Raw genomic sequence first — 57,671 nt, forward strand, 5'->3', positions numbered from 1 at the left:
ATGCTATTTTTCTGTTCCGAGCCCATTTGGGCGAAAGTTTGGTTAAAGCCATCTGGTATAAATATAGGGTCGTAGCCAAAGCCTTTTTCGCCGGAGGGCGCCTGGGCAATGGTGCCGGTAACTATACCGTTAAACTGGTTTACCTGACCATCCAGAATTAAGGTAATAGAGGTTCGGAACTGGGCCCGCCGATCAGGATTACCTTCTAGTTTTTGTAGAAGCAGCTGCATGTTATCGTGGTTACTGCGCTGGGCGCCGGCATAACGGGCCGAGTAAACACCAGGTTCGCCGTTTAAGGCCATAACTTCCAGGCCGGTATCATCGGCAAAGCAACTAATATTATAATGTTGCCAAACATGGTTTGCTTTTTGGTGCGAGTTGCCTTCCAGGGTTTCCTGTTCTTCGGGTAGTTCTTCGTGGCAGCCAATATCCTGTAAACTCAATATTTCGTATTGGGCAGCTAAAATCTGGCGTACTTCGGTTAATTTATGTTCGTTGTTGCTGGCAAAACAGAGCTTCATGGTAAAAATGGTTTAATAAAAAATAGCATTGAAAAAGCACTTACGTTTAAGCAGCGCTCTCGGTAAGTTTTAGCAGTTCCTGGTTAATTATCTGGCTTACTTGTTCGCCCAGGCTAAGCACCATTAAGTGTTCGCCGCCATTGATGGCCCTAAAATTATGAATATACCTGATAGGGAATAATTTATCGTGGCTGCCGTGCACATGCAACAGGTTAGGAATATTTGTTAAGTTGGGCCAGTTACTAATCTGGTACAGCGCCCACCTTACGTACGGAATATCGAGTTCCTGAATAATTTGGTGCAGTAAAGTTGCTTCTTCTTTGGTTTTGGCCCCGAAAATATACGCCTGCAATTTTGGTATTTTTTTACCTGCCCGCAACGGTACCAGGTAGGGCAGCCGCAACTTGCCAGCCAGTCGGTAATACCAGGGTAATTCGTGCCGGGTTTTTACGCTGGAAATAATTATGGTTTTAATTGGATTTAAAATTTTAGCCAGTTCAACAGCAATAATACCGCCGAACGAAATGCCAATTAAAATTAAATTCTTTTGCTGCGGTATCTGCTTGGTTAACCTACTGGCATAATGCGTCAGGTTTTCGTTTGGTGCTGGCTGTATCCAGCGGATAATGGTGCGGGTAAACCGGTTATCGACGGCCAAATTCTGGAATATTCTTTCGTCCACGCCCAAACCCGGAATCATTACAACGTGGAACATGCCGCAATAAGCTTAAAGTTAAGTTAAAAATAGCCGCAGTTAACGGCGCAAAGCCAGGAACAAAAGAATATTTTAAATTAAATAAGCGCCAAACCGTTCGCCTTCGGTTAAAACTACCCTAATGTGCTCTTGCAAGGTAGTAGATAAAGATAAGCCGGTGTAAGTAGCATTAATGGGGTAGAGGGTGTGGTGCCGGTTAATAAGCGTTACGGTTTCTACTTTCTTTACTTCGGTTTTTAAGAAAGCCTGCATGGCATAAGCCAGGGTTTTGCCGGTATTTAGTACATCGTCTACTAAAATGACCACGCGTTGTTCCAGGTTAATATTTGCCGGTTCAACCAAAATAGGATGCTCCAGCGGGTATATTTTATTTAGCGTAATACTAGCCAGTTCTATCTTTACGCCGGCAATATTTTGCAATTCGGTGGCTAAGAGCTGGGCCAGCAAATAACCGTTTTCCTGGATGCCGGCCAGCAAAAAATCTTTTTCTTCGAAATTGTTCTCGTACAGCTCGTAAGCCATGCGTTTAATTTTTTGCATTATCTGGTTGCGGTCCAGAATCCGGTTCTTCTCGTCGAAAGTAATATCTTCCATGTTTAAATAGGGGGCAGGTAAATTGTCCAAATATGCGGTACTATTATTAAAAAAAAAATACGAACAGCACTTATCTTTTTACCTGGTCCGGACAAACCTGGTAAGTGGCCCGGTATTTACCAGCTAAATTACTATAACTACCCTTAAAAGTATTGGGCTGCTACCAGGCTTTATCTTGCTTGGCAACAATAGCTAATCACTAAAAAGCTGACCTGTAAATTAAGTAAAAATCTTAAGTTAGTAAGCTGGTTATAAAAGCGTGTGCGCTATCAAAAGTAAGAGAACTGGCCAAAAATTTTAAATATTTTATAAAGCTTAAACAAACTTCAGAATTATTCCAGAATTAGACTTTAGATTTGTTAAAAATTTTCGAAACCTGTTTTTGTGGGATTTTGTAAAATTATTTGTGGCTAGAAATAGCCTGATGTTTGAATTTTGGTAATCAAAATTTAATACGTGTTTTTCTAATAGCGTGGATATAACAAACAGATTTTGCTATATTTGCAGCTTCAAAATTTAAAAGCGCCTAAATAAAGGAAAGTTAGTATAGAAAGTATTACAAAACATGAATCGAAGGTGGAGTTTCTTTTTTGTATTTTGCTTTTTAGTGCACATGCTCGTCTTTTCCTTTTTTCCGCGCAAGCATGTCTTCGATCGGCTGCAAGATGCCATAATTAATGAAGTGCTAAAAGATAATGCCGAAGCAACTGCTGCTACCCAGGCGGAAGAAGAACTGATTGAAGTTCTTTTGTGGGAAGTAATGGAGCTTTCCGAAAACTTTAGCGGCATTGAACAACCTAATTTTCATTTGCGGCCGCACCGCGTTATGCGGTATTCGTTCTCGGTGCTTGCTAAAGTAATTAAGCTGGTATATTTTAACCAGTGGGTTGAACCCGAACAAAAGCCATCCGGCGAATATTCCAATTTCATTCCCTTACTACCCGAATACTACAGTTTTCTTTTCCGGCTTACGCCCTTCTAATTTTATTCCATTTTCAGGCTTAAGGCTGCTTTAGCCTTTTATTAAATTTCTGCTAAACAGGCGTTTTAGCGGCCGGATTTACTTTTCCCGGCTCTGGAACTGCTATGTGCCGCAACGAAAATGGTTTAGTTTAAAAATTAGAATTTAGAAGAGAAATGAATATTTTTAAAAATATTAGCTGGTTATATGTATTAAGTGCGGGTGTTTTTATGGGTGCCTGCACAGTTAAAGGCGAGGTAAACGAAAAACAGAATGCCTTACCCATTGTGCCGGTAACGCGGCTAATTACCCACGATACCATTCTGCACAACGAGTACGTGGCCCAGATTCAGGCGGTGCGGCATATTGATGTGCGGGCCCGGGTAAACGGGTATTTAGATGCCATTTTAGTAGACGAAGGCCAGCCGGTAAAAAAAGGCCAGCCGCTTTTCCGGATAAGCTCCCAGGAATACCAGGCCGAATTGGCGCGGGCCAAAGCCAACCTGAAAACCGCTATTGCTGAAGCCAAAGCCGCCGAACTTAAATTATCGCAGGTGCAGCTTCTAGTTGATAAAAAGGTGATTTCCAAATCGGAGCTGGAAGTGGCTAAGGTAACTTTAAGTGCGGCTAATGCCCGCATCGATCAGGCCCGTTCGGACCAGGATAACGCCCAAACCAAGCTTTCTTACACCAATATAAAAGCGCCTTTCTCTGGGGTTATCGATCGTATTCCTTTTAAAAGCGGTAGCTTAATCAGCGAAGGTACGTTGCTTACTACTTTATCGGACTTAAAAGACGTTTATGCTTATTTTAACGTATCGGAAAAAGAATATTTAAATTATTTAAAATCGGTACAACAAGGCACCAATACCCGCAGCAGTGTGGTAGATTTGGTACTGGCCGATGGCAAAAACTATCCGTTGCAAGGTAAAATAGAAACCGTAGAAAGTGTATTTGAAGCCAACACCGGCTCTATTGCTTTCCGGGCCAAATTTGCTAACCCCAACCAATTATTAAAGCATAACTCTTCTGGTACCATCCGGTTAGCCAGCGATGCAAATAATGTGGTAATGGTGCCCCATAAAGCTACTTTTGAGGTACAGGACCAGAATTTTGTGTACGTAGTTGGTAAAGATAATAAAGTAAAAACCAGAAATTTCAAACCTAAATCCCGCTTCTCGCACTACTACATTGTGGATTCGGGCCTGAAACCCGGCGAAAACATTGTGTACGAAGGTGTACAGGAAATCCGCGATGGGGCGGTTATTAAACCTTCCTTTATTCCCATGGATAGCATTCTGGCCACTAACCCTTAAGAAGTTTTAGTCTCCCGGAATAATTTAATTGTCGCCTTAAAAAAGGCGACCTGGAAGAAGTTTGGTTTTAATTTAAGAAATAATGGTTAAAATGTTTATTCAGCGGCCGGTGTTGTCGCTGGTAATATCGCTTATAATTACTTTGTTAGGAGCTTTGTCGCTCTTTAACTTGCCGGTTACGCAGTTCCCGGACATTGTGCCGCCCTCGGTAACCGTAACGGCTAAATATACCGGCGCCAACGCCGAAGTATGTACCAAGGCCGTAGCCACCCCGCTCGAAAGAGCTATTAACGGGGTGCCCGGCATGACCTATATGTCGTCGGTATCCAGCAACAACGGTATCACGCTCATTCAGGTATTTTTTGAAGTAGGTACCGACCCCGATTTAGCGGCGGTAAACGTACAGAACCGCGTTACCACTATTATAGATGAGTTACCCGAAGAAGTAATCAAGGCTGGGGTAACTACCGAGAAAGAGGTGAACAGTATGTTGCTTTACCTCAACCTGATGAGTGAAGATCCCGCTGCCGGTGAGCAGTTTGTATATAACTTTGCCGATATTAACGTATTGCAGGAACTGAAACGTATTGACGGGGTAGGTTTCTGCGAAATTATGGGCTCGCGCGAATATTCGATGCGGGTGTGGCTAAAGCCCGACCGCTTAGCAGCTTATCAAGTTTCAACGGATGAGGTAATTAACGCCATTCGGGCACAAAACGTAGAAGCCGCGCCGGGTAAAGCCGGCGAAAGCTCCGGGCAGTCGCCGCAAATGTTGCAATATGTACTCCGCTACACCGGTAAGTTTTTTGAACCCAGCCAGTACGAAAATATTGTGTTGCGGGCCGAACAGGATGGTTCGGGCTCGGTGCTGCGCCTGAAAGATGTAGCCGACGTGGAGTTTGGCTCAATGAGTTACGGCATGGTTTCTAAAACCGACGGCCGCCCATCGGCTTCTATTATGATTAAGCAGCGCCCCGGTTCTAACGCCAAAGAGGTAATCGAAAACGTAAAAACCCGCATGGCCGAACTGAAAGATTCTTCTTTCCCGCCGGGCATGACCTACAACGTTTCTTATGACGTATCGCGGTTCCTCGATGCTTCGATGAGCGAAGTAATCCGGACCTTGATTGAAGCCTTTATTCTGGTATTTATTATTGTATTTATTTTCTTGCAGGATTTCCGCTCAACGCTAATTCCGGCGCTGGCCGTACCGGTGGCTCTGGTGGGTACTTTCTTCTTTATGCAGTTATTTGGGTTCTCGATTAATCTGCTTACCCTGTTTGCGCTAGTGCTGGCTATTGGTATTGTGGTAGATAATGCCATTGTGGTGGTAGAAGCCGTGCACGCCAAAATGACCGAAAAACACATGCCGGCTAAAGAAGCAACTTTGGAAGCCATGAGTGAAATCAGCGGGGCGATTGTGGCCATTACGCTAGTAATGTCGGCGGTATTTATTCCGGTTTCGTTTATGTCGGGCCCGGTAGGTATATTTTACCGGCAGTTCTCGCTTACCCTAGCTATCTCCATTGTAATTTCGGGTATTAACGCCCTCACGCTTACTCCGGCGCTCTGCGCTATTATGCTGAAGCACAGCCCGGCCAGTAAGAAGCAGAATTTATTGCAGCGGTTCTTCAATAAATTTAACCGGGGTTATAGTTCGGTAGAAAATTCTTACAAAGGCTATGTGCAACGTTTGGCCGGAAGACGCACCGTTACCCTGGGGTTGTTGCTGCTATTCTGCGTGGGTACCTGGGGCATGACCAAAATATTGCCGACCGGCTTTATTCCGACCGAAGACCAGGGAATGATTTACGTGAACGTTACTACCCCAGCTGGTGCCACCGTAGAACGTACCGAAAAAGTGCTGGATAGAATTCAGGAAGCTACAAAAGATTTGGACGCCGTAGAATCGGTATCTACGCTGGCTGGGTTTAGTTTGCTTACCGATGCGGCTGGTGCTTCTTACGGCATGGGCATGATTAACCTGAAAGCCTGGGAGAACCGCGAGCAATCGGTTGACGATATTATTGCGATTCTGGAAGAAAAAACCGCTAACCTGAAAGATGCGACGATCGAATTTTTTCCGCCGCCCACCGTACCGGGTTTTGGTAATTCTAGCGGTTTCGAGTTACGTTTACTGGACCGGGGTAAAAACGATGACCTGCAGGCAACCGCCGAGGTAACAAACAAGTTTATCCAGGCCATGCAGGAAACGCCCGAAATCAACACGGCCTTCACCAGCTTCGACCCCAACTTTCCGCAGTACATGATTCATGTAGACCAGGACATGGCCGCCAAAAAAGGCGTTACCATTGATAACGCCATGAACACGCTGCAAACTTTACTGGGTAGCTACTATGCTTCTAACTTTATTCGGTTCGGGCAAATGTACAAGGTAATGGTGCAGGCTTCGCCCACTTTCCGGACCCAGCCCGAAGATGTTTTAAAACTGCACGTGAAGAACGACCAAGGCGAAATGGTGCCTTTCTCAACGTTTGTAACCCTGGAGCGCGTGTATGGCCCGGAGCAACTTACCCGCTACAACATGTACACCTCGGCTATGGTAAACGGCAGTCCGGCGCCCGGTTTTAGTAGTGGCGATGCCATTCAGGCCATTGAACGCGTGGCCGAAGAAACCTTGCCCCGCGGCTTTACTTACGAGTGGTCGGGCATGACCCGCGAGGAAATATTATCCGGCAACCAGGCGGTTTACATCTTCCTGATTAGTTTGCTGTTTGTGTATTTGCTGCTGGCCGCTCAGTACGAAAGCTTCCTGTTGCCGCTGCCGGTAATATTATCGTTACCAACGGGTATTTTTGGGGCATTTTTCTTTTTGCAGTTGCTGGGCCTGCAAAACAATATTTACGCGCAGGTATCGCTGGTAATGCTCATTGGTTTGCTGGGTAAAAACGCCATCCTCATTATTGAGTTTGCCATTCAGCGCCAGAAAGAAGGTTTAACGGTATTGCAGGCCGCCGTAGAAGGAGCCGCTTCCCGTTTGCGCCCAATCCTGATGACTTCTTTTGCCTTTATCGCGGGCCTGATTCCGTTGTGTATTGCCAGTGGTGCCGGGGCTATGGGTAACCGATCTATTGGTACGGCATCGGCCGGCGGTATGCTCATTGGTACTTTGTTTGGCATTATTTTAATTCCGGGCTTGTACGTGTTGTTTGCCAAAATGGGGCAGCCCAAGAAAAAGAAAGAGCTGCAAACCGCTTAGTTCCTGGCCTGATTTTTTAATTCTAAAAAAGCTTTCAAATGTATTTACATAAATATTATTATAAATTTTTCTTAATAGCCGGCTTACAGGTACTCTTCTGGTCCTGTAAAGTAGCCGGCCCGGTTAATTTGCCTAAGAGCCGGGAATTGCCCGCTACTTTTGGCACTGCCGCTGATACTACCAGCGTCGGAAATATTGCCTGGTCTGGTTTTTTTACCGACCCAAACCTGGTTAGTTTGATTGATACGGCCCTGCGCCAGAACCCGGATTTGCAAGTAGCGGTGCAACGCGTAGAAATGGCGCGGGCCGGTGTATTGCAGAGTAAAGGAACTATGTTGCCGGCGGTGCAAGCCGAGGCTACGGCCCGGTTCGATAAGTACGGCGATTACACGCTCAACGGCGTTGGTAATTACGATACCAATTTATCGCCAAACATCAACGAAAACCAAAAAATACCCGACCGTTTGGTGCCCGAATATTTTTTAGGGGTACGTAGTTCCTGGGAGCTGGATATCTGGGGAAAATTACGGAACTACCGCAAAGCCGCTTACAACCGGTACCTGGCTTCGGAAAATGGCCGGCAATTGGTGCAAACCGCTTTAGTAGCCGAAGTGGCCAATTTATACTACCAGTTAGTAGCCTTGGATAGCGAACTCGAAATAATTGACCGAAACCTGAGTTTGCAGCAACTGGCTTTGGACCTGATAAAAATAAAGAAAGCCGGTGGCCGCGAAACGGAACTGGCGGTGCAGCAATCTACCGCGCAGCTGTTAAATACCCAAAGCCTGCAGGCCGAGAAGAAGCGCCAGATAACCGCCACCGAAAATCTGCTGAATCAGTTACTGGGGCGTTTTCCGCAACCAATTACCCGCGGAAAATCTATCCGGGAACAGCAATTACCGGAAAATATGCAGGCGGGCATACCCACAGATTTGCTGCGCCGCCGGCCCGATATTCAGCAAGCCGAGTGGGAATTGGCCGCCGCTAAAGCCGATGTTGCCGCGGCCCGTGCCGCTTTTCTGCCGTCGTTCACGATTTCGCCGTACGCCGGGTTAAATGCTTTCAAGGCTTCTTTGCTCATGACCACACCGGCCTCGCTGGCTTATGGTTTACTAGGCGGTTTATCGGTACCCCTATTTAGTCAGCATCAATTAAAAGCGCGTCACAGATACGCTTCTGCCGCTACTAAGGAGGCTTTCTTTAATTACCAGAAAAGTATTTTTAACGGGGTGCAGGAAGTAGCTACCGGCTTAAATGCTATTCAGCGATATAAAGAAATTCAGGAATTAAAAGCGCAGGAAGTAACCACCTTACAAGATGCCATTACTACTTCCAACGACTTATTCCGGGCTGGTTACGCCACTTACCTCGAAATTATTACGGCGCAGAAAGGTGCGCTGGCCGCCGAACTGGAACTGATAAATATTCATAAAGCGCGGTTGCTTTCAACGGTAGATTTGTACCGGGCTTTAGGGGGCGGCTGACGTTAATAAAGAAAGAGAATATTGAAACTAGGGTAATAAATAAAAAATTAACTGGTGTTAAGCTAAAGTGCTTACGGTAAGATGCGTTATAGGTAAATAAATTATTTCTAAAGCATTAGGTAAAAAATAAAAAACTCCTTATTTTTGCAGTCCGATTTGAATTTAGCAGTTTTAACATATAAGTACCCATGAAAAAAGATATTCATCCGCAATACCGCGAAGTAGTATTTCAGGATACATCCAGTGATTTTAAATTTATTACCCGTTCTACCATGACTTCTAACGAAACCATTACCATGGAAGACGGCAAAACTTACCCGGTTATTAAAGTTGAAGTTTCTTCTGCTTCTCACCCGTTCTATACAGGTAAGAACATCTTCGTGGATACTGCCGGCCGGGTGGAGAAATTCCAGAAACGCTACGCCAAGAAATAATTTCCTGCGCGATTACAGCCATTTTATTTAAAGTCTTCCCGTTTATCGGGAAGACTTTTTTATTTTTGTACCATGAATATTATCCTTTTCGACGATAAAACAATTCGACCGAACCTGCTGCCGCTAACCTTTACGCGGCCAGTTGCCGAAATCAGAACCGGTATTTTAACAATTACGGAAAAATGGGGACATTTTTTTAAAAACCAGGTTTCGTACCTGACCCAAGATTATCTGCAAAAAAAGTTTCCGGCCCATACCAGTACTGAAGGTAATGTTTATGTAAACGGCGCTATTTGCCCCGATGTAGCTTTAGTTGTAAAAATCAGAAATTTACAGCCTGGTAAAGTAATATTTAAGCAAGGCACTTTGGTGGCCTATCATGCCGGCAACAACAGCTTTAGCAGCTTGGCAGACTTATACAATTATAATTTCGAGAAAGCCGGCGAGTATAACGAAGATATCCATTTTATAAGAGAAGTTTGGCATATTTTCAAGAACAACGGTGCACAGATTCGAAGCGATTTTGAGCTAATAACTACCGGCCGTAAAAGCCAGCCCATCACCGATTCGTACACGATGGTGTATAACCCCGAGAATATTTTCCTGGAAGAAGGCGTAGAACTGCGGGCAGCTATTTTAAATGCCTCGGGTGGCCCTATTTATTTAGGTAAAAACGCGCAGGTACAGGAAGGCGCTATTATTCGCGGGCCGTTTTCGTTGGGCGAAGGCAGCGTGATTAACATGGGCGGCAAAATGCGCGGCGATAACACTATTGGGCCATTTTGTAAAGTAGGCGGCGAAATAAGCAACTCTATTTTGTTTGGCTATTCTAACAAAGGGCACGAAGGTTTTCTGGGCAATTCTGTATTGGGCGAGTGGTGTAATTTAGGGGCCGATACCAATACTTCTAACATGAAAAATAATTATGCCGAGGTAAAACTGTGGAATTATGCCAAAGGTGGTTTTAAAGGTACTGATTTGCAATTTTGCGGTTTAATCATGGGCGACCATTCTAAGGCCGGCATTAATACCATGTTTAATACCGGCACCGTTACGGGCATTGGGGCCAATATTTTTGGCGCCGGTTACCCGCGTAATTTTATTCCGTCGTTTTCGTGGGGCGGGGCTAGTGGCTTCGAGACCTACCAGTTACGTAAAGCGTTCGAAGCAATTGGCAAAGCTATGGAGCGCCGCAACAAAGTACTCGACGAAACAGAACGCAATATTCTGAGCAATATTTATCACCAGGAACGCGAACACCGTACGTGGGAGCGCAGTGGTAGTTTTGAGGTTCGTTAATCGTTCTCCGTTTTTCGGGTAATAATTAATCTGAAACTCTACTTAAATAAAGGAGCGTTTGTGACTAAGCAAAATATAACTGTTTCTTGTGGCTGATAGTCTATATAATTATTGAATATTAATAAATAAAGTACTCGTTTTCGAATCGAACAACGATTAACGAACAACGAATAACGATTAAAAAATATGTTTTTCTCCCAGATACCTGGCCACCAGGAAATTAAAAAGCTGTTAGTAAAATCGGTGCAGAACCAGCACGTGGCGCACGCCCAGCTTTTTATGGGAGCAGATGGCAGCGCTAACCTGGCTTTGGCTTTGGCTTATGCTACTTACCTCAACTGCGAAAACAAAGGCGAAGCAGAACCTTGCGGTACGTGTGCCAGTTGTACCAAAATGAATAAACTGGTGCATCCGGATATGAACTTTGTAATGCCGGTTACTACTACCAAATCGGTAACCAAAGATGCGCTGAGCCAGAATTTCTTAGCCGATTGGCGCGAGTTCCTGCTGGAGAATCCGTACCAAACCCTGAACGACTGGATGCAGTTTATCGGGGCCGAAAACAAGCAAGGTAATATTTCTAAGGACGAAAGCCGGCAACTGGTGCGGTTTGCCTCGCTGAAAGCTTTTGAGGCGGAATTTAAAATAATATTAATCTGGTTACCCGAACTCATGCACTCAGCAGCGGCTAATGCGTTGCTCAAACTGCTCGAAGAGCCGCCGGCTAAAACCATATTCTTATTGGTTTCTAATGCCTCCAATAAATTATTAGCTACCATTTTATCGCGCACCCAGAAAGTGCCGGTGCGGGCTTTTACGGATGAAGAAGTAATAAATTATTTGCAGCAAGAATTGCAGGTAACCGAAACCGCTGCGCACCAGATAGCCAACCTGGCCGAAGGTAATTTGCAGGCCGCCCGTAAACTAAGTCAGGAGTTAACCAGCAATTATTTCGATACTTTTGTAAAATGGATGCGGAGTTGCTACGCGAACAAATTTGGCGATGTAGTAGAAATGAGCGATGAATTTCAGAAGCTGGGCCGCGAAAACCAGAAAGCTTTTTTACACTACGCTTTAAATAATTTGCGCCGGGTAATGCTGTACGGCATTGATGCCCAACTAGTACCTTTTATTCCGCCGGCTGAAGTTGATTTTGTAAGTAAATTTTCAAAACTCATTCGGCCAAATAATGCGGCTTTGCTAACCGAAGAACTGGGAAATGCGCACTATCACATTGAGCGGAACGCCAACCCCAAAATTGTTTTTGTAGATTCCTCTATCCAGATTGCCAAATATTTGAAAATGGTTTAATGTGATAATGAGTTAATGTGCTAATGTGATAATGTACTGATGTGATAATGTGCTAATTTGTTTATGTGCTAATTGGTTGAATATTTTAAAATTGAGGCCGAATAAGTTCTCTTAAATAACCGATGTTATACCGATATTTAAATATTTAGAAAAAGCGGTTTAAGCAATCCACATTTGTTATTCAGGAAGAAACTATTTGGTTATCTGCTACATAGTTTCCTCCTGAATGACACGGGTGGGCTGCTTAGGCTATTAAACTAATAACAAGGAAATATTGCCAACCATCAGTTACTTACAGGATTTTCGCAATAGCCGCCCTGGCCGTGTGTTTTCACCGGCCAGTTCTTTGGGTCTAATAGTTATAGCGGCAGTTTTTTTGCGAAAGTCTTAACTTAATTCGTCGATTTAAAAATTAACACATTATTTAAATGAGCACCTTATCAAATTAACACATCAAATAATTACCGAATTAGCACATTATCAAATCAGCACATTAAACAATTAGTACCTTATAAATTAAAATAAATGTCTGAAAATAATAAACCTATCCGGATTGGAACCCGGGGCAGCCGGCTGGCTTTGTGGCAAACACATTTTGTAGCCGATAAACTACGGGCTGCCGGCCTTGAAGTAGAAATTGAAATTATCAATACCAAAGGCGATATGGTGCTCGACCGTTCGCTGGATAAAATTGGGGCTAAGGGTGTTTTTACCGAAGAACTGGAAGAAGGATTGCGGGCTAACACGATAGATATTGCCGTACACAGCGCCAAAGATTTACAATCACAAATACCCGAAGATTTAGAGATTCTGGCTTTTATGGAGCGTGAGCAGGTAAACGATGTGGTTATTTCGTTCGATTCGCAATTTTCGCTGGAGAAAGAGCAGATTGTGGTAGGAACTTCGTCTACGCGCCGCCGAGCCTTGTTAAGCCGGTATTATCCCAACGTAATTGCGGCGGAGTGCCGGGGTAACTTACAAACTCGCTTGCAAAAGCTAAAAGATGGCCAATACGATGCTATTTTGCTGGCTTATGCCGGCGTGCACCGGATGCAGTACAACCATTTAATTACCGAATATTTGCCAACCGATAAATTTGTACCGGCGGCCGGCCAGGGCAGTATTGCCATTGAGTGTGCCAAAAGCTTGCCCTTGCCCCGGAAAGAAGCCTTAAAAAAATGCCTCGATCACGAAGAAACGCATTTATGCTTATTGGCCGAACGTTCGTTTTTACGTACCATGGAAGGTGGCTGCAGCATTCCTTCGTTTGCATTGGCTACCATAGTTGGTAACGAAGTAAGTATTACGGGCGGCGTGGTCAGTCTGGATGGTCAGGAAATGATAACCGATACGTTAACTGCTCCCGCCAGCGAGGTAATAGCCTTGGGCGAACGCTTGGGAACAAATATCTTGCAAATGGGTGGCGATAAAATATTAGAAGCTATCCGGGCTACCCGCGCCTAAGCCATTACTTAAAATAGAATGTTAGATTTAATTATAGATCATGCCTAAATATTTAGTCCGACTTTTGCTGCTGGTAAGTTTCTTAACCCTGAGCAATATTTCTTTTGCCCAGAAAAAGCCTTCTAAAAAAGATATGCTGGTTACTATTTCTACCAACTTCGGCGATATGAAAATATTGCTGTTCGACCAAACCCCCAAGCACAAGGAAAATTTTCTGAAACTGGCCAAGCAAGGCTTTTACGATAATACCACTTTCCACCGGATTATTGATGGTTTTATGATTCAGGGAGGCGATGCCAACACCAAGGATGAAGACCCGAATAATGATGGTGCCGGCGATATTGGGTACCGCGTACCGGCCGAAATATTCCCGAACCTGAAACACGTACGCGGTGCCGTAGCCGCTGCCCGGAATAATAATCCGCAGAAAGAATCCAGCGGTTCGCAGTTTTATATAGTGGAAAACCACAACGGTACGCCTTTTTTAGATAATAATTATACCGTGTTTGGGCAGGTAATTGCGGGCCTGGATATAATTGATAAAATAGCCGAACAGCCCAAAGGCCCGATGGATCGGCCTACTACGCCCATCCGGATGAAGGTGAAGGTAGATAAAGTAAAAAAGAAAAAAATTACCAAAGAATACGGCTACGAATATTCTCCGGCTGCATGAGGAAAAAAATATTAATAACCGGTTCTAATGGCTTGTTAGGCCAGAAGCTGGCGCAGTTGCTCGTGCACAACGCCGAAATAGATTTAATAGCTACTTCGCGCGGGCACAACAAGCTGTCCGAATTATTACCGGAGCTGCATTTTATTTCGCTGGACGTAACCGACGCGCAGCAGGTAGAAAAAGTAATAGCAGTGGAGCGGCCCACGCACATTATTCATACGGCTGCTATGACCAACGTAGACGGGTGCGAACTAAACCAGGAAGCCTGCTGGCAGCTAAATGTAGCGGCCGTGCAATATTTGGTAAATGCCTGCGAAAAGTACAAAGTCCACCTGATTCATTTGTCCACTGATTTTGTTTTTGACGGCGAAGCCGGCCCTTACAACGAAGAAGCCCAACCCAACCCCATTAGCTACTACGGCCAGAGTAAATTAGCCGCCGAAAAAATTGTACAAGCCAGTACTGTAAAATGGGCTATTATCCGGACGGTATTGGTTTACGGCGTGGTGCACGATTATGGCCGCACCAATATTGTGTTGTGGGTAAAAAACAGCCTCGAAGCCCAAAAAAATATTCAAGTCGTAAACGATCAGTTCCGGACGCCCACTTTGGCCGAAGATTTAGCGATGGGTTGCTGGCTGGCGGTGCAGCACGATGCCGAAGGAATATTCCATATTTCGAGTAAAGAAACGCTAACGCCTTACGAGATGGCCTTGCAGGTAGCCGAATATTTTAACCTGGATAAAGCTTACATTAAAAAGGCCGATGCCTCTAACTTTTCGCAGCCTGCCAAACGCCCGCCCCGCACTGGTTTTAATATTACCAAAGCCGAAAAAATATTAGGCTTTAAACCGCATAATTTTAGCGAGGGTATTGCGGTAGTAGCCAGCCAGATTTAATAAAATTTATTCGGCCATAATATTTCCTTAACCGGGGTTTTAACGCTTTTGCACTTATGCTAACGAAAGGTCTATTGGTAGAAATAGCATTGGTTAATATTAAATATTTAATAGAATCTCAAATAATACGGTCATAAATTTTTACAGAATATATTTATATATTTTTTAATTAATATATTACCGTTTAATACAACTGCTAAATTTTCTGTATGAGTGCAAACAAAGAATCTTGGGGTTCGCGGGTAGGTCTTATTTTAGCAATGGCTGGCAATGCCGTGGGTTTTGGTAACTTCCTGCGTTTCCCGGTTCAGGCGGTACAGAATGGGGGAGGGGCTTTCATTATTCCATACCTGGTCTGTTTTTTACTAATGGGTATTCCGCTGCTCTGGATTGAGTGGTCGGTGGGTAGGTTTGGCGGTAAATTCGGTTATCATTCCGCGCCATTTATTTTAAACTCGCTCGATAAGCGTCCTTTCTGGAAATATTTAGGCGTTTTTGGTATCTGGTCTAATGTTGCCGTAGCGGCTTACTATTGTTACCTGGAATCCTGGACTTTATCTTATGTTTACCATTCCGTAGTCGGGTCTTTCAGCAATTTGTCGCAAACGCAGATTGCTGATTTTTTTTCGGACTATGTTAATTTAAACGTTTCTACTTCGGGTATTCCGTTCGAACCAATTGTATTTTTTGTGTTGTGCTTAGCCCTGAATACCTGGGTTTTATCGCGGGGTTTAAGTGGCGGGGTAGAGAAGGTAGCTAAAATAGGCATGCCTCTGTTAATATTATTTGGTATGTTTCTGGCTTTTAAAGGCTTTACCATTACCGCCGGCGAAAACGGCGCCATTAACGATAGCGCGGTAGGGCTTAATTTTCTCTGGACGCCAAATTTTGAATCGCTCTGGAGCCCAAAAGTATGGCTGGCCGCAGCGGGGCAAATATTCTTTACCTTATCAGTGGGCATGGGTTCCATTCAGTGTTATGCCTCTTACATGCGTTCTAAAGACGATATTGCGCTTAGTGCCATGTCGGCGGGCTGGATGAATGAGTTTGTGGAAGTGGTGTTGGGCAGCTCTATAATTATTCCTATTGCAGTCGGGTATTTAGGCATCGACAACGTAATTGAAATGACCAAATCTGGTGGCCTGGGGCTTGGTTTCCGGACGCTGCCTTACCTTTTTTACCAATGGGGCGATGTGTTGGGAGCCGTTTCGGGCGTAATGTGGTTTGGTCTTTTATTTTTTGCCGGTATTACTTCTTCGCTGGCCATGGGCACGCCCTGGATGAGTTTTCTGATGGATGAGTTTAAGTGGAAACGTGAATCAGCTGCTTTGTCGTTTGGCGTTATTGTGTTTGTGCTGGGCATGCCCACTGTTTTGTTTTTCAACTACGGCGTTTTTGATGAGTATGATTATTGGTCCGGCACGGTGTCGTTGGTGGTATTTGCCATGGTAGAAGCCATTTTATTTGCCTGGGTGTTCGGCATGGACAAAGGTATGCACGAAATTAATTCGGGCTCCGATATTAAAGTGCCCAATATTTACCGGTTTATTATTAAATATATTACGCCCACGTTTATTTTACTGGTGTTTCTGAGTTCGTTGGTAACGCCTAAAGATGGCAACTGGGATGCTGCTTTGCGGGGCAACTGGGTACTGGACGATAGCTCTATTATCCGGAAAATAACCAATGCCGGCTTAAAAGAACAAATTGCCGCTGCTACGGATGCGGCCACCAAAGCAAATCTCGAAGATACCTTACTGTTTGTGAATGGTTCCAGATTATTGTTGGTGCTGGTGTTTTTGGCTATAACCTACCTCGTTTACGTAGCTTATCAAAGAAGATTAAAAGAGGGGAAAATTTAAAATATGAATACTTTAGCGCTGAGTGTGATGCTTTTCACGATGATAAGCGTAACTGTGGTTACCATTTATTTTTTTATTAAAGTATTAAATACGCCACCCAGACCCGAACCCGATTCTTTTTCGGAAAACGATGATGTGCCCCGGGAATAATTAAATGGCTGGCTGGTGCCTATGAAGCGCGTAAAATTATGGCTGCGGAGTTATTTCGGCTTTTCGCAACGCGAAACCAATGGCTTTTTATTTTTGCTGTTAATAGTGGTGGCGGCGGCAGCGGCTCCGTTTCTTTTTAACCGGCTAAACCAGTCAGCGGCTTATAACCCGCTCCAAGATCAGTTGGCTTTAGATAGCCTGGCTGCCCTATTAGACCGCACCACGCCCGCCGAAAATTATGCGGCAAGAAAAACACCGGAAACATCAAAGGCGGCGCCAGTTCGGTTGCACCGCTTTAACCCCAATACAGCTACAGCAGCAGAACTCATGGCCGTGGGCATTAGCCGGTACGCGGCCGGCAATATTATTAAGTACCGGGCCAAAGCCGGCGACTTCCGGTACAAAGAACAATTGCAGCGCATTTACGGTTTGCCCGAAGCCTTGTATCAGCAGCTTTACCCTTACATTGATTTACCAGCCCGTGAAGCCAGTCGCGGGAATTTTAAGCAGTCCGAATTAGCTGATAACCGAACTTATTCCAACCGTCCCGATTACAAACCCGAGCGTAAAGCTAACCGGCTGCAACCATTCGATATTAATACGGCCGATACTACGGAACTGAAAAAAATCAGAGGCATTGGCACCAAGCTATCGGCCCGGATAATAAACTTCCGGAACAAACTAGGCGGTTTTGCCCAGCCGGCCCAATTAGCCGAAGTATATGGTTTATCGCCCGAAATAGTAGATAGCTTACATAAATATACCTACATTCAGGCCGGTTTTGCGCCGCGGACCTTAGCTTTAAATGCATCTACTTTCGATGAATTGCGTGCGCACCCTTACGTGGGCTTTAATCTGGCCCGGCTAATTATTGCCTACCGCACCCAACACGGCGCTTTTACTTCAACCGAAGAAATTAAAAATATTAAAATTGTAAATGAAGCCACTTACCAACGGCTTAAACCTTATCTGAGCCTTTAAACGCTGCAAGCATTAAACAGGCGTTATTACTTAAGCTGATTTCCTGCGTATAAAAGGCCAATATTTAGTTACCGGTTGCCTATGCTCTTTAAGCTATTTACGGTTTATGTTTTTATCGAAAGTCTTTTTTGCGGTTGTGGGCCCGATGTAAAGCAAGCTGGTTTTGTGGTACGGCCCAAAGAATATAAAATTAAACAGGTAGGCCGAATGGCTAAAGCGGAAGTACCGGAAAGTTCGGGCCTGGCTTTAAGCAACGATAATAATTTCTGGACCCATGCCGATAGCGGTAACCCGCCCGAGTTGTATAAAATAAACCAAACCGGCAAGCTGTTAAGTACCCTAAAAATTCAGGGTGCGCAAAATATTGATTGGGAGGAATTAGCGAAGGATCAGGCCGGTAATATTTATATTGGGGATATTGGCAATAACCAGAATATGCGGCAGAACCTGCGTATTTTCCGGGTTCAGGAGAACACCGTGAATCGGGTAGATACTATCCGGTTCCGTTACGCCGATCAGCAGGCGTTTCCGCCCGATAAGAATAACCTGAATTTTGATTGCGAAGCTTTTTTCTATTACCGGAATAATCTGTATTTGTTTTCGAAAAACCGGGGGCGCAGTAAACAGGTTAAGCTATACAAAGTGCCGGCGCAACCCGGTGCCCACATAGCCCAGCTTACCGATAGCATTCAGATAAACAACATGGTAACTGCTGCCGATATTAGTCCGGATGGTAAAAGAATAGCTTTGCTGGGCTACGGCAATATTTACGTGCTGGAAACCGGCGAGCACGATAAATTTTTTGCCGGTGAAAAATATTGTTTGCCGTTTGGCAGGTCGGGCCAGGCCGAAGCGTTGGTATTTATTAATAATACCGATTTTATTATTAGCAACGAGGGCGGTAAAATATTTAAAGCCGTAAAGAAAGTTAAATAATTATGCTTTAACCGGGTAACAGATTCATTTACTGCTAAAACGCATACAAGTAAATCAGAGTATTAAAAGAAGGCTGCGCTTAAATATTGCGTACGCTTTTCCGAAAACTAACAAATATGAAAGAAACTATTTTAATTACGGCTGCCAATGGTACGGTGGGCAGCGAAACCGTTAAGATGCTGGCTGGTACGGATTTCCGGGTGCGGGCAGGCGTACATTCATTAATTAAAGGCGATCGGTTCCGGGGCTTGCCCAATGTAGAAATGGTACACCTGGATTTTCACGACCTGGAATTATTACGTGTGGCACTTACCGGTGTAACTCATGTTTTGCTGATTACGCCATTTACCCAGGACCAAGTTGAATGTGCGAAAAAAATTATTGACGCGGCTAAAGAAGCAGGGGTACATCATATTGTTCGCCTGTCGGCTAGCGGTGCCGATGCAGAACCGGGCATACAGCTAGGCCGTGAACACCGGGAAGTGGAGCAATATTTAGCAGCATCCGGCATACCCTATACTATTTTGCGCCCGTCTGGGTTTATGCAGAATTTTTTACAAAGTGCCGAGAGTATTTGCCACAAAAACAGCATTTATATGCCCTTGGGCCAAAGTAAAGTAAATTACGTAGATGCCCGCGATATTGCCGCCGTTGCCGCTACCGTTTTAACCCAACCCGGCCACGAAAGCAAAATATATGAAATTACCGGACCGGAAGCTATTTCTGTTAACGATGTAGCCCATGCGCTAACCGTAGCTACTAACCGCCTGATTGTTTACGTAGATGTACCCGAAAGTGCAGCCGCTACAACCATGCAGCAACACCACATGCCCGATTGGATGATAAACGCACTCATGGAATTATACGGAGTTCAAAAAGCCGGGTACTCCGAACATATTGCCAATACGGTTGAACAAATAACCGGCCGCCAGCCACGCTCTATTATAGATTTTGCGCAGGATTACAGCCAACGTTTTCAACCGGAATAAAGGTTAAAAATAAAACTAAATACAAAAAGGCTTCCTGAAACAGGAAGCCTTTTTGTATTTAGTTGCGCTACGGATTAATCATCGTACTCATTACTACCGCGGTACTGATTATTTCGGTCATTCCAGCGGTTATTATTATCGTCATCATCGTCATGGCGGCGCCCTGATCGGTAATTGCTTTCATAACCTTCCTGTTGGCTTCTGCCCCGGGTATAATTGTGCGTGTCGTTAAACTGGTTGCCTTGCCACCGCGATTGGTAATCATCGTGGCTGGAGTTATCGTAGCTGCCGCGGTAATTGGTTTGGCCGCCCTCCCGAGATTGCTGGTAGCCTTGGTCGTGGCCGTAATTAGAGCCGTAGTTGCTGCCGCCCTGGTTGCCATAACTGCCCTGACTACCCCGTCTATCGTTCCCGGAACGATATTCATCGTTGTAAGAGCCGCCCCGCGAGCCAAAGCCACCTTGCTGGCTATAGCCGCCTTGCCGGTCTTGTTGGTTGCCGTAGCCGCGCTGGTTACCATAATCATCGTTAAAACCGTTCATGCCACTGCCGCGGTAAGATTCGTGATGCTGCCGATCCTGATCCATGCGGCCGTAGCCACCCCGGTTGCCGCCTTGCGTGTTATCGCGGTTCCAGTCCTGATTTTGGTGCCAATCCGACTGCCGGCTTTGGGTACTTCCCTGGTAATTCTGACGATTCCAGTCTTGATTTTGCTGGCGGTTACCCCGGTCTGCGTTGTAGTCGTTCCGGTTGCCATAATCCTGGCGATTATCGGAATTGTTGCCGTAGCCGCCGCGGTAGCCGGAGCCTTCGTTAAAGTTACTCTGGCCGTAGCCGCCGCCACTTTGGTGACCGGTATGGCCAAAACCACCCCGTCCGGCCGATTGGTACCCGCTACCTTCATTATCGTAAGGTTCGTAGCCATAACTACCCCGCTGGCCACCTCTGTTTTGGTTATAATCTTCGTTGCCTTGGCTATAACTGCTTTGTCCATAGCTACCCTGATAGTCTTGGTTACCTTGACCATAGTTACTCCGCGAATCCTGTCTTCCCTGGCCGTAATTGCCCTGATAACCTTGGTTACCATAACCGCCACCACCGTAGCCACCAGATTGGTGCCCATAGCTGCCGCCCTGGTTACCCCAGCCGCCACGTTGGTCGGTGCTGAAGTTATCATAATCGTTGTAGTCGCGGTTGCCTTGGCTGCCTGATTGCCTATGTTGGTTTTGGTCGTTATCCTGGTTACTGCCTTGGTTTCGGTTAGCTGTGTTTTCCGAGTTTATTCCCATGTTGGTATTATTCTGGGCAAACTCGGTAGCTGTTCCTGGGTTTTTATTTCCAGTATCGGTAGTATTATTTTTACTAGCGTTCTCTGTTTTATTTGGAGTACTTGCTTTTGCGTCCTTATCGGTTTTGGCAGAAGCATTATTTTTGGATGTACTGCTACCAGAAACCGCACCGGTTTTAGCGCTACTTGTAGTTGTTTTAGCCGCCCCGGTACTGGTTTTGGCCGTGCTGATGCCAGTTTCTTTTTTTAGGTTAGTGCTGCTGGGATCAGTAGTAGACGAAGTCAGGCTTTTTTTAGTAGCATCTTTCGATTGGTTCTGATTTTTGTTTTCGTTGGGATTAGCACCCCAAGGATTCGTTTCCGCGCTGCTTTGTGGCGAGGTTGCTTTGTTCTGTTCATTGCTTCCTTTATTAGCTGCATTAGCCGATTCGCCGGTGTTGCCTGTTAACATATCGGTAATGGTTGAAATAACACCTTTATTTTCGCCTGTGTCATTTTTTTTGTTCTCTTCCATAGATTTATTTTTTAGGTGAATAATTTGTTAAACCAATAAGCACCTGTTCTTTCAGAAGCTTACCGGATATTAGCACAAAAAATATTTTGGTACTTAGAATATACGAGGGCTAAAGGCTTATGTTTTTGGAGGTTTAGGGCAGAATAAAGAAAATGAACGCGGGTTAGTAAAAATATTTTTATATTTTTTTTAAAATAAAGCTTATTTGGGATAACCTTATTCCGAAAGAAATGTATATTGCATCGTTAGGTTTTGAAATATTATGCCTATATTTGTCCCATTATTTATTATTAATTTTTATGAAAACAGGTAAAGTAAAATTTTTTAACGAATCTAAAGGATTCGGATTCATTGTTTCTGATGATAACAACCAAGACATCTTCGTTCACCAGTCTGGTTTAGTTCATGAGATTCGTGAGAATGACAGAGTATCTTTTGAAGTTACAGAAGGAAAAAAAGGATTGAACGCGGTTAACGTAGAAAGAATCTAATTTCTAAATATACGCTGATAGCCCGAGGCTATTGTTGTTATTTTGATCCCGTTTAGGTAATCCTAAACGGGATTTTTATTTTATACCTCTTTCATTAATTAACGCCTGTTTTCTTGAACGTTAGTGGTATCTCTTAAAAATAAAAGATGGAGAAGCTAGAAATATACCATCCAGACAAGTTTTACCCAAATCGTACATTTATCATATATTCGGCAGTGGTACTTTTACTTTTTCTAAGTTTTATTCTTCAAGAGTTAGGATTTGATCACAACACAGTCATTTTTGACACGGTAGTTTATCTGGCTTTATTTTGTTTTATAAGTGGAAATATCTTAAAGTTAATTTCTATTGGTAAGTGCAAGCCTCTTTATGGTAAGTTGAATGGCGAAATAATTTTTGAAAAAGGCAGTATTAAAATTCAAGGAGAAATAATTCCAATTGATGAGGTTCAAAAAATTGAATTTGAAGGAACAGATTGGCTAGGCCTTTATGAACAAAATAGGTTTTCTTTTGAAAATGGCCTTTCTAATGGAACAAAAAACTGGCTTATAGTTTATTTAAATGATTCTTCACAAAGAAGAATTAGATTTCAAAAATATGAAGCTTGTCAACTAATAAGGTTTAAAGAGGTCTTATTAGATTATTACGCCAATGGAAAAATTATACCAATATTAAACTAATACTGCGCTTAAGTGGTAAAAGGGTAATGCGGAGGATAAATTATGAAGAAGCGATAAAAGAATCAGTAGGGGAATTATTGATTCTAGAGAAGGAGCAGAAACAGGCTCGGCTACGGGACTGGGTGCGTTTTGTGCGTTACTTGAAAGCAGGGCAAGCGAAGACACAGCTGCAGGCCGGGGAGATGATTGGCCTGCAGCGGCGGCAGAGCCAGCAGTTATGGCAACAGTATGCTCACCATGGGCTGCCCGGTCTTCTTGTTCTTGGCTACAAAGGCGGCTGGGCAAAATTGAGTTCCACTCAGCAAGCTCGTTTGTTGCAGCGCTTAGACCAGGATGATATTGCCACCCAAGGGCAGTTACGGGACTGGCTGGAGCAGGAAATGCAGGTTACTTACTCACAACCCGGTATTTCGGTGCTGCTCGCGCGGCTGAAAGTAAAGCTTAAAACCGGCCGTCCCGTAAACGTGCGCAAAGACGTGGTAGGGGAAGCAGCTTTTAAAAAAACTTCGGCCAAATAAAAGCGCCGTACCAGGAGTCGCAGCTTTATTTCACCGATGAGATGCGCTACGGCACCCGTACCCACTCGCGCCGCCGCTGGACCAGGCAAGGGCATCGGCCAGCATGCCCGGTGAAGCTAGGTTATGAATGGGGCTACTTGTATGTGGCTATCTGTCCTTTTACCGGCGATATGTATGCCATGTTCCTTTCGCACTTGGATAAACAATGCTTTACTTACTTTCTGCAACAACTGCAGCTATACTTGCAGCAAAAAGGCATCGACCAAGCGCTCCTGATGGGCGATGGGGCAACGGCGCATACTGCCCAGCACTGGCCGCAACAACAGCTACTCCAATGGCAGAAGCTGCCGACGGCTTGTCCGGAACTCAACCCCGTGGAGCGTTTCTTTGAAGAACTACGAGCCAGCACCAGCAACAAAGTATTTGCCGATAAACAACATGTGGAAGATTATTTAGCTGACCTTATCCGCCTCCACCAGCAGCAGCCTCAACTTATCTCTAGCCTTACTCTGTTTCCCTACTTAAGCGCAGTACCTACTTAATAATGGTATTAGTTATTTGCAGATGGTTGACAACTTATGCTTAGAAACTCCTGAGGAATGGAATAATTTAAAAAGTATGAAAAAAGGAACCACTACTAACAACACCTAAACGGCAGCATCGGCTAACGCCCTCTCCGTTGTTTAGCAGAGACGTTAGAGCATAATCATTCTGGGAGCAAGCAGTTGCTTGAGCTTTTTTGCTTGTTCACAGTAAATATATTAAATGAAAAAGCTTAGGAATTACCTAAGCTTTTTCATTTAACGGTTCATCTTTAACATTATCAATTAATTCCTGGGCTTCGGCTTGCTCTTCTTGGTCAGCTTCCGGAGCATCATGTTCATCCGCATCCTGCGGCTCGTAACTCAGCCTAATTAAGATAGGAAAGTGATCTGAGCCAAAACCTCTTAACCGTTTCAGCCGAATTAACCGGAAGGCCGAATCGTAAAAAATATGGTCCAGAGAGTAACGGAAAAAAGGAATTAATGCATTATAGGTATTATAAAAGCCGCGCCCAATCCGGGGATCAAGCAACCCGCTGATTTTTCGGAATAAATTAGTGGTATGAGACCAAGCCACATCGTTCAAATCGCCGGCCACAATAGAAGCATAGCGCGAGGCTTTTGCCATACGGGCAACCTGCAGCAATTCACCTTCACGGGTATCGGTATTTTTATCGATGTGAGGTGGTTGGGGATGCACCGTAAAAAAATCGAACCGTTTACCGGTCGGCATCTCTACAATCGCATAAAACGAGGGAATACCTTCTTCTACTAAAAACCTTTTTTCCTCATTTATTAATTTAAATTTGCTGAAAAACATCATGCCGTAGGTGTTCTCCAGCGGACATTTAATACAGTAAGGATAAACCTTATCCAGTTCAGCAATTTCCTGCGCCCATTTATGATTGGGTTCGTTAATCAGCAAAATATCCGGATCATTTTCCCGCACTACCTTCAGAAACTTGCCATAACGGGTATTCGACATCCTAACGTTGGATATCATAATACTAAAGGTATTTTTAGGCGCTTCAAGATTGCTTTGTAGAGCCTCTACCGGGCATAAAATGGTAAACTTATAAAAGTGCAGTACCTCGTTTATAACAGCAAGCCCTAACAACAAAAGAAAAAACTTGTCTGGCAGCGTAGGAGCACCATACAAAAATGCGTACGTTCCTGAAATTACAACCAGAAAAAAAGCAATCTGGGGGCGGGGAAAATCCAGTATTCTAATCCACCAATAAGTTGATTTAATAAGTGGCAAAAATGAAAAAATGATCATAATTGATCCGAAAACTTCTAAAGCGAGCTTCATAGTATTTTGCCAGTCTTCATAAATGAGAATGCAATATATTTAATAAGTTAAATATAATAAAAATATTATTCTGCTACAACCACTTTAATGCCCACTGCCATTATTCCGGGCAGCGGATTTTTACGCATATATTGGGTGAGCTTTAAGGTATAAGTACCCGGCTTTTTAAAGTGTAGGTTTTTTATAGCCAAAGCCGAATGATCAAATAAATCGCCGGCACCTTTACCTAACGGTTCTCCGGTTTTTTTATCCATCAGGTACATTTCGTGCAGTTTGTTGTGCAGTTTTTGGCCGTCCGGATCAAGCAAAGTAGCGTTTACGTACAAATTATAATATTCGTAAAAAAGAGCATTCCGGATATTAAAATAAACCTGATACGATTTAGTGGTATCGGTTATCTGGAACCGGAATTCTTTTGCATCGTTAATTCGCCAATTATTACTTTCAATGTCTATATTCTGTTCGTATATGCGGTTACTGGTATCGCAAGCCGATAATGAAATGAAACCTAAGAGCGTAATAAAGTATAATAACTGCTTAATCATGAACTAACAGGTTTATCAGGACGGTTGTCGGAGCGGGGCGGACGGTTATCTCGATTATCCCTATTATCGCGGAAAGGCCGCTTGTGCTGCTTTTTCTTTTGCCCTTGTCCGCTGCCGCCATTACCCTGCGGTTTATTTTCGTTCCGGGCACCGTTCTGTTTGGGCTCATTGCTTTTTACTTCGGGTACAGCGGTTGCCACACCGGCTAAAGCAGGAGCCTGATTATTCTTATTTTTCTTCTTTTTCTTTTTCTTCGATTTAAACTTCTCGTCCAGGCGCTCCAGGTTGCCTTCTAGTTGCGCTACCAATTCTACTTTTTTCTGTTGCTCAACTTTTTCTTCTACCGTCAGCGATTCAACTACGATGCCTTTGCTATTAAGTTCCAATATTTCTTTAACGCGTTCAACCGGAGCCGGATACCAGTTATTATCGTTTTTAAAGCCAAACCACATTACCCGCTTAAATATATCGGTTTTTTGTAATATAGCATCTCCCTTTTGTAACTGTAAAGGTTTGGTAATTGTAGGAATATCTTTTAAGGCATCCAGGTAGGTTTCGAGTTCGTAGTTCAGGCAGCATTTTAAACGGCCGCACTGCCCCGATAATTTGCTGGGGTTCAGCGATAAGTTCTGGTAACGCGCTGCCGTGGTAGAAACACTTTTAAAATCGCTTAGCCAGGTAGAACAACATAACTCGCGGCCACAGGAGCCTATACCACCCAAACGGCCCGCCTCGTGACGCAAACTGATTTGGCGCATTTCTACCCGCACTTTAAATTCATCGGCGAGTTTGCGAATTAAATCCCGGAAATCTACGCGATCATCAGCGGAATAATAAAAAGTAGCTTTAGAACGATCGGCCTGGTATTCTACGTCAGATAATTTCATCTTCAGTTCCAGTTCCTGAATAATGCCGCGGGCCCGGTACATGGTGCTGCTCTCCAGGTCTTGCACCAACGCAAATTTATCCAGGTCTTTTTCGTTGGCAATCCGGTAAATATTCCGGATTTCTTCGTTGTTGTCAACCTTTTTCTTCAGCATTTGCAGGCGTACCAGTTCCCCTTTCAACGAAACATACCCCACGTGGTACCCATTGGGTACTTCTACCACCACCGGATCGCCGGTGGTTAAAACCAAATTATTGCTATTCCGGAAAAAATCTTTCCGGCCACCTTTAAAACGTACTTCTACAATATCAAATTCCTCAAACGACGTAGGTAAATCCATATCGCTGAGCCAATCGAATACATTTAACCGGTTGCAGCCTCCTGTGCTACAACCGCCGTTGCTTTTGCAACCCTTGGGGCTGCAACCGCCACTAGAACATGAATTACATCCCACAACTAATACTTCTTTATATGTTAATTCTTGTTTTCTAACTAAAAATAAGAGACAAATATACTAAAATCTCCTGCATTGGATAATATTCATTTATATTGAGATTACCCTAGCCCTAATACTACTACATTTAACGGACATTCTGCTGTTGTTAAGACAAATTTCTGTAGGAAAAAATTCGGGTGGCTTTCCTAACCCGTAACCGCTACAAACCAAAAAGAGCTGGTTCTTTGTCTGAACCAGCTCCTTTTTGGTGAGTAATAAAATAGTTATCAGTTGCTTAAGGTTTTAATACCACCTTTACGCAATTATCTTCTTTTTTCTTAAATATTTCGTAGCCTTGGGCCGCCTGGTCGAGTGGGAGCGTATGCGTAATAATATCATCCAGACGAACTTTCCCTTCCTGTACCAGTTTCATCAGGTGGTCGATATAAATTTGTACCGGCGCCTGGGTGCCCATGAGGGTAACACCTTTATCAAACCACTTATAAATCGGGAAATTATCGAAAGCCGAGCCGTAAACGCCAACCACGCTTACTACACCGCCGCGGCGCACAGCACTCAAACAAGTTTCCAAAACTTTGGCAGTTCCTTTTTCTACGTTAAATACCGCTTTGGCTTTGTCCAGAATACTGCGGTCAGCTTCCATGCCTACGGCGTCGATGCACACATCTGCGCCCCGGCCTTCGGTTCGGCTACGGATTTCTTCTACTACCTGCTCCTGGTTTTCCCATAATATTGTTTCGGAGTTGGCGGCTTGCCGGGCCATTTCGAGGCGGTATGGCTGCAAATCAATATTTATTACCCGGCCGGCTCCCATTAGCCACGCCGATTTAGCGGCCATAATGCCCACCGGACCAGCCCCAAATATAGCTACGGTTTCGCCACCTTTTATCCGGCCCCAATCAGCGGCGGCCCAACCCGTCGGGAAAATATCAGTTAAAAATAATACCTGCTCATCGGTAAGGCCATCGGGTACAATTCTTGGACCAAAATCGGCGTAAGGAACCCGCACGTATTCGGCCTGACCGCCATTGTAACCGCCGTATAAATCGGTGTAGCCAAACAAAGCCGCTCCTTTTTGGTCCATAAAGCCGCCTTCGGGGCCATAATTGGGGTTAGAGTTTTCGCATTGGGTGGGCCATTGGTGCGTACAAAAATAACAGGTACCGCAGGCAATCGGGAAAGGAACTACTACCCGGTCGCCTTTCTTTAAGTTGGTTATGCCCGAGCCCACTTCTTCTACAATGCCCATAAATTCGTGGCCCAGCACCATGTTGCGCATTTGCGGCACAAAGCCATCTAAAATATGTAAATCGGAGCCACAAATGGCCGTAGAAGTTACCCGGATAATGGCGTCGCGGCTTTCTTCTATTTTAGGGTCTTCTACATTTTCGACCCGTACATCGTTAATTTTGTGAAATACCAATGCTTTCATAGTTTTCCTTAAGTTTAATTATCAGATAATTATTTAAGCTGTGGCTTTTAGAAGAGGGGGCTAAACAGCGACAGGTAGATGCTTTAACGGGGAAAACAAGGTAAATGGTTGTTATGCTGTTGTTAAAGAAAGCAACTCAGAAAATAATTAGCAGAGGTAAAAGGGGGTGGGGCTTAATGCAGGGAATAAATATCGAAGCCGGAGGAAGTAAAAAAATAATAGAATTTTTCACCCACCAGCGCTTTAGAATAGTTTTTACCGGCAGGTAAGTTTATGGTACGGTTTTGCTGATTATATAAATTCAGAAATATTAACTGGTTTTCTTTTACATAATAAAGTTCTTCGTCTTTAAACCCAATATAATTTACCCCAGCTAAAGGCAATCTCTTTTTGTAATTGCCCATGTTGTCGAAAATATATATGCCGGAATTACGGTCTAGCATATACAAATTGTTTTGATATTCGCGCATAAACCTGATGTCGCCGGCCGATTCCGTCAGAATTTGGTTTAGTTCGGTTTTGAGCACCGCATCAGGGTATCGGATATCTACTTTACTTAGGGTAACATCGCTTTCGTTCAGCAGCCAGATACGATCATCGGCGGCCAGCGTAGCAGTTCGGATAATACCATTGGTAAAGTCGGAGAGGCGGGCCGAGGTAATAGGGGTAAGGAACCGATCGAGTAAAGTTATTTGCTGCCGGTCGTCGTAGAATAATAACGTTTTTACCATGTTCCAGGCTTCTACGTTGGCCACATGGCCGGTAGCGGGCGGCGAAAAGGTTTGTATTGCTTTACCGGTAGGGTCGAATTTATAAAGAATATTTTTGGCATCGGTTACGTAAATATTAGATAACCGATCGAGCGAAATGGCTTCTGGTTTACTAACCGGCACAGAACGGATATACGTTAACGATTGCGCTGTTGCTTTGGATGCAAATAATACAGCCGCTATCAGCAGTACCCGAAGAAGATAATTAGGCTTCAAAATATTTAAGCTTAAGCAATTGGCCATCATATTCGGCATAAGAGCAATAATTGACCCACTCTCCTAAATTAACGTACTGGCTGTTTTTATTTATTTCTAAGTCTAAGGGCAAATGCCGGTGCCCGAAAATATAGTAATCATGGTGATTATGTTTTTCCATTTCGGAGCAGTAGGTAACCAACCATTCTTCGCCAGGTTTAAACACTTCGTCTACCTGGGTATTTCGGATGCGGCTTTTCCGCGACCAATAATTAGCTACCCCAATACCCAGGTTGGGGTGAATGCGCGCAAAAAGCCACTGCGAAAGTTTACTCGCAAATATCTTTTTTAAAACTTTATAGGTGTAATCTTTCGGGCCTAGGCCATCGCCGTGACCGATGTAAAACTTTTTTTCGTTAATCTGGATGGATACGGGTTGCCGCACCACCGGAATATTTAGTTCCTTGGTAAAATAATCGAACATCCACATATCGTGGTTGCCGGTGAAAAAATAAATGGGTAAGCCGCTGTCGCTTAATTCTGCTAACTTACCTTGCAACCGGATAAACCCTTTGGGTATGGCGTGCCGGTATTCGAACCAGAAATCAAAAATATCGCCTACCAAAAACAGCATCTGGGCATCGTGCCGGATGGTATCGAGCCAGCGCACAATCTTTTTTTCCCGGGCTAAACTCGATGCGGCATCGGGCACCCCCAGGTGAAAATCAGACGCAAAATATACTTTTTTACCGGGTTCTAACTGACTAATGGAGGGTATCATCAATCAGAAATAAGACTAACTCTTTGGGACCGTGGGCGCCCATTACCAGGGTTTTCTCAATGTCGGCGGTACGGCTGGGACCGCTTACCAAAGAAAGCATCGATGGAAATTTTTTATATTTCTGCCGTACGTAAGCCAAGCCATCTTTAATATCGGGCAACAACTGCGATGCAAAAGCCAAAACTAAGTGCTTTTCGGGGTAAATGCTTAAACGGCGGCCGCTTTCGTTAGCACCACTTACCAGAATGCTGCCGGTACGGGCAATCAGGGCTTCGCAGGTAGTAAGGCTGGCTTCGGCATTTTTAATAAAGGAAGCTTCATCATCGTTAAAATCAATGCCGCCGGCTTGCAAATGGGCTTTCAATTCCGGTTCCCAGACGTACAAGTGCTCTATTTTCTTTTCCTTTTTAAATACGTAGAGGTGATCGAAAAAATTTTCGTCAGAATCGCAGTAAACAAAAGTGCCGCTGTTTCTTAAGAAAACAGTAGCAAAAGTAATAGATAAATCCTCATCGGGCAGGGGATGCACCGAGGTAGCAAAGTCGGGGGTAGAAGGCATAAAAGGCGCTGGTTTAGCCAGCGCCTCTCTTATTTTGCCTAAAATTATATCTTTAGACCTTGGTTCGTACATAAAAACTTAGTGGAAATCAGGGTTAAACATCGAACGAATAAGTAGAACCGGGCGTAGCGCCTTCGCTTTCTTTTTCAGATTCTTCTTGTTTTTCCTGTCCGTTCTGGCCTTTCTGCTTGCCGTTATCGTGCGCAACCGGAATCGGATGGGTTTCCTGTTCTACTTCACTTAGGGTTTTGCTACGGTCGGTACCGGCGGTGTGGGCCTGGTACGTAGTTAAAGCGGCAAACGGCCGCGGGCCTACCAAACGCTCTAAATCAGTCTGGAACAATATTTCTTTCTGTAGTAATTCCCGGGCTACAATTTCCAGTTTATCTAATTTATCTGTTAGCAACTGTTTTGTCCGCTCGTATGCATCCGAAATAATTTTCCGTACTTCGTTGTCAATAGTTTGGGCAGTGGCTTCGGAATAAGGCTTGGTAGTTGAATATTCGTTAGCGCCTTTAGAATCGTAATAAGAAATATTGCCAATCTTGTCGTTCATACCATACATGGTTACAATGCTGTAAGCCATTTTGGTAATCCGCTCCAGGTCACTTAAAGCACCGGTTGAGATTTTCCCGAATATAATTTCTTCGGCTGCGCGGCCACCTAAAGCCATACACATTTCATCAATTAATTGCTCGGTGGTGTACAGGAATTGTTCTTTTGGTAAATATTGGGCGTAACCCAGGGCGGCAATACCGCGCGGTACAATACTTACTTTAACCAATGGGTCGCAGTGCTCCAGGAACCAGCCCGCAATAGCGTGGCCCGCCTCGTGGTAAGCCACAATGCGTTTTTCTTCCGGCGAAATAATTTTGTTCTTCTTTTCTAAACCACCAATTACCCGGTCGATGGCATCGTTGAAGTCTTGCATTTCTACCTTTTTCTTGTCGCGGCGGGCGGCAATCAGGGCGGCTTCGTTACACACGTTAGCTATTTCGGCACCGGCAAATCCAGGGGTTTGCGCTGCTAATTTCTTAGCATCCACATCTTCGGATAAAGCCAATGGGCCCAAGTGTACTTTAAATATTTCGGTACGGCCTACAATGTCTGGTTTATCAATACTAATCTGGCGGTCGAAACGTCCTGGTCTTAAAAGGGCTGCATCCAGTGTGTCGGGGCGGTTAGTGGCCGCCAGAATAATTACCCCAGAGTCGGTGGCAAACCCGTCCATTTCTACCAGCAAAGAGTTCAGGGTATTTTCACGCTCGTCGTTACCGCCCGGCACCTGGCCCCGGCTCCGCGAACGGCCAATAGCATCAATCTCATCAATAAAAATAATACAAGGCGCTTTGGCTTTTGCTTGCTTAAACAAGTCGCGTACCCGCGCGGCACCAACCCCCACAAACATTTCCACGAAATCGGAACCCGAAAGCGAGAAGAACGGTACATCGGCTTCGCCGGCTACGGCTTTGGCTAGTAAAGTTTTACCGGTACCCGGAGGACCTACCAGCAAAGCACCTTTCGGAATTTTACCTCCCAGAATGGTAAACTTGCTTGGGTTTTTCAAAAACTCTACAATTTCCTGAATTTCTTCTTTGGCTTCTTCCAGGCCGGCTACGTCTTTAAAGGTAATTTTTACCTTGTTTTCGGCATCGAATAAAGCAGCCCGCGATTTACCAATATTAAATATTTGGCCGCCGGCACCACCGGTAGTAACCCGGCGCATTAAGAACCAGAAGCCAAATAGCATTAATAAAATAAAGCCCCAGTTCACGAAAAATTCGGAGAAGCCGGTTCTTTCTTCAATGCTGTAGCCAATGCGTTGGTCTTGCGGTACTTTCTCTTGTAGTTTGGCTAAATCTTCTTTAAAGCTTTCGCCGGAAAAGATAGGCAAGTAAAATTGCGGGCCTTGCTCCAGGGCCCAGGCGCCACGGTTAGGTACTATTTTACGGTACTTTTCATTTTCGAGGGCCGCCGGATTAAGCGTAACTTCTACAATCCGTTTGTTTACCACTACTACCAGGCGTTCTACGTCACGGCTCAGCACCATGTCTTCGAACTGCTGTTGGTTAATTTGTACGGTTGCGTTGCTGCGGTTAAAATAGGCAATCCCAAATATTAAAAACACCAATGCTGCCAGTACCCACATTTGCATAGTAGGGCGCGGCGGCGTATTAGGCATATTTATTTTCTTTTTTTTAGGCGTTTTATCTGTCATCTATTCTAAATATTCAATTAATGTAAGAACATCAGGCATGCCAAAATGTTCATTTAGATAATAGTTTTGTTATTCTTCAATGTATCGGATTGGCGCATCGCCCCAAAGTTCTTCCAAAGCATAGAATTCTCGTTTATCTTTCAGAAATATATGCACAACTACGTCCACATAATCCAGTAAGATCCATTCTTTATTTGTACGGCCTTCGCTCTGCCAAGGATTTTGATTCGTAATTTTAAAAACCTCTTCTTCCACGGCCCGCGCAATGGCATCTAATTGGGTATCGGAGTTGGCCGAACTTATGACAAAATAATCAGAAACTGCATTGTTTAAGGACTTAAGGTCAATTACGCATATATCGGAGGCCTTTTTGTCCTGCATTCCTTTTACGACCAGCTCTGCCAATATGTCCGAATTTTCCTTAATCTTCGTTTTTTTCATTTGATATAACTAAATTTGAATTACAATATTATAAAATTCTTTGCAGAAAATAGCCCCAAATACCTTATTTACAGGTAAGCAGGTAATATATTTACCACAGTGCGACTCAACTAACCGTTTTGCACAGAATCTTATTAACAAAAATGAAGCCACAGAAGGCACTGTTGTAATTACCGAATGCCAAACTCATGGGCAAGGGCAACGGGGAAATACCTGGGAAGCCGAACCCGGCAAAAATATTACCCTATCGTTAATTCTGAAGCCTGGTTTTTTGGCTATTCAGCAGCAATTTAACCTTAATATTTGTATTGCCTTAGCCGTATTAGACGTAGCCCGGCTTTACTTGCCGCCAAACCTAAAACTTAAATGGCCCAACGACTTGTATTACGAAAATAAAAAAGTTGGCGGTATTTTAATTCAAAATTCTCTCTCTGGCCAAATTATACAACATGCCGTCATCGGAATTGGTTTAAATATTAACCAGCTTTTGTTCTTGGTGCCTACGGCTATTTCTTTTGCTCAAGTTACAGGCAAGTCATTTAATTTAAACGAGCTAACCGAAAAATTACTGGAGTTTATAGAGGTGCGCTATTTGCAACTGAAAGAAGGCAGAACTGCTAAACTTCGGTTCGAATATTTACAAAACCTGTACCGCTACCAGGAGTTGCACACCTACCAGATTAACGGCAGTTTAGTTGAAGGAACCATTATTGGCATAGACGAAACCGGTCAGCTTTGTTTACAAATCGGACAGAAAATAGAATATTTTAGTTTTAAGGAGATTGCTTTTGTTATTTAGTGGCCCCATGCCGCACAAAATTTTAGGAAATTTTCTGATTGAATTTTGCCAATACTATTAACCTGCTTCTTAAATACACTGCCAAATAATATTTTACAATATACGGTTGAAAGACAGTAAGCTACTTAAAATATTGCCGGCTATAAACCGGGCGCTTTAGCAGGTGTTTGATCTTGTTTTCTGAATGGCAGATTATTCAAAAAAAGTTTCCTGGTATTTAAAATTATTTATTCTATTATTTCTGGCAGAATTTTTGCCACTTACTTTCTCTGAAAACGAGCCTTATTAACTGGTTAAGTTTTTAGCAATACAGCGTTGCTATAAATTGTATAATGTTGATAAATAACAATTTGTAGAAATTAAAATATATTATAGCTTTAATTTATTTTATTGTGTTGTTAAAAATATAGCAGTATATTTGGTCACGTTAAACTGTGTTTAATCTTACCTAAGATAAAATATGATATGAAAATTTTTACTAAAATATTCATGGCGGTTAGTCTGCTGGTAGTTTATATAACGGGTTACGGAGCTAGCCTGGCCTTCGAGCTAAAAGGCGGTGGGGTGTACTTACCTACCAGTGTTGCGGTAAATCAGAGCGATGCCGGCAACCACTTAGCCAGTTCTAGTTTTGTATCTACTTTCGATTTCGCTTCGCTTAACCGGGGCTTGGCTAAAACCCTTAAAATGCCGGAACGCTACTCTTATAGTTTTACAGCCAATGCCGCTAAAGAGCCTATGTTGGGCATGCGCATGTTAAACGCAACGGCTTCAGTAGATGGCGGGCTAACCAAACCAACGTTAAGTGTTTATCCTAATCCTACCCGGGGCATTATCGAAATTCAGTTAGACCAAGCTAAAAACGAGTCTTATAAAATAACCCTTTCGAATACCATAGGGCAGGTGGTAAAAACCATAAAGGTGCCGGAGCAGGCGCTAAGTTCCAAAATCAAGCTCGATCTTTCTACTTATCCGGCGGGCATATATTTTTACAGCCTGTTGGTAAACGACAAAATGGTAGAAACGAAACGTTTAATTCTGCAACAATAAATACCCGTATTTTTACGATATAAGATAGCCGGCCCAAATAAGCCGGCTATTTTTTTAATTAATTTTTGGGCGCTTCTTGTATAAGAGGTAATTTTCTTAATTTCGGGGATTATTTCTAAAGTAGTTTATGAGTAGTTATAGCAGGATTAACAATATTTTAGGTTGGCTTGTCTTTCTTATTGCGGCCATTGTTTACGGACTTACCCTCGAACCTACCGCCAGTTTCTGGGATGCCGGTGAATTTATAGCCTGTTCTTATAAATTATTAGTGCCGCACCCGCCCGGAGCACCTTTTTATTTACTGGTAGCCCGCATCTTTTCTATGTTTGCCGGCGACAATGTGCTGTTAGTGGCACCGCTAATTAACTTTTTGTCGGGTTTGGTAAGTGCTTTTACGGTGCTTTTCCTGTTTTGGTCTATTACCATCATGGCCCGTAAAATGCTGGTGGGTAGAACCGCCGAACCAACTTTTGGCCAGACTTTATTAATTATGGGCAGCGGTGCGGTAGGTGCCCTGGCCTTTACTTTCAGCGATTCTTTCTGGTTTTCGGCGGTAGAGGCAGAGGTATACGGCATGTCGGCTTTCTTCTCGGCTTTCGTGTTCTGGGCCATGCTGAAGTGGGAAGGCAAAGCCCACGAGGTTTCTTCGGATAAATGGCTGATTATGATTGCCTATATGGTGGGCCTTTCTATTGGCGTACACTTGTTAAACTTACTGGCCATTCCGGCGCTGGCTTTTATTTATTATTACCGCAAAACCACCAAACCTACCCGCAAGGGCACAATTTATACTTTCCTGATTAGCTCCTTAATTATTGTGGTAATATTATGGGGTATTATTCCGGGTTTACCTTCGCTGGCCGGTTCTTTCGAGGTTTTTTTTATTAATAATATTGGCCTGCCGTTTAGCAGCGGTATTTTTATTTTCCTGGCTTTATTTGTTGGGTTAATTGTTTATGGTTTCCGGTATTCTATCCGGCATAATAACCGCTTTTTAAACACCGCTTTACTCAGCTTTGTGTTTATTTTAATTGGTTATTCGTCGTACATGATTATTCCTATCCGGTCGGCTTATGACCCAACCATCGACGAGAACGACCCCGAAAATATTGTAAGCTTTGTTTCTTACCTGAAGCGTGAACAATACGGCGACCGGCCTTTGCTGTACGGTCCGCAGTTTACCGCTGAAATTATTGACCAGGAACAAGGCGACCCGCGTTATGTAAAAGGCAAAGACAAATACGAAATTGTAGATTACAAACTAGAGGCGGTTTACGATCCCAAAGACATGAGTTTGCTGCCGCGTATTTACAGCAACCAGCCCATGCACATTCAGGAATACCAGAAATGGGTTCCTATTCAGCAAGGCCAAAAACCTACCATGGGCGAGAATTTGTCGTTTATGATGAAATACCAATTGGGCCACATGTACTGGCGGTATTTCCTGTGGAACTTTGTGGGCCGCGACAGCGATGTGCAAAATGCCGGCGTACTTTGGCCCACTGAATCGAGCCAGGGTTTACCCGAGCGGGTAGCCGATAGCAAAGCGCGCAATAATTTTTACATGCTGCCTTTCCTATTGGGTATTCTGGGCTTAATTTACCAAATCCGGAAAGACCAGCGCGATGCTTTTATTGTGGGATTGTTGTTTTTCTTTACCGGTTTAGCCATTGCTTTATACCTGAATCAGCCGCCGGTAGAGCCCCGCGAGCGGGATTATACGTTTGCCGGTTCGTTCTTTGCTTTCTCTATCTGGATTGGTTTAGGCGTGTTGGGTTTAGCCGATTTGCTAAGTAAATTTATAAAGAGCGATGTAGCGCGGGCAGCCGTGGTAACTTTGCTGTGCTTAAGCGTACCAATTATTATGGCTGCGCAAGGTTGGGACGACCATGACCGTTCAGACCGCTATCATTCCGTAGATTCGGCTAAAAACCTGTTAAGCTCGCTGGCACCAAATGCTATAATATTCACCAACGGCGATAACGATACGTTCCCGCTGTGGTACGCGCAAGAAGTTGAAGGTTTCCGGACCGACGTGCGGGTAGCCGTTTTAAGTTACCTGAATACCGATTGGTACATTGATCAAATGAAGCGCCGCTCTTATAAATCGGCACCGTTACCAATATCAATGGAAATCGAAAATTACCGTCAGGGCACCAACGATTATTTGCCTTTTGTGGAACGGCCCGAAGTAAAAGGCGGCATGGACCTGAAACGTTATCTGGCGCTGGTAAAAGATAACCACGAAGTACTGCAGGTAGCAGCCCAGAATGCTAAACCGTTTTTATCGTTACCAACCAAAGCTTTTACCTTAGATGTAGATAAAGCAGCAGTAATCCGGCATAACGCGGTGCCAAAAGATCGACAGGGCCAAATTCTGGACCAGCTAAGCTGGAATATTGGCAAATCAGCTATCGAGAAAAAGCACCTGGTAATTTTGGATATTCTGGCTACAAACAACTGGGAGCGGCCGGTATATTTTTCTACTACTACCAGTTCTTCGGATTATTTAAACCTGCAGCCGTATTTCCAGCTCGAAGGTTTGGCGTACCGCATTGTGCCGGTAAAAAATCCAGACCAGGAAGAAGAAGGTTACGTGGAAAAAGACATTATGTATAATAACATGATGAACAAGTTTAGCTGGCGTAACCTCGATAACCCCAATATTTTTTACGACGACAGCTACGTGAGTCAATTACCGCCGAATACCCGCGATAAATTCTATCGTCTGGCTACGGCTTACCTTCAAGCCGGCGACAAAGCTAAAGCCAAAGAAGTAATGGAGCGTTGCTTTACCGTAATGCCCGATAAATCGATTCCGTATGATTATTATACGCCGCAATTTATTGAGCCGCTGAATGCTGTAGGCGAACGGAAAAAAGCACTGGAAATAATGGATGTAATGTCTAAGCGGGCTAACAAAGCGCTGGCCTATTATGCCAACGACCCCAATAGCGCTTTATTCGACCGCGAAGTGCAAACCAACTTCATGATTTTGCAGCAACTGGTTATGTCGGCTAGGGCCTTAGGTTTAGAACAAAAAGCGGCCGAGTTAGAACAAACATTTATGAAATATTACGGTAACCGTTAATAGCTTCAAGTCAAATAAAAAACCGGTTCCGGCAGAACCGGTTTTTTTTATTTATTCTTATGGCTACTATCAGCAGAATATTAAATAAAAGGTATTTTAGCCATAGATGCAGCGCTGGTATTTACGTTTATGGTATAAAGACCTTTTAGCCGAAAAAATGAAAAGAATATTCACTTATTTTTTGATATTAGCCTTATTTTTCGGCGCATGCACACCGCGGCAGGCCTTATTCCGGCAAAACCTGGATTATGCTTATATACCCGCTACCACTATAGCTTACGATTACCTGGCCGATAAAGACAGTTTACAGGTTTTTCTGAAGTTTGCCGATGAAGGGTTATTTAAAGATTTACCCCAAAACCAGCTTAAACTATTGTATACCATTAGCCTGAGCTACGAACGGCCCGACATAATTCGGCGCGACTCGGTGCGGCAATTTGGTAAGCGTCTGCGTTTTAAAAATAATTTCGCGTACGTCGATTTTAAGCTGCCCACGGCAGGCATTACGCTGCCTTCGGTGTTGCAGTTGCAGATACCGCAGCACGTGGCCGAAGATGAATATTTATGGCTGGATATTCCGTTGCGGCGCGATGTACTTGCTAAAAAGTTGCTCTTGACAGATGCGAATACCGGGTTGCCCTTGTTTCGCGCGTATGTAAATACTTCCGAGACTTTTAAAATTAAATCTTCTGCTCCCATCAATAGCGTGCAGCTAAAGCAATACGAAACCGATTTTCCAGCAGCATTACCGCCTTTTTCGTTAAGCCAGAAAAAAGTTTCGCCTACTTTAAACCTGATCCGGACAAGTCAGATTCCGGTAGGAGAAAATATTAAATTAGACCAGGAAGGTTTGTTTGTGCTGGATGCCGGCGAGTCCAGTACCAGTATTATTTCGGTTGCCAACGAATACCCCGAACTAACAACCGCCCGCGAATTAATTGAACCTTTAATTTACATGACCAGTTCGGAAGAACGGAAAAAGTTGTACGAGGCCACCGAACCGAAAAAGGCGCTGGATCGTTTCTGGCTCGATATTGCGAACCAAAACCAAGAACTAGCCAAACGGCTGATTAAAGAATATTACCAGCGGGTAAAAGAAGCCAATATTTTTTTTAGTTCGCACAAAGACGGCTGGCTAACCGACCGCGGCATGTTGTATATTATTCTGGGAAAACCTACCGTGGTTAACCGACGGCTGGATGCCGAAGAATGGACGTATATTAACCGCAGACAAGGTGGCGCCACTTATAAATTTATTTTCATTAAAAAACCCAATACCTTTACACAAAATCACTACGAACTAATCCGGCGTCCGGAATACGAGTTTGTGTGGTACAGCACCGTAGAAAAATGGAGAAAAGGAACTATACTAGAGGAGTAAACCCCCGTGGCCCGCGCCGCGAAAAAGCAGATAATATTCAGATGATTTTTGGGCTGCGGCCCATAACCGAGGCTTTGCTGGCGGGCAAAGACTTGGAGCGCATATATTTGCAGAAAGGCCAGCGCAACAGCATGACCATTGAAATAACCGAACTGGCGCATAGAGCCAATGTGCCGGTTTCTATGGTTCCGCCCGAAAAACTGGATACCTTAACCCGTAAAAATCACCAGGGTGCCGTAGCTTATTTATCGGCGATTACTTATTTGCCTTTGGATAATATTGTGGCCGATATTTACGAGAAAGGTAAAACCCCGCTTATTTTAGTGCTCGACCGGATTACCGATGTGCGTAATTTTGGTTCGATTGCCCGTAACGCCGAGTGTATGGGTGTAGATGCCATTGTAATTCCTAGCCGTGGGGCCGCCCAAATTAACGGCGATGCTCTGAAAACTTCGGCCGGGGCCTTAAATATTGTGCCGGTTTGCCGCGAAAACAACTTAAAAGATACCTTAAACTTTCTGCAGAATTCGGGCATTCAGGTAGTAGCGTGTACCGAAAAAGGCGACGTTGATATTAATGCCGGTACCGTAGATTTAACCGGGCCAACGGCTATTTTAATGGGCAGCGAAGAAGACGGAATTTCGCCGGAATATTTAAAGAAAGCCGATGCGAAAGTTAAAATTCCGTTAGTAGGTCAAATTGGCTCTTTAAACGTTTCGGTAGCCAGCGGTATTATTTTGTTTGAAGTATTGCGGCAGCGGTTGGCCGTGCCGGGCTAAAATTAACTTTTATATAGGTAATCTATCAGCTAGTTCTAAACAGTAAACGAGCGGCCAGAATATTTTGAATATTCCGGCCGCTCGTTTGTTTTAATTACTTCGGGTTGGCTCTCTGCTAATTATACCAAGTAGTGTTTAAGCTTTCCATAAATATAATATAAAACCTCTCAATTGTCATGCTGAAAGCATCTATTGGTTAGAAAGTAAAGGAGGTAATTTTCGCTTTACTGGATTTACCTGTAAAGCCTTCTGTCCAATAGATCTTTCCAAGATGACAAAAAAGAATAGGACTGATATAAAAAAGTTTCTGCTAATCAGATTTACTCGTCCAGATTAATTCGGCAGCAGAAATATTGGGGCAAGGATCGTCGTTGGTGCAAATTATTAATTCGCCGGTGCAGGTATAATATTGCGGTATGCCATCTACGGCCGGCCCGGTTACCCAAGTTACAATAAGCTGCTGGTTGCCCGAATTAACCTTGTAAATTCTCAGGTTGCAGGCGTTGTTTTCGCACATATTGCTCTTCTCAAACGTTTCGACTTTAGCTTTTAGCCAGGATAAGTTATTTACGGGGTCTTTTATATCACAGGCAATTTCGGTGTCGTCGTTGTGCTCACACGAGACCAAGTTTAGCGAAAACAAGATTAACAAAACAGAGAAGCAGTTTTTCATGGGGCAATATTATTCCTTTCTGTAGATAAGAGCCCGGCAACCACTTAATAGTTGCACCATCCATTTAAAATTATTTGAATATTCCAGATCCTAGGAAAAATAAAAAGAGGCATTAAAATCTTAATGCCTCTTTTGGTGCTGCAATATTTTTAATATTTAATTATAGCCGCTGCCTTTTTTAGATTTTACATCGGCAACAAAGTCTTTTACCCGCTGCTCTTCATCTTTGGGGCAAATCATAAGTACATTGTCGTACTCGGCTACAATAAAGTTCTCCAGGCCATTTATTACTACCAGCCGTTCTTGCGGGGTTTTAATAATGCAATTGCGGGTATCGTATAAAAGCACATCGCCGTCTATTACGTTGCCAGCTTCGTCTTTATTGCCAATGCTGTACAACGAATTCCAGGTACCTAAATCTGACCAGCCAAAATCGCTTAAAAGCACAAATACGTTATCCGCTTTTTCCATAATGCCGTAATCGATAGAAATATTGCGGCAATGCGAGTAAGCCCGGTTAATAAATTCTTCTTCCTGGGGTTTGTTCAGGTACAACAAGCCTTCTTCAAATATTTCGGCTACTTCGCTTAAATATTGCCGGAAGGCATGCAGAATAGATTTTACGTTCCAGATAAAAATACCCGAATTCCAGACAAAGTCACCGCTATCTAAAAACATCTGGGCCAGTTCTAAGTTTGGCTTTTCGGTAAAGGTTTTTACTTTTTTAAGGTGCTGTCCGCCTTCAATAAACTGGATGTAGCCGTAACCGGTATCGGGGCGGCTTGGGGTAATGCCTAAAGTAAGTAATATTTCTTCTTTTCCGGCGGCGGTAATTGCCTCCTGAATAATCCGCACAAAAGCTTCTTCTTTCAGAATTACGTGATCGGCCGGGGCTACAACCAAAGTAGCGTTGGGGTTAATCTGGCTGATTTTAAAACTGGCATAGGCAATGGCCGGTGCGGTATTGCGCCCAATGGGTTCGCACAATATTTGGTTTTGCGTGAGGTGGGGCAGCTGCTCTTTTACCAAATCGCGGTAATCGGTGTTGGTTACAATGTAAATATTTTCGGGCGGACAAACATCCTGAAAACGTTTTACCGTCATTTGCAGCATACTGGCGCCAACGCCTAACACATCGTGAAACTGCTTGGGATTATTGGTGCGGCTAAAAGGCCAAAAGCGGCTGCCAATGCCACCAGCCATTATTACTACAAAAGTATCTTTGCTACTCATTAAATTAAGCCTTCTTTAAGTAAATCATGTAAGTGTACAAAGCCAGCAAAGTTACCAGATTTTGTTACAATTAGTTGGGTAATATTGCGTTTTTGCATTATTTCTAAAGCGGCGGTAGCATACTCATCGGCCTCAATGGTAAGCGGCGCCGCGGTCATAATATCGCTGGCCTGAATGGCTTGCAGCGAATCGTATTTGTTCAGCATCCGGCGCAAGTCGCCGTCAGTGATAATCCCGGTCAAAATACCATTTTCCTCGGTTAATACCGCCGTAGCACCTAATCTTTTAGACGAAATTTCAATAATTATTTCTTTTAGCACAGCCGTTTCAACTACTGCCGGAGCGGCATTTTGGGTATAAATATCGCTTACCCGCAAGTAAAGCTGTTTGCCCAAAGAGCCACCCGGATGCAAGTTGGCAAAATCGCGGCTGCTAAAATCCCGGGCTTCCAGCAAACAAACAGCCAGCGCATCGCCCAGCGCCAGGGCGGCCGTGGTACTGGAAGTAGGTGCCAGGTTGTGCGGGCAAGCTTCTTTTTCTACCGATGCATTTAAAATATAATCGGCTTGCTGGGCCAGGTAAGAACTGGGGTTGCCAACCAAGGCGGCTAATTTAGAACCTTTACGTTTGAGTAGCGGCACCAGTACCTTTACTTCGGGGGTGTTGCCGCTTTTAGAAATGCAGATTACAAAATCATCGGGTTGAATCATGCCAATATCGCCGTGAATGGCATCGGCGGCGTGCATAAACAAAGCAGGCGTGCCGGTAGAGTTAAGCGTAGCAACCATTTTGGCGGCTATATGAGCACTTTTGCCAATGCCGGTTATTACCACCCGGCCAGGCGTCTGTAATATGGCCTGTACACAAGCTTCAAAATCATCATCAATGAAATTTACAAGTCGCTGAATGGCTGCTGCTTCTTCCTGCAAAACATTTTTCGCGATTAATTTAATATTTTTTATTATTTTCAATTTAAATTTGTATTGGGCTAGAGAAATAGCTGAAATAAAATTAACGTAAATCTATTTTTATTAAAATACCCTTAAAGAACAAATGTTAGCCACACAAGAGTTACAGATTAAAGACAAATTAAAAGAAGTTTTTGGGTATAACCAATTCAGGGGAAATCAGGAGGCTATAATTAACAATATTATAAATGGTAACAATACGTTTGTTATCATGCCTACCGGGGCCGGAAAATCGTTGTGCTATCAGCTTCCCGCTCTTGTGCTACCAGGTACTGCCATTGTTATTTCGCCCCTGATTGCGCTCATGAAAAATCAGGTAGACCAGTTAAATGCCTTTGGCGTAAATGCGCAGTTCCTGAACTCAACGCTTACCAAAGCGGAAATGAATAAAGTTAAAAAGGAAACCATTAGCGGCGAGGTAAAACTGCTCTACGTAGCGCCCGAATCGCTGACGAAAGAAGAAACTTTAGATTTTCTGCAGAAAGCTAAAATATCGTTTGTGGCTATAGATGAGGCGCACTGTATTTCGGAATGGGGCCACGATTTCCGGCCGGAGTACCGTAAAATTAGAGGTATTATTGATAGTATTGGCGATTTGCCAATTATAGCACTTACCGCAACGGCCACTCCTAAAGTGCAGCTAGATATTCAGAAAAACTTGCAGATGGACGATGCTTCGGTGTTTAAATCGTCGTTTAATCGCACCAACTTATATTACGAGGTTCGGCCCAAGCACAATACCAAGAAACAGCTTATTCAATATATAAAGAAGCACAAAGGCAAAAGCGGTATTATTTATTGCCTGAGCCGCAAAAAAGTAGAAGAAATTGCCGAACTGTTGCGCGTGAACGATGTAAAAGCATTGCCTTATCACGCGGGCTTGGAACCGGGTATCCGGATGGCTAACCAGGATGCTTTCCTGAACGAAGACGCCGATGTAATTGTAGCCACCATTGCTTTCGGGATGGGCATTGATAAACCGGATGTACGCTTTGTAATTCACTACGATACTCCTAAATCTATTGAAGGCTATTACCAGGAAACCGGTCGGGGTGGCCGCGATGGTTTAGAAGGTAACTGCCTCATGTTTTACTCTTACGACGATATTGTAAAACTCGAAAAATTCAGCAAAGACAAACCGGTAACCGAACGCGATAATTCCAAATTATTATTGCAGGAAATGGCCGCTTACGCCGATTCGGCAGTTTGCCGCCGGAAGCAACTGCTGCATTATTTTGGCGAAATTTTTGAAAAGGACTGCGGCTTTTGCGATAACTGCGTGCACCCGAAAGAGCGTTTTGAAGCCGGCGAGGAAGTATTATTAGCCCTGAAAGCCGCGGTACAAACCGAACAGCGCTTTGGTATGGACCACCTGGTGGCGGTACTTACCGGCATGAAAGACCAGTACGTTGAAAGCTACTCGCACGACCAACTGGAGGTTTATGGCAAAGGTAACGAACAAGATGCCCAGTTCTGGAATTCCGTTATCCGGCAAATTTTACTATCCGGGTTCCTGGAAAAAGATATTGAGAACATAGGCGTATTAAAAGTTACGCAAAAAGGCTACGACTTTATACAGGGCCCGCACCCGATTAAACTGGCCAAAGACCACAACTTCGAAGAAGAAGTACAGAAAGAAGAAGAAAAAGAAGAAATTCAGTCTTCGGCCGGCCACGATACGGTACTGTTTGATATGCTGAAGGCGCTTCGGAAAAAAATGGCTAACCAACTGAACTTGCCCCCTTACGTGCTTTTTCAGGACCCTTCTTTAAAAGAAATGGCCACTACTTACCCCACCAAAAAAGAAGACTTGGCCCACATTAGCGGCGTGGGTATGGGTAAGGTGCAGAAGTTTGGCAAGCCTTTTATGGATTTGATTACTAAGTATGTAGAAGATAACGATATTGTTACGGCTGCCGATGTAGTGGTAAAATCAGCCGTTAATAAATCTAAAATCAAAATCTATATTATTCAGCAGATAGATAAAAAAATGGATTTGGAAGAAATTGCGGCTTCCAAAGACATTACCATGGCCGAACTAATTGAAGAAATAGAACATATTTGTTATTCCGGTACCAAATTAAACCTGAACTATTACATAGACGAGGTATTGGACGAAGAGCGGCAGGAAGAAATTTACGATTATTTTATGCAAGCCAGCACCGATAACATAGCCGTAGCCTTAAAAGAACTGGGTACCGACGATTACACCGAAGAAGATTTACGCCTGATGCGCATTAAGTTCTTGTCGGAATACGCAAATTAAACGGTTGTAAGGTTGAATTGCTAAATGGTTAAATTATTGATGATTTAGAACATTTAATATAGCCAAGACATAAAGCTGACTCATTCTGGGTCAGCTTTTTTGTTTCCGGCGGTTTATTTTCCATTAATTTTCCGGCACGAATAAGAGAACGCTTTTGGAAAATTGGTAACTTCGCCGCGCAAGCACCTATTATTTAAAAAAGCTGTTTAGCAATTTAACCATTTAACAATTCAGCCATAATGAATATTTTAATAATCGGATCGGGTGGAAGAGAACATGCCTTGGCCTGGAAATTACGCCAAAGCGAGTATGCTGAAAAAATTTTTGTGGCACCGGGCAATGCCGGTACGGCCCAGGTAGCTACCAATGTTGATATAGCCACCACCGATTTTGAAGTGCTTGCCAAATTTGCCGACGATTATGATGTTATGATGGTGGTAGTGGGGCAGGAGGCAGCCTTGGTAGCCGGTATTCACGATTATTTCAAGAAACTGGAAAATTCGCGGCATATATTGGTAGTTGGGCCTTGTAAAGATGGCGCGCAACTGGAAGGAAGCAAAGACTTCTCGAAACAGTTTATGCAGCGGCACAATATTCCGACAGCCCGCTACGCCACCTTCACCGAAGCCAATTATGTAGATGCCATTAGTTATTTAGAGAATCATCGGTATCCGGTGGTGTTAAAAGCCGATGGTTTGGCTGCTGGCAAAGGCGTGGTAATTGCCCAGAATTTTGAAGAAGCCAGCCAGCAACTGGAAGGCATGCTGCATTTACGGCGGTTTGGTGAGGCTGGCAGCAAAGTAGTAATTGAAGAGTTTTTAGAAGGTATTGAGTTATCGGCTTTTATTTTAACCGATGGCAAAGAATATATTTTACTACCCGAAGCCAAAGATTACAAGAGAATTGGGGAAGGCGATACCGGCCTGAATACCGGTGGCATGGGCGCTATATCGCCGGTGCCGTTTGCCGATGCTACTTTTATGCAGAAAGTAGAAGAACGCATTATTAAACCTACTTTAGCCGGATTACAAGCCGATAATATTTCTTATTCCGGATTTCTGTTTATTGGTTTAATGAAAGTTAACGACGAGCCGTACGTAATTGAGTACAACGTACGGTTAGGCGACCCCGAAACCGAAGCCATTTTGCCCCGCATTAAAACCGATTTATTTGAGTTGTTCCGGGCTTTACACGACGGCGAACTGAATAATTTTAAATTGGAAATTGATCCGCGTACCGCCGCCACCATTATGCTGGTAGCTGGCGGATACCCCGAAGACTACAAAAAAGGCGATGTTATTTCGGGTTTGGAAGTGCCCGGCGAGGTATTAACATTTCATGCGGGCACTGCCCAAAACGACAAAGGCCAGATTACTACCAACGGCGGCCGGGTTATAGCTTTAACAGCTTTAGGTAATAATTTGCCCGATGCTTTAGCCAAAGCCACCACTGCCGCCGAAAAAATTACCTGGAACAACCGGTATTACCGCAAAGATATTGGCTTCGATTTACAGTAACAGTTAGCAGTTAACAATAAGCAATAAACAGTTAACAGTAAATCGCAAAAGAGATAGGTAATATTTTAAATCAGTTTTCTATATAATAGGGCTGGTTGGTAGAAGAAGGAGTTTAGAGATAGAAAAATAAAAAAGGGCCGCTGTTAAAGCGGCCCTTTTTATTCTGAAATCAGTGTAATCTGAAAAATCAGTGTTAATCAGTAGTCTGGACTAGCAATACTCTTCGAACGCGCCTTTCAGGTTATCTACAATTCTTACCAGGTCGTTGCCTTCAATGTGGTACCGCTCGATCATGTGCACCAGCTCGCCATTTTTAAATAAAGCAATAGACGGCGACGATGGTGGATAAGGCAGCATGTGCTCGCGGGCTTTAGCTACCGCTTCGGTTTCCATACCGGCAAAAACAGTTACCAATTTAGTCGGGCGCTTATCGGCGGCCGAAACAGCCATTTTTAAGGCCGGACGGGCTTTAGCTGCGGCACAACCACAAACCGAATTAACGGCTACTAAAACAGTACCTTCGCTCTCCGAAAGAACCTTTTCTACTTCTTCGGAGGTCATTAATTGCTCAAAGCCAGCAGAAGTTAAATCTTCGCGAATTGGGGCTACCATATATTCAGGATACATTCCCATATTATTCTCTATTTTAAATTAAAATTAAATACGTTACAAAAATACATAAAACCTTATCTAACCCAAAAGGTTCAAGATTGGAATTTATATACAAACAACGTTAGAAGCAAATAAGATTCGTATTAGCATAATTTATATGCTTCAGGTTTTTACTTAGTTTTAGCGGAGCACTTTTTATGTCTAGCTTATTTACTATTGTATTGGAGTTATTGCCTAAGTTTTGCGCCTGTTGTTAAAGCGCTGTAATTTACCGGCACTTTTGAGCCAGCATAATTTTGGCTTTGCTATGTCCCATATTTTCTGCTTTTTGCCAACTCGTACAACTAGCCTGGCGGTTACCCATATTATATTGGGCCATACCCAATAAATAATACGCCGATGCATCAGTGGGGTTAAGGGATATAACTTGCGTAAAATCCTGCACGGCATCTTTATTATTTTGGCGTAAACCTTGCGCCAGGCCGCGGTTGTAATAAGCCGCCGTAAAAGATTTATTTAAAGTTATGGCCCGGGTATAATCCACAATGGCCGCTTGCTGCTGGTTTAATCCAGCTTTTGCTAAACCCCTGTTATAATATGCTTCGGCATTCTTCGGGTCCAAAGCCAAGGCTATATTATAGTCCTCAACAGCCTGGCTAAACTTTTTTAAACCGGCCTTGCTTAAGCCCCGGTTGTTATAGGCTTGTACCAAATCTGGTTGCTGGGCAATGGCTTTAGAATATTCCGTAATGGCTGCTTCAAACTTTTGTGCTGCAAAATAGCTGTTACCCGCCTCCAGGTAATTTTTAGCTTTTTGGGCTTCGGTCTGCGTGGCAGCTATAATAATCAGAAAAAGAATAGAAACTAAAATGTAAAATTTCTGCATCTACAATTTTTAATATTTATATCTGCTAAATTATATATTTTTCTGATTAATGCATGCTGCTACCTATTCATCCTGCAGTGTTTTTGCTTAGTTTTCTTGTGTGTAATTCCGAAAATTGGCTATGTAAATATTATATAAAGCCTGAGCAAAATTGATTAAATGTTGGAATGTGTGCTTTTCTTATTTAAGTTTAAGAGAAAGGTCTGTACTGTTATAAATCGCTCATTCGGGTGTCCGCGCAAATATTAAATTCGGAAGAGTTACCTGGCCGAACCTTAACGGCCAACGGCCGGGAATATTTGTATTTCAGCGGCACTTCTTACCTGGGCATGTCCCGCAACCAAAAATTTCAGGCGTTACTACAAGCAGGGTTCAGACAATACGGGCTAAATTATTCCAGTTCGCGGTTGTCTAATGTGCAATTGGCGGTTTTCGAAGAAACCGAAAACTATTTGGCAACTTATACCGGGGCCGAAGCGGCACTAACCGTATCGTCGGGGTTTCTGGCGGGGCAATTGGTGGTGCAGGCGTTGGCAGGCAGCGGTACTTTTATTTACGGCCCACGCACCCACCCAGCCTTGTGGCAAACAACCTATACTGCCAATAACCTGAGTTTCGAAGAATGGGCTACCCAGTTACCCTCTAATATTTCTACCGCAGACGCCAACAATATTTTTATTTTATTTAATTCTCTCGATCCTTTACTGGCTAAAAAGCATGATTTGTCCTGGCTAAACAAGCTAGAAACAACAAAAAATATTACCTTAATTATTGATGATTCGCATGGTTTGGGTGTAACCGGCCAGAATGGAGCGGGTATTTACAGCGAGTTGGTTTTGCCACCGGCCATAAAATTAATTGTAGTAAGTTCGTTGGGTAAGGCATTGGGTATTCCGGGTGGCGTTATTTTAGCCGATGCGGCTACTATTCAAAGGTTAAAGCAGCACCCTTTTTTTGGTGGAGCCTCGCCGGTGGTGCCGGCTTATTTGTACGCTTTTATGCAGGCCGCCAATATTTATGAAGAAGCCCGGGCGCAGCTCTTCCTGAATATTAATTATTTCTTATCTGGTCTAAAAGACAGAACGCTCTTCCAAAGTTTTCCAGATTATCCGGTGTTTTATACTGCCCAAAAGCAATTGTACCAATATTTGCTGGCGCACGATATTCTAATTTCCAGTTTTGCCTATCCTACACCCCAGCATGAACCCGTAACCCGCATTATTCTAAATAGTTTACATACCAAAGCCGATATTGATAAACTGACCAGCCTGATAAATAAATATTCTGCTGAAATTTAAAGCACAGAAGCAACAATAATTTAATAAACCACTGCGCAAGAGCAATTAAAAAGTTTCTGTCCGATTTAACTACCTTTCCGGAAGAAGCAGTATCTTGTCGGCTATATTTTTGATGAAATTTCGGAAGCGTACATGGCTTTAAATTACCTCTGGATTGCCTTTTTCCTGATTGCTTTTGTTATTGCCCTTTTTAAGCTGATATTTTTTCAGGATACCGCCATTTTCCAGGCTTTGGTAACCAGCACCTTCGATAATGCCAAAACCGGTTTCGAAATATCGCTGGGCTTAACCGGGGTAATGACTTTGTGGCTGGGCCTGATGAAAATAGGGGAGCGGGGTGGTATTGTGGCACTCTTGGCCAAAGCCGTGGGGCCTTTTTTTAACCGCATTTTCCCGGACTTACCCAAGAACCACCCGGTTTTCGGTTCTATTCTCATGAATTTTTCGGCCAACATGCTGGGCCTGGATAATGCGGCTACCCCGCTGGGCCTCAAAGCCATGAAAGAAATGCAGGAGCTAAACCCTACGAAGGAAACAGCTTCTAACCCGCAAATAATGTTTCTGGTGCTTAACACGGCCGGTCTTACCATTATTCCGATTAGTGTAATTGTTTACCGCACCCAAATGGGCGCCGCCGACCCAACCGATATTTTTATTCCGGTTTTGCTTACCACGCTTATCACGGCTTTCTTTAGTTTAATTCTGGTAGCCATTTACCAGCGCATCAATTTATTCGATTGGGTAATAATGGCTTACCTGGGCACGGCTTTTTTACTCATTGGACTAGTGATTTTTTACATGTCCGCCCAAACCCAGGAACGCGTAGCTTTAATATCGCAGGTAGCCAGTAATATTATATTATTTAGCATTATTGTTTCTTTCATTGCCTTGGCCTGGCTGCGGAAAGTAAACGTGTACGATGCTTTTATCGAAGGGGCCAAAGAAGGCTTTGGCGTTTCTATTAATATTATTCCGTATCTGGTAGCTATGCTGGTGGCCATTGGCGTTTTCCGGGCTTCGGGCGCTCTGGATATGATAGTAAACGGCATGGGCTGGGCTTTTGCCCAAATGGGCTTCGATACCGAATTTGTGCCGGCCTTACCCGTAGCATTTATGAAACCCCTGAGCGGCAGCGGCGCCCGCGGACTGATGCTGGATGCGATGAAAACTTACGGCGCCGATTCGTTTGTCGGGCGGGTGGCCTCCTGTATTCAGGGCGGTACCGAAACTACTTTTTATATTCTCGCGGTTTACTTCGGCTCAGTTGGTATTCGTAATACGCGCTACTCCGTTACCTGCGGTCTAATTGCTGATTTTGTGGGGGCTGTGATTGCTATTTTATTGGCTTACTTGTTCTTTAAGTAATAAATATTGGGAAAAGTTAATGATTAAATTAATTGGTGTTTAATAAATTTTGAAAAAGAGGTAAGTAATCCACTCGTGTCATTCAGGAGGAAACTATTTGGCTGCCTGCTAAATAGTTTCCTCCTGAATGACATGGGTGGGCTCCATAGCCTTGTAAATAATATACTAGCAGCCTTGTAAATGGTGTACAGGCAAATATTACATTTCACTAGTTAATTTAACCAGTTATTTCCACCAGTTATTTGAAGAACAAAAAAGCTAATTATATTACCTTCCCTTGAAATCCGGCTTACGTTTTTGAATAAAAGCTTCCATGCCTTCTTTCTGATCTTCGGAGGCGAAAGCCAGGTAAAAGTTTTTGCGCTCAAAATAAAGGCCTTCTTCCAACGAAGATTCAAAAGACCGCAGCACGGCTTCTTTGGCCAGGCGAACCGCTACCGGCGATTGCTGTGCAATTTCGGCGGCTAGTTTAAAAGCTTCTTCCAGGTATAATTCTACGGGTACCACCCGGTTCACCAAGCCGTACTTTTCGGCTTCTTCCGCGGAAATAAATTTGCCCGTGAGTACCATTTCCATGGCTTTAACTTTGCCGAGCGCGCGGGTTAAGCGTTGGGTACCACCGGCCCCGGGTAGCACCCCAATTTTTATCTCAGGCTGACCAAACAAAGCGGTTTCGGAGGCAATAATCATGTCGCAGGTCATGGCTAGTTCACAGCCCCCACCCAACGCAAAACCTGATACGGCAGCAATAATGGGCTTCCTGGTTTTTTTAATTTGGTCCCAGGTGGCAAACTGGTCTTGTAGGAGCATGTCAATAGCCGATTTATCGGCCATTTGTTTTATATCGGCACCGGCAGCAAAAGCTTTTTCGTTGCCGGTTAAAATTATTACCCGCACACTTTCGTCCTGGTCTAAGGCTAGTAAAGCATCGCGTAGTTCGCTCATTAGTTGCGGACTGAGCGCATTCAATTCTTTGGGCCGATTAAATTCTATTAAAGAGATATGCTCCCGAATCTGGTTGGTTACTTTAATAAATTCCATAGCGTAGCCTTTTAGATTTAAACAAATTATTCTTCAACGGGCAAATATTTATTCTTTTTCGCGGCACACAAACTGAAAAGTAGAGCGGGTGCGTTGTTCGAGTAATATTTCTTTGCCGTTGGTCAGGTGGTTAATGCTGTCTTCGGTATAATTTTTAATAGTGTACAACAACAGCCCGGCGTTGTAATGAAAAATAAATTGCTCTTGTAACTGTTCTTGTAGCAATTGCAGCCGGTCGGCGTCGTAATCGGTACATACCGAAAACGATATGGCGGAGTTTTGCATCAAATTTATTTTAAACCGCAGTTCGGCCAGCGCGTTAAAAATAGCGCTTAAATTTCGCTCCGAAACAAACGTAAAATCCCGTACGCCAAACGACAGCAAACACTGGTTACCCTTCCGGATAAAAGCCGGCACTAGCTTTTCGTGTTTAGAATCTTTTATAACCGTGCCGGGTTCCTGCGGCTGCAAAAACGATTTTACATACAACGGAATTTGGCGGTTGGCCAGCGGTTTAATGGTTTTGGGGTGAATAACGCTGGCACCGTAATAGGCCATTTCTACCGTTTCCTGGTAAGATATTTCGTCGTACTTATGCGTGCGCAAAAAATATTTAGGATCAGCGTTTAAAAAGCCGGCTACGTCTTTCCAGATGGTAAGCGACTCGGCTTGCAGGCAGTAAGCAAATATTGCTCCGCTAAAATCCGAACCTTCGCGGCCTAGCGTGGTAGTGCGGTTTTCGGCAGCGCCGCCCAAAAAGCCTTGGGTAATAATTATTTTATCTTGTAACAAAGGCGCTACTTTATCTTGCATATTTTTTTCGGTAGTAGCCCAATCTACGCGGGCTTCGCGCCAACCGCAATCCGTAGCAATGCATGTGCGGCAATCTAACCAAGCTGCCGGAAAACCAGCGTGGGCTAAATAATGGTAAAGAATAACAGATGATATTAATTCGCCTTGGCTAACTATTTGGTCATAGTGTTCGTCTGGCGGGCCGGCGGGTAGGTTTTGCAAATATTGCCGGATTTGGGAAAACTGATCTTGCAAATGCGCAAACACCGGGTGCTGGTTATCCGGGAATAATTCGGTGGTTATTTGGCGGTGGTAATATTCTATTTTTTGTAGCGCGGGTTCATAGTCCTGGTGGTTTTCCGCCAATTGGAAAACTTCTTCCAATGCATTGGTGGTTTTACCCATAGCCGAAACCACAATTAAAAGTGGGCCCGAATACTGCTGCACAATGGCGGCCACATTTATTACAGCCGCTGCATCTTTTACCGAAGCACCACCAAACTTAAATACTTTCATATTTTTATTTTAAACCAAACCTCTTGAATTAGTTGGTAAGTTATTTAAATATTCAGGACGAGGAAAAAGGAGAGGGCCACGGGCAAAAAAAAATCCTCTTGCGAGGATTCTTATTTTTTAACCGAACTTGGGTTATTATTTTGTTTTAGCTGCAGTTTCTGCTTTGTCTTCGGCCGTTTCGGGTTCCGGAGCAATATTTTCTTCGGCAGCGGCCTCGGTAAACGGTACGTGTTTGCTTACAATATTATACCAGCCGGTAATCTTTTTAATATCCGATATATAAACGCGTTCGCGGTCGTAGTCCGGCACAATGGTTTCCATAAACTGGGTTAGCTCCGCATTCGACGATTTTGGGTTAACCTTTATTTCCGGGCCTTCCTGCTGGCGAATCCGTTCGAAAACTTCTGCCAATGGCAGGGTTTCTTCGGTATTTTGCTGGTAAACAGATATTTCGCTCAACAACGAGATGCGGTGCTTTGCCTGTGCGACAAAACGATTATTTTTTTCATCCAAAGTTTCCACCACTATACCATTGCGCGATGGACTTACCACCCGGTATAAGCCGCTCATACCGGCAATAGAAGCAATATCTTTTAAATCAACAGGCATAAATAACGTTTAAGTTTTAAAGTTTAAAGTTAATAGGAATACTTGTATTCAGGCTATAACCAGGCGCTTTAAATTTTAACAGCTTTACTAATCTTAAAGCCTCGGCACCTAAACCGCCGCTGGCATCTTTCACTATTTTGTGGCTGGCAGTAGAGCCATCTTCGTTTAGCACAAAGCTTACAATAATTTGGCCGGCAATGCGGTTACGTTTGGCTAATGGCGGATAAACCATTTCTTTGTTAATAAATTCGTACATCGCCTCCTGGCCGCCTTCGTAAAATTCGGCTACCGGTACTTTGTTAGTAGGGGGCGGGCTTTGTAGTTTAACAGTTGCTGCCGGGGTAGTGGTTTGGGCCGAAGCTGAAAAACCAGCCAACAGCAGAAAAGCGCAAAAACCTAAAACTTTTAATTTCATAAAACTTTAATATTATTTACAATGGGTTAACAACGTCTCTTTGCCCAATTTTAGTGCCAAAAATAAGGCATTAATTATTTAATTCGGCGTTTACCGATTCTATAAAATCTAAAATTTCATCGCGGCCTTTTTTCTCTTCCGAAGAAGTAAAAAACATTTGGGGTAATTCTTCCCAACTTTCCAGCAACTTCTTTTTATACACCGCCACAGCTTCCTGGGTTTTGTTTAACGATTGTTTATCGGTTTTGGTAAATACCAGTACAAAAGGAACTCCCAACGTTCCCAGCAACTGAATAAAATCCAGATCGGATTGCTGCGGGTCGTGCCGCGAATCGATCAATAAAAAAACGCAGGCCAGGTTTTTGCGTTGCTGCAAATAAGTTTTAATCATCTTCTGCCATTTATCCCTAGATTCTTTACTCACTTTGGCCCACCCGTAGCCTGGTAAATCGACCAGATACCAGTTGTCGTTTATTTTAAAGTGGTTAATGAGCTGGGTTTTACCGGGTAAAGATGAAGTTTTGGCTAATTTATTCCGGCCCGTTAGCATATTAATCAACGAAGACTTTCCCACATTCGATCGTCCAATAAAAGCGTACTCCGGCAAATCGGTTGCGGGGCATTTATCTACGGTGGTATTGCTGCTGATAAAGGTTGCTTCTTTAATTATCATTATTTTTACTTTACTATATGAATTTATTATATTCTTGAAAAAATGGTATTATACTATTTGAGTATGTCGTGCCTTTATTTTACTTTTACTCTTATAAAGCTTGGTAATTTAATATTTAAGCCGCTTTATTAGTAATAATAAATACAATTATAAAATTTACATCTTTGCTGCAATATATTTATGTATGTTAATGTGTTGTTGATTAAATGCAAAAACATAGATTTAGATATTGTAATTAATAACTAAGATTATTTAAAAATAATAAAAGTACGATAGCCGAATAGTTAATTCTTTCAAAAGCCAAAAGTATGAAACAGAACTACAAATGTATGATTATGCTACTCTTAATGAGCCTGATTGGTTCTGAAGGATTTGCTGAACCATTAAAAAAAGATAACATACAGGAAGCCGAAGCCGCTTACGCCCAGCAAGACTTAAAGCAGGCCGAAGCGCTTTATTTACAAGTGCTGCAAAAAACGCCCAACCATTTTTTGAGCAATGCTCGTTTGGGAAGCCTGTATTTAGGAATTAACCAACCAGCTAAAGCCGTAGCTTATTTTAAACAGGCCATAGCGGTAAATAAAAAATATTCCCAGGATTTAAATCAGCAATTAGCTTTAGCTTATCAGTTATCTGCCGATTACGATAATGCTATTACCGTTTACTACGATTTATTAAAGCGCGAAAAAAAGAACAGCGCCGAGGTAGCCGTTTACCAGAAAAAAATTAACGAATGCATTGCGGGCAAACAGTTAATGGCAAACCCGCTTAAAGTTAAAGTAGATAATTTGGGTGCTTTGGTTAATTCGGCCAGTGTGGATCATGTACCGGTTTTAACCGCCAACGATAACACCATTTTGTTTACCTCGCAGCGTTCCAAAGACCTGCGCAAGCCAACCGCTACTTCCGACGAAGATATTTTTATGATTAACCGGATGGAAGAAAACTGGTCGTCGCCGGCTCGCCTGAAAGAACCATTTAATACCCCCAGCCACGAAGCTATACTGGCCGTAACCGCCGATGGTAATAAAATGTATTTTTACAGCAACAAAAATGGCAAAGGCGATATTTACGAGAGCAAAAAAGAAAAAGATAACGTTTGGCAAGCACCCGTAAAACTAGGGTCTAATATTAATACCAAGCACCACGAACTGTCTTTTGTTTTATCTGCCGATAATAATTTCGCTTTCTTTTCTTCTGATCGGCCGGGTGGTTACGGCGGTTTGGATTTGTACATGAGCATAGCCGATGGCAACGGTAACTGGAGCGAAGCCATTAACCTAGGGCCCAATATTAATACAGTTTACGACGAAGATGCCCCATTTTTAAGTGCCGACAATAATATGCTGTATTTTAGCTCTAAAGGCCACAACACCATTGGAGGCTACGATATTTTTAAATCTACTATTAACGGCGCGGTTTGGTCGCTGGCGCAAAATATGGGCGTACCCATTAACTCGCCTTACGACGATGCTTTTTACGTGCAGACCCAAGACGGGAAAGTTGCTTATTTTTCATCGGACCGGCCGGGTGGTTTTGGCGAAAGCGATATTTATTCTGTAGAGAAAGAAGAAGTTATTGCTTCAACGGAGCCCGAAGAAATGATTGGCCCTTACACCGCTATGGTCGGCGACGATGACTTAGAAGCCATTATGCCGGCCCTTACCAAGGCCCAGGCTGCCCAGGTAAACCAAACTCGCAAATTTATGGGCTATGTAATAGATGCCAAAACCAACGATACCCTGGCAGCCCGCATTACCTTACTGGATAAAACGCTTTTTAACACCGATGTGCAGGTAGAAACAACTCCTGAAGGCTATTTTGAACTGGAACTGGATAAAGATAAAACTTATGGTTTATTAATCGAGAGCAATGGCTACCAGATTCGTTCGCAGATGCTGAACCAGCCGGAAGGTAACGACGCCGAAAACTTTACCGCAATGCTGCAGCCAGATAGTGTGGCAGTGTCGCGCTTAGCCTTACAAAATATTCAGTTTTACCCTAATCAGGAGTTTATTAAGAGTTATTCGTTGGCAGAATTAGATTGGCTGTATACTTATTTATTAGATAATCCGCAGGTAGATGCTGTAATTACCGATTACCGGAATACCGAAGATACTGTACAGGATAAGAAAAAGTTAAATCAGCAAAGAGCCGCCAGCGTTATTAAATATTTAAATGCAAAAGGTTTAGAGCCGGGCCGCATCCGCTTTGCGGCTAAAAACACGAAACCCTTACCCGCGAAAAATGAAATGGCGATGGGCTTGGT

52 protein-coding genes (2 of these 52 cut by a window edge) are annotated in these 57,671 nt (G+C 43.6%); 29 read left to right on the top strand and 23 right to left on the bottom strand.

Annotated elements, in window-relative coordinates:
* From F0145_RS02555 to F0145_RS02565, 3 genes are all read right to left on the bottom strand, one after another.
* Window positions 1–521 carry the 5' portion of a non-canonical purine NTP diphosphatase gene (locus tag F0145_RS02555; RefSeq protein ID WP_150086541.1) on the bottom strand. It extends 64 nt beyond the left edge of the window, so only the first 521 of its 585 coding nucleotides appear in the window; its start codon is at window positions 519–521; the stop codon falls past the left edge of the window.
* Window positions 522–567: 46 nt separating this feature from the next.
* Window positions 568–1,236, bottom strand: a complete 669-nt coding sequence (locus F0145_RS02560; protein WP_150086543.1) for an alpha/beta hydrolase — start codon at window positions 1,234–1,236, stop codon at window positions 568–570.
* 72 nt (window positions 1,237–1,308) lie between these two features.
* Window positions 1,309–1,830 (bottom strand): phosphoribosyltransferase family protein, encoded by a 522-nt coding sequence (locus F0145_RS02565; protein WP_223815776.1) that lies wholly within the window; start codon window positions 1,828–1,830, stop codon window positions 1,309–1,311.
* A gap of 613 nt (window positions 1,831–2,443) precedes the next feature.
* Here F0145_RS02565 and F0145_RS02570 point away from each other — a divergent pair.
* From F0145_RS02570 to F0145_RS02635, 15 genes are all read left to right on the top strand, one after another.
* Window positions 2,444–2,812: a hypothetical protein gene (locus tag F0145_RS02570; RefSeq protein ID WP_150086545.1), complete on the top strand. Its 369-nt coding sequence runs from the start codon at window positions 2,444–2,446 to the stop codon at window positions 2,810–2,812.
* Between the two features lie 155 nt (window positions 2,813–2,967).
* Window positions 2,968–4,107, top strand: coding sequence for an efflux RND transporter periplasmic adaptor subunit (locus F0145_RS02575; protein ID WP_150086547.1), 1,140 nt, complete (start codon window positions 2,968–2,970; stop codon window positions 4,105–4,107).
* Between the two features lie 82 nt (window positions 4,108–4,189).
* A complete protein-coding gene (locus tag F0145_RS02580) occupies window positions 4,190–7,327 on the top strand; it encodes an efflux RND transporter permease subunit (RefSeq protein WP_150086549.1) in 3,138 nt (1,045 codons plus the stop codon).
* A gap of 38 nt (window positions 7,328–7,365) precedes the next feature.
* Window positions 7,366–8,811 (top strand): efflux transporter outer membrane subunit, encoded by a 1,446-nt coding sequence (locus tag F0145_RS02585; protein ID WP_150086551.1) that lies wholly within the window; start codon window positions 7,366–7,368, stop codon window positions 8,809–8,811.
* A gap of 188 nt (window positions 8,812–8,999) precedes the next feature.
* Entirely contained in the window at window positions 9,000–9,245 is a 246-nt protein-coding gene (locus F0145_RS02590) for a type B 50S ribosomal protein L31 (RefSeq protein WP_146895128.1), read from the top strand.
* A 72-nt stretch (window positions 9,246–9,317) separates the two neighbouring features.
* Entirely contained in the window at window positions 9,318–10,544 is a 1,227-nt protein-coding gene (locus F0145_RS02595; RefSeq protein ID WP_150086553.1) for a GlmU family protein, read from the top strand.
* A 186-nt stretch (window positions 10,545–10,730) separates the two neighbouring features.
* Window positions 10,731–11,855 carry a DNA polymerase III subunit gene (locus F0145_RS02600; RefSeq protein ID WP_150086555.1) on the top strand — a complete coding sequence of 375 codons (1,125 nt, stop codon included), beginning with the start codon at window positions 10,731–10,733 and terminating at the stop codon, window positions 11,853–11,855.
* Window positions 11,856–12,380: 525 nt separating this feature from the next.
* Window positions 12,381–13,319: a hydroxymethylbilane synthase gene (gene hemC, locus F0145_RS02605; protein ID WP_150086557.1), complete on the top strand. Its 939-nt coding sequence runs from the start codon at window positions 12,381–12,383 to the stop codon at window positions 13,317–13,319.
* A 40-nt stretch (window positions 13,320–13,359) separates the two neighbouring features.
* Window positions 13,360–13,992 carry a peptidylprolyl isomerase gene (locus F0145_RS02610; RefSeq protein ID WP_150086559.1) on the top strand — a complete coding sequence of 211 codons (633 nt, stop codon included), beginning with the start codon at window positions 13,360–13,362 and terminating at the stop codon, window positions 13,990–13,992.
* Window positions 13,989–14,891 carry a dTDP-4-dehydrorhamnose reductase gene (rfbD, locus tag F0145_RS02615; RefSeq protein ID WP_150086561.1) on the top strand — a complete coding sequence of 301 codons (903 nt, stop codon included), beginning with the start codon at window positions 13,989–13,991 and terminating at the stop codon, window positions 14,889–14,891. The genes F0145_RS02610 and rfbD overlap by 4 nt, the downstream gene beginning before the upstream one ends.
* Before the next feature lie 209 nt (window positions 14,892–15,100).
* Window positions 15,101–16,753: a sodium-dependent transporter gene (locus tag F0145_RS02620; RefSeq protein ID WP_150086563.1), complete on the top strand. Its 1,653-nt coding sequence runs from the start codon at window positions 15,101–15,103 to the stop codon at window positions 16,751–16,753.
* Window positions 16,754–16,756: 3 nt separating this feature from the next.
* The gene (locus tag F0145_RS26065) at window positions 16,757–16,903 is read left to right on the top strand and encodes a hypothetical protein (protein ID WP_190277451.1); all 147 of its coding nucleotides are present in this window, start codon (window positions 16,757–16,759) and stop codon (window positions 16,901–16,903) included.
* A gap of 21 nt (window positions 16,904–16,924) precedes the next feature.
* Window positions 16,925–17,884, top strand: a complete 960-nt coding sequence (locus F0145_RS02625) for a ComEA family DNA-binding protein (RefSeq protein WP_150086565.1) — start codon at window positions 16,925–16,927, stop codon at window positions 17,882–17,884.
* A gap of 81 nt (window positions 17,885–17,965) precedes the next feature.
* Entirely contained in the window at window positions 17,966–18,820 is an 855-nt protein-coding gene (locus F0145_RS02630) for a hypothetical protein (RefSeq protein WP_150086568.1), read from the top strand.
* A 116-nt stretch (window positions 18,821–18,936) separates the two neighbouring features.
* Window positions 18,937–19,809, top strand: coding sequence for an SDR family oxidoreductase (locus F0145_RS02635; protein WP_150086570.1), 873 nt, complete (start codon window positions 18,937–18,939; stop codon window positions 19,807–19,809).
* Between the two features lie 74 nt (window positions 19,810–19,883).
* Here the strand turns inward: F0145_RS02635 and F0145_RS02640 are convergent, their stop codons facing one another.
* Window positions 19,884–21,611 carry a hypothetical protein gene (locus tag F0145_RS02640; protein WP_150086572.1) on the bottom strand — a complete coding sequence of 576 codons (1,728 nt, stop codon included), beginning with the start codon at window positions 21,609–21,611 and terminating at the stop codon, window positions 19,884–19,886.
* 299 nt (window positions 21,612–21,910) lie between these two features.
* On the opposite strand from F0145_RS02640, the gene F0145_RS02645 reads away from it, so the two are divergent.
* The 4 genes from F0145_RS02645 to F0145_RS02660 all read left to right on the top strand — a co-directional run bounded on the left by F0145_RS02645 (window position 21,911) and on the right by F0145_RS02660 (window position 23,842).
* The gene (locus F0145_RS02645) at window positions 21,911–22,102 is read left to right on the top strand and encodes a cold-shock protein (protein WP_146895118.1); all 192 of its coding nucleotides are present in this window, start codon (window positions 21,911–21,913) and stop codon (window positions 22,100–22,102) included.
* 146 nt (window positions 22,103–22,248) lie between these two features.
* Window positions 22,249–22,782, top strand: a complete 534-nt coding sequence (locus tag F0145_RS02650; RefSeq protein WP_150086574.1) for a hypothetical protein — start codon at window positions 22,249–22,251, stop codon at window positions 22,780–22,782.
* A 26-nt stretch (window positions 22,783–22,808) separates the two neighbouring features.
* A complete protein-coding gene (locus F0145_RS02655) occupies window positions 22,809–23,300 on the top strand; it encodes a helix-turn-helix domain-containing protein (protein WP_150086576.1) in 492 nt (163 codons plus the stop codon).
* Window positions 23,297–23,842, top strand: a complete 546-nt coding sequence (locus F0145_RS02660) for a transposase (RefSeq protein WP_223815789.1) — start codon at window positions 23,297–23,299, stop codon at window positions 23,840–23,842. Before F0145_RS02655 ends, F0145_RS02660 begins: the two co-directional genes overlap by 4 nt.
* 244 nt (window positions 23,843–24,086) lie before the next feature.
* Here the strand turns inward: F0145_RS02660 and F0145_RS02665 are convergent, their stop codons facing one another.
* From F0145_RS02665 to rsfS, 9 genes are all read right to left on the bottom strand, one after another.
* Window positions 24,087–24,845: an endonuclease/exonuclease/phosphatase family protein gene (locus F0145_RS02665; RefSeq protein ID WP_223815777.1), complete on the bottom strand. Its 759-nt coding sequence runs from the start codon at window positions 24,843–24,845 to the stop codon at window positions 24,087–24,089.
* A 374-nt stretch (window positions 24,846–25,219) separates the two neighbouring features.
* Window positions 25,220–25,699 (bottom strand): gliding motility lipoprotein GldH, encoded by a 480-nt coding sequence (locus tag F0145_RS02670; RefSeq protein WP_150086580.1) that lies wholly within the window; start codon window positions 25,697–25,699, stop codon window positions 25,220–25,222.
* A complete protein-coding gene (locus F0145_RS02675) occupies window positions 25,696–27,039 on the bottom strand; it encodes a PSP1 domain-containing protein (protein WP_190277452.1) in 1,344 nt (447 codons plus the stop codon). The genes F0145_RS02670 and F0145_RS02675 overlap by 4 nt, the downstream gene beginning before the upstream one ends.
* Window positions 27,040–27,316: 277 nt before the next feature.
* Window positions 27,317–28,474, bottom strand: a complete 1,158-nt coding sequence (locus F0145_RS02680) for a zinc-dependent alcohol dehydrogenase (RefSeq protein ID WP_150086584.1) — start codon at window positions 28,472–28,474, stop codon at window positions 27,317–27,319.
* A 173-nt stretch (window positions 28,475–28,647) separates the two neighbouring features.
* Window positions 28,648–29,460, bottom strand: a complete 813-nt coding sequence (locus tag F0145_RS02685; RefSeq protein ID WP_150086586.1) for a hypothetical protein — start codon at window positions 29,458–29,460, stop codon at window positions 28,648–28,650.
* Window positions 29,450–30,220, bottom strand: a complete 771-nt coding sequence (locus F0145_RS02690) for a UDP-2,3-diacylglucosamine diphosphatase (RefSeq protein ID WP_150086587.1) — start codon at window positions 30,218–30,220, stop codon at window positions 29,450–29,452. The genes F0145_RS02685 and F0145_RS02690 overlap by 11 nt, the downstream gene beginning before the upstream one ends.
* Window positions 30,204–30,851, bottom strand: a complete 648-nt coding sequence (locus F0145_RS02695; RefSeq protein WP_150086589.1) for a LutC/YkgG family protein — start codon at window positions 30,849–30,851, stop codon at window positions 30,204–30,206. Before F0145_RS02695 ends, F0145_RS02690 begins: the two co-directional genes overlap by 17 nt.
* A gap of 22 nt (window positions 30,852–30,873) precedes the next feature.
* Window positions 30,874–32,997, bottom strand: coding sequence for an ATP-dependent zinc metalloprotease FtsH (gene ftsH, locus F0145_RS02700; RefSeq protein ID WP_150086591.1), 2,124 nt, complete (start codon window positions 32,995–32,997; stop codon window positions 30,874–30,876).
* Window positions 32,998–33,066: 69 nt separating this feature from the next.
* On the bottom strand, window positions 33,067–33,438 hold the full coding sequence (gene rsfS, locus F0145_RS02705; RefSeq protein WP_146895109.1) for a ribosome silencing factor: 372 nt from the start codon (window positions 33,436–33,438) through the stop codon (window positions 33,067–33,069).
* A gap of 40 nt (window positions 33,439–33,478) precedes the next feature.
* Between rsfS and F0145_RS02710 the strand changes: the two genes are divergently transcribed.
* The 5 genes from F0145_RS02710 to rlmB all read left to right on the top strand — a co-directional run bounded on the left by F0145_RS02710 (window position 33,479) and on the right by rlmB (window position 40,538).
* On the top strand, window positions 33,479–34,237 hold the full coding sequence (locus F0145_RS02710) for a biotin--[acetyl-CoA-carboxylase] ligase (protein ID WP_223815778.1): 759 nt from the start codon (window positions 33,479–33,481) through the stop codon (window positions 34,235–34,237).
* Between the two features lie 465 nt (window positions 34,238–34,702).
* Window positions 34,703–35,287, top strand: a complete 585-nt coding sequence (locus tag F0145_RS02715) for a T9SS type A sorting domain-containing protein (protein WP_150086593.1) — start codon at window positions 34,703–34,705, stop codon at window positions 35,285–35,287.
* Between the two features lie 127 nt (window positions 35,288–35,414).
* Window positions 35,415–38,378, top strand: coding sequence for a glycosyltransferase family 117 protein (locus F0145_RS02720; RefSeq protein WP_150086595.1), 2,964 nt, complete (start codon window positions 35,415–35,417; stop codon window positions 38,376–38,378).
* Between the two features lie 157 nt (window positions 38,379–38,535).
* Window positions 38,536–39,759: a GWxTD domain-containing protein gene (locus F0145_RS02725; protein WP_190277453.1), complete on the top strand. Its 1,224-nt coding sequence runs from the start codon at window positions 38,536–38,538 to the stop codon at window positions 39,757–39,759.
* Window positions 39,729–40,538 (top strand): 23S rRNA (guanosine(2251)-2'-O)-methyltransferase RlmB, encoded by an 810-nt coding sequence (rlmB, locus tag F0145_RS02730; protein WP_150086598.1) that lies wholly within the window; start codon window positions 39,729–39,731, stop codon window positions 40,536–40,538. The genes F0145_RS02725 and rlmB overlap by 31 nt, the downstream gene beginning before the upstream one ends.
* A 310-nt stretch (window positions 40,539–40,848) precedes the next feature.
* Here rlmB and F0145_RS02735 read toward each other — a convergent pair whose 3' ends face one another.
* The 3 genes from F0145_RS02735 to F0145_RS02745 all read right to left on the bottom strand — a co-directional run bounded on the left by F0145_RS02735 (window position 40,849) and on the right by F0145_RS02745 (window position 43,415).
* A complete protein-coding gene (locus F0145_RS02735; protein ID WP_150086601.1) occupies window positions 40,849–41,211 on the bottom strand; it encodes a hypothetical protein in 363 nt (120 codons plus the stop codon).
* Window positions 41,212–41,367: 156 nt separating this feature from the next.
* Entirely contained in the window at window positions 41,368–42,444 is a 1,077-nt protein-coding gene (locus F0145_RS02740) for a mannose-1-phosphate guanylyltransferase (RefSeq protein WP_223815779.1), read from the bottom strand.
* Window positions 42,444–43,415, bottom strand: a complete 972-nt coding sequence (locus tag F0145_RS02745; RefSeq protein WP_150086603.1) for a KpsF/GutQ family sugar-phosphate isomerase — start codon at window positions 43,413–43,415, stop codon at window positions 42,444–42,446. Before F0145_RS02745 ends, F0145_RS02740 begins: the two co-directional genes overlap by 1 nt.
* Window positions 43,416–43,497: 82 nt before the next feature.
* Between F0145_RS02745 and recQ the strand changes: the two genes are divergently transcribed.
* Together recQ and purD are read left to right on the top strand one after the other, a co-directional pair.
* Window positions 43,498–45,678 (top strand): DNA helicase RecQ, encoded by a 2,181-nt coding sequence (recQ, locus tag F0145_RS02750; protein ID WP_150086605.1) that lies wholly within the window; start codon window positions 43,498–43,500, stop codon window positions 45,676–45,678.
* A 239-nt stretch (window positions 45,679–45,917) separates the two neighbouring features.
* Window positions 45,918–47,195 (top strand): phosphoribosylamine--glycine ligase, encoded by a 1,278-nt coding sequence (gene purD, locus F0145_RS02755; RefSeq protein ID WP_150086607.1) that lies wholly within the window; start codon window positions 45,918–45,920, stop codon window positions 47,193–47,195.
* Between the two features lie 210 nt (window positions 47,196–47,405).
* On the opposite strand, the gene F0145_RS02760 is transcribed toward purD, so the two are convergent.
* A complete protein-coding gene (locus F0145_RS02760; protein ID WP_150086857.1) occupies window positions 47,406–47,822 on the bottom strand; it encodes a BrxA/BrxB family bacilliredoxin in 417 nt (138 codons plus the stop codon).
* A gap of 253 nt (window positions 47,823–48,075) precedes the next feature.
* Complete coding sequence (locus F0145_RS02765; protein ID WP_150086609.1) at window positions 48,076–48,693, bottom strand: tetratricopeptide repeat protein; 618 nt, start codon at window positions 48,691–48,693, stop codon at window positions 48,076–48,078.
* 230 nt (window positions 48,694–48,923) lie between these two features.
* On the opposite strand from F0145_RS02765, the gene F0145_RS02770 reads away from it, so the two are divergent.
* Both F0145_RS02770 and F0145_RS02775 read left to right on the top strand, forming a co-directional pair.
* Complete coding sequence (locus F0145_RS02770) at window positions 48,924–49,991, top strand: aminotransferase class I/II-fold pyridoxal phosphate-dependent enzyme (protein WP_223815780.1); 1,068 nt, start codon at window positions 48,924–48,926, stop codon at window positions 49,989–49,991.
* Between the two features lie 132 nt (window positions 49,992–50,123).
* A complete protein-coding gene (locus F0145_RS02775; RefSeq protein ID WP_150086610.1) occupies window positions 50,124–51,356 on the top strand; it encodes a nucleoside recognition domain-containing protein in 1,233 nt (410 codons plus the stop codon).
* 267 nt (window positions 51,357–51,623) lie between these two features.
* Here the strand turns inward: F0145_RS02775 and F0145_RS02780 are convergent, their stop codons facing one another.
* The 5 genes from F0145_RS02780 to yihA form a co-directional block, all read right to left on the bottom strand.
* Window positions 51,624–52,397: an enoyl-CoA hydratase-related protein gene (locus F0145_RS02780; RefSeq protein ID WP_150086612.1), complete on the bottom strand. Its 774-nt coding sequence runs from the start codon at window positions 52,395–52,397 to the stop codon at window positions 51,624–51,626.
* A gap of 48 nt (window positions 52,398–52,445) precedes the next feature.
* Window positions 52,446–53,705: an aspartate kinase gene (locus F0145_RS02785; RefSeq protein ID WP_150086615.1), complete on the bottom strand. Its 1,260-nt coding sequence runs from the start codon at window positions 53,703–53,705 to the stop codon at window positions 52,446–52,448.
* A 135-nt stretch (window positions 53,706–53,840) separates the two neighbouring features.
* Window positions 53,841–54,314, bottom strand: a complete 474-nt coding sequence (locus tag F0145_RS02790) for a DUF5606 family protein (protein ID WP_150086616.1) — start codon at window positions 54,312–54,314, stop codon at window positions 53,841–53,843.
* Between the two features lie 16 nt (window positions 54,315–54,330).
* Window positions 54,331–54,729 carry an energy transducer TonB gene (locus F0145_RS02795; RefSeq protein ID WP_150086618.1) on the bottom strand — a complete coding sequence of 133 codons (399 nt, stop codon included), beginning with the start codon at window positions 54,727–54,729 and terminating at the stop codon, window positions 54,331–54,333.
* A 70-nt stretch (window positions 54,730–54,799) separates the two neighbouring features.
* Window positions 54,800–55,402, bottom strand: coding sequence for a ribosome biogenesis GTP-binding protein YihA/YsxC (gene yihA / locus F0145_RS02800; protein ID WP_150086620.1), 603 nt, complete (start codon window positions 55,400–55,402; stop codon window positions 54,800–54,802).
* Between the two features lie 308 nt (window positions 55,403–55,710).
* Here yihA and F0145_RS02805 point away from each other — a divergent pair, with 308 nt between their 5' ends.
* Window positions 55,711–57,671 carry the 5' portion of a PD40 domain-containing protein gene (locus F0145_RS02805; RefSeq protein WP_150086622.1) on the top strand. It continues 25 nt past the right edge of the window, so only the first 1,961 of its 1,986 coding nucleotides appear in the window; its start codon is at window positions 55,711–55,713; its stop codon lies off the right edge, out of view.

The sequence above is a fragment of the Adhaeribacter rhizoryzae genome (genome assembly GCF_008629685.1).
Classification (GTDB): Bacteria; Bacteroidota; Bacteroidia; order Cytophagales; family Hymenobacteraceae; genus Adhaeribacter; species Adhaeribacter rhizoryzae.

Excerpts from the sequence above, each read along its gene's own strand:
- F0145_RS02560 (WP_150086543.1), bottom strand. The coding sequence starts at position 1,236 with ATGTTCCACGTTGTAATGATTCCGGGTTTGGGCGTGGACGAAAGAATA.
- F0145_RS02565 (WP_223815776.1), bottom strand. The coding sequence starts at position 1,830 with ATGGAAGATATTACTTTCGACGAGAAGAACCGGATTCTGGACCGCAAC.
- F0145_RS02570 (WP_150086545.1), top strand. The coding sequence starts at position 2,444 with ATGCTCGTCTTTTCCTTTTTTCCGCGCAAGCATGTCTTCGATCGGCTG.
- F0145_RS02575 (WP_150086547.1), top strand. The coding sequence starts at position 2,968 with ATGAATATTTTTAAAAATATTAGCTGGTTATATGTATTAAGTGCGGGT.
- F0145_RS02580 (WP_150086549.1), top strand. The coding sequence starts at position 4,190 with ATGGTTAAAATGTTTATTCAGCGGCCGGTGTTGTCGCTGGTAATATCG.
- F0145_RS02585 (WP_150086551.1), top strand. The coding sequence starts at position 7,366 with ATGTATTTACATAAATATTATTATAAATTTTTCTTAATAGCCGGCTTA.
- F0145_RS02590 (WP_146895128.1), top strand. The coding sequence starts at position 9,000 with ATGAAAAAAGATATTCATCCGCAATACCGCGAAGTAGTATTTCAGGAT.
- F0145_RS02595 (WP_150086553.1), top strand. The coding sequence starts at position 9,318 with ATGAATATTATCCTTTTCGACGATAAAACAATTCGACCGAACCTGCTG.
- F0145_RS02600 (WP_150086555.1), top strand. The coding sequence starts at position 10,731 with ATGTTTTTCTCCCAGATACCTGGCCACCAGGAAATTAAAAAGCTGTTA.
- hemC (WP_150086557.1), top strand. The coding sequence starts at position 12,381 with ATGTCTGAAAATAATAAACCTATCCGGATTGGAACCCGGGGCAGCCGG.
- F0145_RS02610 (WP_150086559.1), top strand. The coding sequence starts at position 13,360 with ATGCCTAAATATTTAGTCCGACTTTTGCTGCTGGTAAGTTTCTTAACC.
- rfbD (WP_150086561.1), top strand. The coding sequence starts at position 13,989 with ATGAGGAAAAAAATATTAATAACCGGTTCTAATGGCTTGTTAGGCCAG.
- F0145_RS02620 (WP_150086563.1), top strand. The coding sequence starts at position 15,101 with ATGAGTGCAAACAAAGAATCTTGGGGTTCGCGGGTAGGTCTTATTTTA.
- F0145_RS26065 (WP_190277451.1), top strand. The coding sequence starts at position 16,757 with ATGAATACTTTAGCGCTGAGTGTGATGCTTTTCACGATGATAAGCGTA.
- F0145_RS02625 (WP_150086565.1), top strand. The coding sequence starts at position 16,925 with ATGAAGCGCGTAAAATTATGGCTGCGGAGTTATTTCGGCTTTTCGCAA.
- F0145_RS02630 (WP_150086568.1), top strand. The coding sequence starts at position 17,966 with ATGCTCTTTAAGCTATTTACGGTTTATGTTTTTATCGAAAGTCTTTTT.
- F0145_RS02635 (WP_150086570.1), top strand. The coding sequence starts at position 18,937 with ATGAAAGAAACTATTTTAATTACGGCTGCCAATGGTACGGTGGGCAGC.
- F0145_RS02640 (WP_150086572.1), bottom strand. The coding sequence starts at position 21,611 with ATGGAAGAGAACAAAAAAAATGACACAGGCGAAAATAAAGGTGTTATT.
- F0145_RS02645 (WP_146895118.1), top strand. The coding sequence starts at position 21,911 with ATGAAAACAGGTAAAGTAAAATTTTTTAACGAATCTAAAGGATTCGGA.
- F0145_RS02650 (WP_150086574.1), top strand. The coding sequence starts at position 22,249 with ATGGAGAAGCTAGAAATATACCATCCAGACAAGTTTTACCCAAATCGT.
- F0145_RS02655 (WP_150086576.1), top strand. The coding sequence starts at position 22,809 with ATGCGGAGGATAAATTATGAAGAAGCGATAAAAGAATCAGTAGGGGAA.
- F0145_RS02665 (WP_223815777.1), bottom strand. The coding sequence starts at position 24,845 with ATGATATCCAACGTTAGGATGTCGAATACCCGTTATGGCAAGTTTCTG.
- F0145_RS02670 (WP_150086580.1), bottom strand. The coding sequence starts at position 25,699 with ATGATTAAGCAGTTATTATACTTTATTACGCTCTTAGGTTTCATTTCA.
- F0145_RS02680 (WP_150086584.1), bottom strand. The coding sequence starts at position 28,474 with ATGAAAGCATTGGTATTTCACAAAATTAACGATGTACGGGTCGAAAAT.
- F0145_RS02690 (WP_150086587.1), bottom strand. The coding sequence starts at position 30,220 with ATGATACCCTCCATTAGTCAGTTAGAACCCGGTAAAAAAGTATATTTT.
- F0145_RS02695 (WP_150086589.1), bottom strand. The coding sequence starts at position 30,851 with ATGTACGAACCAAGGTCTAAAGATATAATTTTAGGCAAAATAAGAGAG.
- ftsH (WP_150086591.1), bottom strand. The coding sequence starts at position 32,997 with ATGACAGATAAAACGCCTAAAAAAAAGAAAATAAATATGCCTAATACG.
- rsfS (WP_146895109.1), bottom strand. The coding sequence starts at position 33,438 with ATGAAAAAAACGAAGATTAAGGAAAATTCGGACATATTGGCAGAGCTG.
- F0145_RS02715 (WP_150086593.1), top strand. The coding sequence starts at position 34,703 with ATGAAAATTTTTACTAAAATATTCATGGCGGTTAGTCTGCTGGTAGTT.
- F0145_RS02720 (WP_150086595.1), top strand. The coding sequence starts at position 35,415 with ATGAGTAGTTATAGCAGGATTAACAATATTTTAGGTTGGCTTGTCTTT.
- F0145_RS02725 (WP_190277453.1), top strand. The coding sequence starts at position 38,536 with ATGAAAAGAATATTCACTTATTTTTTGATATTAGCCTTATTTTTCGGC.
- rlmB (WP_150086598.1), top strand. The coding sequence starts at position 39,729 with ATGGAGAAAAGGAACTATACTAGAGGAGTAAACCCCCGTGGCCCGCGC.
- F0145_RS02735 (WP_150086601.1), bottom strand. The coding sequence starts at position 41,211 with ATGAAAAACTGCTTCTCTGTTTTGTTAATCTTGTTTTCGCTAAACTTG.
- F0145_RS02740 (WP_223815779.1), bottom strand. The coding sequence starts at position 42,444 with ATGAGTAGCAAAGATACTTTTGTAGTAATAATGGCTGGTGGCATTGGC.
- recQ (WP_150086605.1), top strand. The coding sequence starts at position 43,498 with ATGTTAGCCACACAAGAGTTACAGATTAAAGACAAATTAAAAGAAGTT.
- purD (WP_150086607.1), top strand. The coding sequence starts at position 45,918 with ATGAATATTTTAATAATCGGATCGGGTGGAAGAGAACATGCCTTGGCC.
- F0145_RS02760 (WP_150086857.1), bottom strand. The coding sequence starts at position 47,822 with ATGTATCCTGAATATATGGTAGCCCCAATTCGCGAAGATTTAACTTCT.
- F0145_RS02765 (WP_150086609.1), bottom strand. The coding sequence starts at position 48,693 with ATGCAGAAATTTTACATTTTAGTTTCTATTCTTTTTCTGATTATTATA.
- F0145_RS02775 (WP_150086610.1), top strand. The coding sequence starts at position 50,124 with ATGGCTTTAAATTACCTCTGGATTGCCTTTTTCCTGATTGCTTTTGTT.
- F0145_RS02780 (WP_150086612.1), bottom strand. The coding sequence starts at position 52,397 with ATGGAATTTATTAAAGTAACCAACCAGATTCGGGAGCATATCTCTTTA.
- F0145_RS02785 (WP_150086615.1), bottom strand. The coding sequence starts at position 53,705 with ATGAAAGTATTTAAGTTTGGTGGTGCTTCGGTAAAAGATGCAGCGGCT.
- F0145_RS02790 (WP_150086616.1), bottom strand. The coding sequence starts at position 54,314 with ATGCCTGTTGATTTAAAAGATATTGCTTCTATTGCCGGTATGAGCGGC.
- F0145_RS02795 (WP_150086618.1), bottom strand. The coding sequence starts at position 54,729 with ATGAAATTAAAAGTTTTAGGTTTTTGCGCTTTTCTGCTGTTGGCTGGT.
- yihA (WP_150086620.1), bottom strand. The coding sequence starts at position 55,402 with ATGATAATTAAAGAAGCAACCTTTATCAGCAGCAATACCACCGTAGAT.